At 69.5% G+C, this 55881-nt stretch carries 52 protein-coding genes and 1 pseudogene (2 of these 53 only partly in view); 27 read left to right on the top strand and 26 right to left on the bottom strand.

Annotated elements, in window-relative coordinates; translation table 11 throughout:
* Positions 1-950, bottom strand: partial view of an aldo/keto reductase gene (locus N4G70_RS27395; protein ID WP_261715397.1) — the 5' portion only. The gene continues 118 nt to the left of window position 1, outside the view; only the first 950 of its 1068 coding nucleotides appear in the window; it begins with the start codon at positions 948-950; its stop codon lies off the left edge, out of view.
* A 120-nt stretch (positions 951-1070) separates the two neighbouring features.
* Here N4G70_RS27395 and N4G70_RS27390 point away from each other — a divergent pair, with 120 nt between their 5' ends.
* Entirely contained in the window at positions 1071-1901 is an 831-nt protein-coding gene (locus N4G70_RS27390; RefSeq protein WP_261715396.1) for a helix-turn-helix transcriptional regulator, read from the top strand.
* Positions 1902-2443: 542 nt separating this feature from the next.
* Here the strand turns inward: N4G70_RS27390 and N4G70_RS27385 are convergent.
* A complete protein-coding gene (locus N4G70_RS27385) occupies positions 2444-3223 on the bottom strand; it encodes a hypothetical protein (RefSeq protein WP_261715395.1) in 780 nt (259 codons plus the stop codon).
* Positions 3224-3419: 196 nt separating this feature from the next.
* Here N4G70_RS27385 and N4G70_RS27380 point away from each other — a divergent pair, with 196 nt between their 5' ends.
* Entirely contained in the window at positions 3420-4238 is an 819-nt protein-coding gene (locus N4G70_RS27380; protein ID WP_261715425.1) for a hypothetical protein, read from the top strand.
* A 553-nt stretch (positions 4239-4791) separates the two neighbouring features.
* Here the strand turns inward: N4G70_RS27380 and N4G70_RS27370 are convergent.
* On the bottom strand, positions 4792-5898 hold the full coding sequence (locus N4G70_RS27370; protein ID WP_261715394.1) for an amidase domain-containing protein: 1107 nt from the start codon (positions 5896-5898) through the stop codon (positions 4792-4794).
* A 270-nt stretch (positions 5899-6168) separates the two neighbouring features.
* On the opposite strand from N4G70_RS27370, the gene N4G70_RS27365 reads away from it, so the two are divergent.
* Positions 6169-6396, top strand: a complete 228-nt coding sequence (locus tag N4G70_RS27365; protein WP_261715393.1) for a hypothetical protein — start codon at positions 6169-6171, stop codon at positions 6394-6396.
* A gap of 268 nt (positions 6397-6664) precedes the next feature.
* On the top strand, positions 6665-7996 hold the full coding sequence (locus N4G70_RS27360; RefSeq protein WP_261715392.1) for a hypothetical protein: 1332 nt from the start codon (positions 6665-6667) through the stop codon (positions 7994-7996).
* Positions 7997-8138: 142 nt separating this feature from the next.
* Here N4G70_RS27360 and N4G70_RS27355 read toward each other — a convergent pair whose 3' ends face one another.
* The 4 genes from N4G70_RS27355 to N4G70_RS27340 all read right to left on the bottom strand — a co-directional run bounded on the left by N4G70_RS27355 (position 8139) and on the right by N4G70_RS27340 (position 14174).
* Entirely contained in the window at positions 8139-10094 is a 1956-nt protein-coding gene (locus N4G70_RS27355; RefSeq protein WP_399037029.1) for a transglycosylase domain-containing protein, read from the bottom strand.
* 381 nt (positions 10095-10475) lie between these two features.
* Positions 10476-10913 carry a hypothetical protein gene (locus N4G70_RS27350; RefSeq protein ID WP_261715391.1) on the bottom strand — a complete coding sequence of 146 codons (438 nt, stop codon included), beginning with the start codon at positions 10911-10913 and terminating at the stop codon, positions 10476-10478.
* A gap of 179 nt (positions 10914-11092) precedes the next feature.
* Positions 11093-12343, bottom strand: coding sequence for a serine hydrolase (locus N4G70_RS27345; protein WP_261715390.1), 1251 nt, complete (start codon positions 12341-12343; stop codon positions 11093-11095).
* A 421-nt stretch (positions 12344-12764) separates the two neighbouring features.
* Positions 12765-14174, bottom strand: a complete 1410-nt coding sequence (locus N4G70_RS27340) for an MFS transporter (protein ID WP_261715389.1) — start codon at positions 14172-14174, stop codon at positions 12765-12767.
* A gap of 153 nt (positions 14175-14327) precedes the next feature.
* On the opposite strand from N4G70_RS27340, the gene N4G70_RS27335 reads away from it, so the two are divergent.
* On the top strand, positions 14328-15527 hold the full coding sequence (locus N4G70_RS27335; protein WP_261715388.1) for a CdaR family transcriptional regulator: 1200 nt from the start codon (positions 14328-14330) through the stop codon (positions 15525-15527).
* Here N4G70_RS27335 and N4G70_RS27330 read toward each other — a convergent pair.
* Positions 15517-17391 carry an alkyl/aryl-sulfatase gene (locus N4G70_RS27330; RefSeq protein ID WP_261715387.1) on the bottom strand — a complete coding sequence of 625 codons (1875 nt, stop codon included), beginning with the start codon at positions 17389-17391 and terminating at the stop codon, positions 15517-15519. The two genes, N4G70_RS27335 and N4G70_RS27330, sit on opposite strands and share 11 nt — an antisense overlap.
* 192 nt (positions 17392-17583) lie before the next feature.
* Here N4G70_RS27330 and N4G70_RS27325 point away from each other — a divergent pair, with 192 nt between their 5' ends.
* Positions 17584-18042: a MarR family transcriptional regulator gene (locus tag N4G70_RS27325; RefSeq protein ID WP_261715386.1), complete on the top strand. Its 459-nt coding sequence runs from the start codon at positions 17584-17586 to the stop codon at positions 18040-18042.
* Between the two features lie 109 nt (positions 18043-18151).
* On the opposite strand, the gene N4G70_RS27320 is transcribed toward N4G70_RS27325, so the two are convergent.
* The 3 genes from N4G70_RS27320 to N4G70_RS27310 form a co-directional block, all read right to left on the bottom strand.
* Entirely contained in the window at positions 18152-18778 is a 627-nt protein-coding gene (locus tag N4G70_RS27320; RefSeq protein WP_261715385.1) for a hypothetical protein, read from the bottom strand.
* A gap of 390 nt (positions 18779-19168) precedes the next feature.
* A complete protein-coding gene (locus N4G70_RS27315) occupies positions 19169-20059 on the bottom strand; it encodes an RNA polymerase sigma-70 factor (protein WP_261715384.1) in 891 nt (296 codons plus the stop codon).
* Positions 20056-21153, bottom strand: a complete 1098-nt coding sequence (locus N4G70_RS27310; RefSeq protein WP_261715383.1) for an NAD(P)/FAD-dependent oxidoreductase — start codon at positions 21151-21153, stop codon at positions 20056-20058. The genes N4G70_RS27315 and N4G70_RS27310 overlap by 4 nt, the downstream gene beginning before the upstream one ends.
* A gap of 387 nt (positions 21154-21540) precedes the next feature.
* Here N4G70_RS27310 and N4G70_RS27305 point away from each other — a divergent pair, with 387 nt between their 5' ends.
* Positions 21541-22572: a hypothetical protein gene (locus tag N4G70_RS27305; RefSeq protein ID WP_261715382.1), complete on the top strand. Its 1032-nt coding sequence runs from the start codon at positions 21541-21543 to the stop codon at positions 22570-22572.
* 71 nt (positions 22573-22643) lie between these two features.
* Here the strand turns inward: N4G70_RS27305 and N4G70_RS27300 are convergent, their stop codons facing one another.
* Positions 22644-23168: an AAA family ATPase gene (locus N4G70_RS27300; RefSeq protein ID WP_261715381.1), complete on the bottom strand. Its 525-nt coding sequence runs from the start codon at positions 23166-23168 to the stop codon at positions 22644-22646.
* 185 nt (positions 23169-23353) lie between these two features.
* Between N4G70_RS27300 and N4G70_RS27295 the strand changes: the two genes are divergently transcribed.
* From N4G70_RS27295 to N4G70_RS27280, 4 genes are all read left to right on the top strand, one after another.
* On the top strand, positions 23354-23968 hold the full coding sequence (locus tag N4G70_RS27295; protein ID WP_261715380.1) for an NUDIX hydrolase: 615 nt from the start codon (positions 23354-23356) through the stop codon (positions 23966-23968).
* A complete protein-coding gene (locus N4G70_RS27290) occupies positions 23965-24687 on the top strand; it encodes a dienelactone hydrolase family protein (protein WP_261715379.1) in 723 nt (240 codons plus the stop codon). The genes N4G70_RS27295 and N4G70_RS27290 overlap by 4 nt, the downstream gene beginning before the upstream one ends.
* 247 nt (positions 24688-24934) lie before the next feature.
* Positions 24935-25327, top strand: coding sequence for a glyoxalase (locus N4G70_RS27285; RefSeq protein WP_261715378.1), 393 nt, complete (start codon positions 24935-24937; stop codon positions 25325-25327).
* Positions 25328-25974: 647 nt separating this feature from the next.
* On the top strand, positions 25975-26847 hold the full coding sequence (locus tag N4G70_RS27280) for a hypothetical protein (RefSeq protein WP_261715377.1): 873 nt from the start codon (positions 25975-25977) through the stop codon (positions 26845-26847).
* A gap of 98 nt (positions 26848-26945) precedes the next feature.
* Here N4G70_RS27280 and N4G70_RS27275 read toward each other — a convergent pair whose 3' ends face one another.
* A complete protein-coding gene (locus N4G70_RS27275) occupies positions 26946-27503 on the bottom strand; it encodes a quercetin 2,3-dioxygenase (RefSeq protein WP_261715376.1) in 558 nt (185 codons plus the stop codon).
* A 119-nt stretch (positions 27504-27622) separates the two neighbouring features.
* On the opposite strand from N4G70_RS27275, the gene N4G70_RS27270 reads away from it, so the two are divergent.
* Entirely contained in the window at positions 27623-28102 is a 480-nt protein-coding gene (locus N4G70_RS27270; protein WP_261715375.1) for a MarR family winged helix-turn-helix transcriptional regulator, read from the top strand.
* Positions 28103-28140: 38 nt separating this feature from the next.
* Here N4G70_RS27270 and N4G70_RS27265 read toward each other — a convergent pair whose 3' ends face one another.
* Positions 28141-28782 carry a hypothetical protein gene (locus N4G70_RS27265; protein WP_261715374.1) on the bottom strand — a complete coding sequence of 214 codons (642 nt, stop codon included), beginning with the start codon at positions 28780-28782 and terminating at the stop codon, positions 28141-28143.
* Positions 28783-29119: 337 nt separating this feature from the next.
* On the opposite strand from N4G70_RS27265, the gene N4G70_RS27260 reads away from it, so the two are divergent.
* A complete protein-coding gene (locus N4G70_RS27260; protein WP_261715373.1) occupies positions 29120-29863 on the top strand; it encodes a dienelactone hydrolase family protein in 744 nt (247 codons plus the stop codon).
* A gap of 235 nt (positions 29864-30098) precedes the next feature.
* On the opposite strand, the gene N4G70_RS27255 is transcribed toward N4G70_RS27260, so the two are convergent.
* The 3 genes from N4G70_RS27255 to N4G70_RS27245 all read right to left on the bottom strand — a co-directional run bounded on the left by N4G70_RS27255 (position 30099) and on the right by N4G70_RS27245 (position 31758).
* Complete coding sequence (locus N4G70_RS27255) at positions 30099-30275, bottom strand: hypothetical protein (RefSeq protein WP_261715372.1); 177 nt, start codon at positions 30273-30275, stop codon at positions 30099-30101.
* A 181-nt stretch (positions 30276-30456) separates the two neighbouring features.
* Positions 30457-31092, bottom strand: a complete 636-nt coding sequence (locus N4G70_RS27250; protein ID WP_261715371.1) for a hypothetical protein — start codon at positions 31090-31092, stop codon at positions 30457-30459.
* 273 nt (positions 31093-31365) lie between these two features.
* On the bottom strand, positions 31366-31758 hold the full coding sequence (locus N4G70_RS27245; RefSeq protein ID WP_261715370.1) for a RidA family protein: 393 nt from the start codon (positions 31756-31758) through the stop codon (positions 31366-31368).
* A gap of 72 nt (positions 31759-31830) precedes the next feature.
* On the opposite strand from N4G70_RS27245, the gene N4G70_RS27240 reads away from it, so the two are divergent.
* Positions 31831-32739, top strand: a complete 909-nt coding sequence (locus tag N4G70_RS27240; protein ID WP_261715369.1) for a LysR family transcriptional regulator — start codon at positions 31831-31833, stop codon at positions 32737-32739.
* Between the two features lie 133 nt (positions 32740-32872).
* Here the strand turns inward: N4G70_RS27240 and N4G70_RS27235 are convergent, their stop codons facing one another.
* The 5 genes from N4G70_RS27235 to N4G70_RS27215 form a co-directional block, all read right to left on the bottom strand.
* The gene (locus N4G70_RS27235; RefSeq protein WP_261715368.1) at positions 32873-33502 is read right to left on the bottom strand and encodes a ScbR family autoregulator-binding transcription factor; all 630 of its coding nucleotides are present in this window, start codon (positions 33500-33502) and stop codon (positions 32873-32875) included.
* Positions 33503-33648: 146 nt separating this feature from the next.
* The gene (locus N4G70_RS27230) at positions 33649-34398 is read right to left on the bottom strand and encodes a TetR/AcrR family transcriptional regulator C-terminal domain-containing protein (RefSeq protein WP_261715367.1); all 750 of its coding nucleotides are present in this window, start codon (positions 34396-34398) and stop codon (positions 33649-33651) included.
* Between the two features lie 242 nt (positions 34399-34640).
* Positions 34641-35387: a class I SAM-dependent methyltransferase gene (locus tag N4G70_RS27225; protein WP_261715366.1), complete on the bottom strand. Its 747-nt coding sequence runs from the start codon at positions 35385-35387 to the stop codon at positions 34641-34643.
* Positions 35388-35677: 290 nt separating this feature from the next.
* A complete protein-coding gene (locus N4G70_RS27220; RefSeq protein WP_261715365.1) occupies positions 35678-36886 on the bottom strand; it encodes a Cmx/CmrA family chloramphenicol efflux MFS transporter in 1209 nt (402 codons plus the stop codon).
* A gap of 443 nt (positions 36887-37329) precedes the next feature.
* Positions 37330-37878 carry a YciI family protein gene (locus tag N4G70_RS27215; RefSeq protein WP_261715364.1) on the bottom strand — a complete coding sequence of 183 codons (549 nt, stop codon included), beginning with the start codon at positions 37876-37878 and terminating at the stop codon, positions 37330-37332.
* 254 nt (positions 37879-38132) lie between these two features.
* Between N4G70_RS27215 and N4G70_RS27210 the strand changes: the two genes are divergently transcribed.
* The gene (locus N4G70_RS27210; RefSeq protein WP_261715363.1) at positions 38133-38744 is read left to right on the top strand and encodes an endonuclease; all 612 of its coding nucleotides are present in this window, start codon (positions 38133-38135) and stop codon (positions 38742-38744) included.
* Between the two features lie 103 nt (positions 38745-38847).
* Here N4G70_RS27210 and N4G70_RS27205 read toward each other — a convergent pair whose 3' ends face one another.
* Together N4G70_RS27205 and N4G70_RS27200 are read right to left on the bottom strand one after the other, a co-directional pair.
* Positions 38848-39318 carry a DUF5709 domain-containing protein gene (locus tag N4G70_RS27205; RefSeq protein WP_261715362.1) on the bottom strand — a complete coding sequence of 157 codons (471 nt, stop codon included), beginning with the start codon at positions 39316-39318 and terminating at the stop codon, positions 38848-38850.
* A 369-nt stretch (positions 39319-39687) separates the two neighbouring features.
* Positions 39688-39849, bottom strand: coding sequence for a hydrophobic protein (locus tag N4G70_RS27200; protein WP_120726616.1), 162 nt, complete (start codon positions 39847-39849; stop codon positions 39688-39690).
* A gap of 305 nt (positions 39850-40154) precedes the next feature.
* Here N4G70_RS27200 and N4G70_RS27195 point away from each other — a divergent pair, with 305 nt between their 5' ends.
* On the top strand, positions 40155-41699 hold the full coding sequence (locus N4G70_RS27195) for an AMP-binding protein (protein WP_261715361.1): 1545 nt from the start codon (positions 40155-40157) through the stop codon (positions 41697-41699).
* Positions 41700-41812: 113 nt separating this feature from the next.
* Here N4G70_RS27195 and N4G70_RS27190 read toward each other — a convergent pair whose 3' ends face one another.
* A complete protein-coding gene (locus N4G70_RS27190) occupies positions 41813-42784 on the bottom strand; it encodes a polysaccharide lyase family 1 protein (protein WP_261715360.1) in 972 nt (323 codons plus the stop codon).
* 343 nt (positions 42785-43127) lie between these two features.
* Between N4G70_RS27190 and N4G70_RS27185 the strand changes: the two genes are divergently transcribed.
* The 11 genes and pseudogenes from N4G70_RS27185 to N4G70_RS27135 all read left to right on the top strand — a co-directional run bounded on the left by N4G70_RS27185 (position 43128) and on the right by N4G70_RS27135 (position 55247).
* The gene (locus N4G70_RS27185; RefSeq protein WP_261715359.1) at positions 43128-43784 is read left to right on the top strand and encodes a GntR family transcriptional regulator; all 657 of its coding nucleotides are present in this window, start codon (positions 43128-43130) and stop codon (positions 43782-43784) included.
* On the top strand, positions 43781-44707 hold the full coding sequence (locus tag N4G70_RS27180) for a dihydrodipicolinate synthase family protein (protein ID WP_261715358.1): 927 nt from the start codon (positions 43781-43783) through the stop codon (positions 44705-44707). Before N4G70_RS27185 ends, N4G70_RS27180 begins: the two co-directional genes overlap by 4 nt.
* On the top strand, positions 44677-46446 hold the full coding sequence (gene araD, locus N4G70_RS27175) for an L-arabinonate dehydratase (RefSeq protein WP_399037007.1): 1770 nt from the start codon (positions 44677-44679) through the stop codon (positions 46444-46446). The genes N4G70_RS27180 and araD overlap by 31 nt, the downstream gene beginning before the upstream one ends.
* 89 nt (positions 46447-46535) lie before the next feature.
* Positions 46536-47477 (top strand): carbohydrate ABC transporter permease, encoded by a 942-nt coding sequence (locus N4G70_RS27170; protein ID WP_261715357.1) that lies wholly within the window; start codon positions 46536-46538, stop codon positions 47475-47477.
* The gene (locus tag N4G70_RS27165) at positions 47474-48379 is read left to right on the top strand and encodes a carbohydrate ABC transporter permease (RefSeq protein ID WP_261715356.1); all 906 of its coding nucleotides are present in this window, start codon (positions 47474-47476) and stop codon (positions 48377-48379) included. Before N4G70_RS27170 ends, N4G70_RS27165 begins: the two co-directional genes overlap by 4 nt.
* Entirely contained in the window at positions 48376-49545 is a 1170-nt protein-coding gene (locus N4G70_RS27160) for a Gfo/Idh/MocA family protein (protein ID WP_261715355.1), read from the top strand. Before N4G70_RS27165 ends, N4G70_RS27160 begins: the two co-directional genes overlap by 4 nt.
* 8 nt (positions 49546-49553) lie before the next feature.
* Entirely contained in the window at positions 49554-50402 is an 849-nt protein-coding gene (locus tag N4G70_RS27155) for a PmoA family protein (RefSeq protein WP_261715422.1), read from the top strand.
* A gap of 370 nt (positions 50403-50772) precedes the next feature.
* A pseudogene (locus tag N4G70_RS27150) lies at positions 50773-51711 on the top strand (pectinesterase family protein); the annotation flags it as partial.
* Between the two features lie 35 nt (positions 51712-51746).
* Entirely contained in the window at positions 51747-53102 is a 1356-nt protein-coding gene (locus tag N4G70_RS27145) for a sugar ABC transporter substrate-binding protein (protein ID WP_261715354.1), read from the top strand.
* Positions 53099-53926 (top strand): rhamnogalacturonan acetylesterase, encoded by an 828-nt coding sequence (locus N4G70_RS27140; protein WP_261715353.1) that lies wholly within the window; start codon positions 53099-53101, stop codon positions 53924-53926. Before N4G70_RS27145 ends, N4G70_RS27140 begins: the two co-directional genes overlap by 4 nt.
* A 10-nt stretch (positions 53927-53936) precedes the next feature.
* Positions 53937-55247: a polysaccharide lyase family 1 protein gene (locus N4G70_RS27135; protein ID WP_261715352.1), complete on the top strand. Its 1311-nt coding sequence runs from the start codon at positions 53937-53939 to the stop codon at positions 55245-55247.
* Between the two features lie 106 nt (positions 55248-55353).
* Here the strand turns inward: N4G70_RS27135 and N4G70_RS27130 are convergent, their stop codons facing one another.
* Positions 55354-55881: the end of a glycoside hydrolase family 48 protein gene (locus N4G70_RS27130; RefSeq protein ID WP_261715351.1), read on the bottom strand. It continues 2394 nt past the right edge of the window; 528 of the gene's 2922 nt are visible here — the last part of the coding sequence; its start codon lies off the right edge, out of view; the stop codon is at positions 55354-55356.

Below are 55881 nucleotides of genomic sequence, written 5' to 3'. Positions count from 1 at the left end.
TGGGCGGGGGTGAATTCGATCTCCAGCGCGCCCAGGTTGTCCTCCAGCTGCGCGGGGGTGCGGGCGCCGATGATCGGTGCCGTCACGTCCGGGTTCTGCAAAGGCCACGCCAGAGCGATACGGCCGGGGGGCGTCCCTTGCTCGGCTGCGATGTCCTTCACTACGTCCGCGAGGGCGAGGGTGCGCTCGGTGAGCGCGCCGTTGGCGAGGTTGAACTCCTTGCGGGTGCTGTCCGTATCGGTATCCGGCTTCGGAGCGGTCAGGTCGGCCCTGGTGTACTTGCCGGTGAGCAGTCCGCCGGCCAGAGGGGAGAAGGCGGCCACGCCCAGCCCCATTTCGCGCGCCATCGGGAACAGGTCACGCTCCCCGCTCCGTTCGGCCAGGTTGTACTCGGTCTGGAGCGCGACCAGCGGTGACCAGCCGCGCAGATCGGCGATCGTCTGCATGCGCGACACCTGCCAGGCCGGGACGTTGCAGATCCCCGCATACAGGACCTTGCCCTGACGGACCAGGTCGTCCATGGCGCGCAGGAACTCCTCGACCGGCGTCATGGCATCCCACACGTGCAGGTAGAGCAGGTCGAGGTAGTCGGTGTTCAGGCGGCGCAAGCTGGCTTCCACCGATGCGAACATGGCCTTGCGGTGATTGCCCCCGGAATTCGGATCGCCGGGACGGCGCAGCGTCGAGAACTTCGTCGCCAGCACCAGGCTTTGGCGGTTACCCCGGGTGAATTCGCCCAGCAGCCGCTCGGAGCTGCCGTTGGTGTAGGTGCTGGCGGTGTCGATGAAATTGCCACCGCGCTCGACGTACAGGTCGAACAGCTTGCGCGCCTCGTCGGGTTCGGCGCCCCAGCCCCACTCGGTACCGAAGGTGGCCGCTCCCAGTGCCAGCGGGGAGACCCGCAGTCCGGAGCGGCCCAGCAACCGGTAGGTGTCCAGGGTGAGCGACATCGTTTTCTCCTGTGCTAGTGATCCGTTGCCGGAATCAAGCCTGTCGCCGTCGCGGACCCGGGGTAAGGGAGAGGTCTTCCTGGGAAAGCCAGTCCCACCCTGGCGTTAGCATCGGACGCGATGACCCGCACCGTGGACACCACACACGAACTGGCCGTGTTCCTGCGGACCCGGCGCGAACGCCTGGCCCCGCGGGACGTCGGCCTGCCTCTGCGCGCGCGGTCCCGCCGTACCCCGGGACTGCGCCGCGAAGAAGTCGCCGAACTGGCCGGAGTCAGCATCGACTACATCGTGCGACTCGAACAGGGCCGGGGACTGCGGCCCTCCTCGAACGTGGTGGAAGCGCTGGCTCATGCGCTGCGCCTGGCCCCCGACGAACGCACCTACCTCTTCGACCTGGCCCAGCGACGCCCCCGCCACGCGGGCGATGCCGCTGTCGAGGCGTCGCCTCAACTCGCCGCTCTGGTAGCTGACTTGTCGCCGCTGCCCGCCATGGTGATGAACCACCGCTACGACATCGTGGCCTGGAACGACGAAATAGCGAGGCTGCTCCTCGATTTCGACACGTTGCCGCCGTCGCAGCGCAATGCGATGTGGCTGTGCCTGATGCACCCGGGTATGCGTGACGTCTACGTCGACCGCGAACGCGTCGTACGGGAGGGAATCGCGCACCTTCGCGCCGCATGGGCCGCCCACCCGGAAGACCTGCAACTGGCCGCCCGTATCGAGGAGTTCATCGCCCGTGACGCCGAATTCGCGCGACTCTGGGCCGAGCGGGATGTCAAGGTGAACGGCCGCGGGCTGAAGGTGTTGCGGCATCCCGTCGTCGGCATGATCTCCGTATATTTCGAAGTGCTCATGCCGATCCAAGATGCAGACCAGCGACTGGTGATCTACCGCGCCGCGGACGACGAGAGCCGCTCGGCACTGGACCGGTTGCGCTCGCAGTGATCCCCCCGGCAGGACCCTGCCCTGCGGCTGCGGGCCCTGGCAGACCGCGTACAACCGCCACCGACGCTGGGCGAGCGACGGCACCCGGCACCAGGTACCTGATCCTCAGGTACCCGCAACCCAGGCCTTCTTCGCCCCCGTCATGGCACACCTCCGCGTGCCTCGCACCGGCCCCGGGACGTCCCGCCTCCGTTATCGCGGAGCACGCCTATTCGTCCCGCTCGATCCGTGCGCACCTGCGGCAACCCATCCGCCAGCGCTACTGCCGTGCGGAGAAGGCTGGGGGCGCATCATCAGCGTCGTTTATGCGGGCCTGAGCATCGCCTCGCCGACCTCCCCGAACGCCATCTCGGGGATCGCGGCCGCGGCCTCCTTGAGGATTTGGGGCGGGGCGGGGCATACGAAGGGACTAATTCTTCTACTCGTCCCGAAGCCCCTCCAAACAGTGGCGGGTTCAGCGCCACTTGAGGCGTATAGTTCGACACAGTCGCCCGTGGTAGACGTCAACCGGATTCCCGGAAGAGCAGATGGGCCAACATCTACTACCGCGGAACAATGATTGTTCCCTTTTTGGAAACGATGTAGTAGTCGATATTCGATATTTCCAACTTGAATACCATTCCGTGCTGCTTGCGAATGTCGTCCACCGTTCTTCCTGCGGGCTCGCGCAGACAGCGGACGACGGGCGGGTCATCGTCCCGGCATACCGTGTCAGCGACCAGGGTCTTCCGACTGCTACGGAGGGTGTCCCAGGTCAGGCGCTGCCTGTCGGCGTACAGGTAGCTAGGTTCCAATGTGCTGGGGCTGTTGGGGTTGGGGCCGACCCCCCGGTAGTAGTCGACGAGAGAGCTGCGCCCGTCAGGGCCGTGGCGGAAGGGGATGGTGTCGAGCGGGTCAGGGGTCTTCTGGGCACGGTCGCAGCCCGCGAGGATTCCGTCCAGGACGTCCCCTATACGGTGGGGGCCAGCCCCGAAGTACGCGGTCGCCCTCATGTCGCAGCGGATCTTGTATCGATCGTCACCGTCCTGGAAGAACAGCTTCCGAGCCTTACCTCCGGCGCAGACGTCGTTGATCGTGAGCAAGCTGAGAGTCAGGGGCGTGTCTTTCGCGTACGCGTTCACGGTGGCTCGGAGCTGGTCTTCGAGCTTCTTTCGGTACTGCTGGGCCTGTGGACTTCCTGCCAGTTCTCGTACCTCATGAGGCGGTGTGGCCCGATCCTCAGCCGAGCATGCCGAGAGCGCGAAGACGGCAAGGACGCCGAGATAGCGCGCCACAGCCTCACGCACGGTGGCTAACGCGGGCAAAGCCCTCCTTGAAGTCATGGTTCCAGTGTGGTGATGCTCTTCGCCGTGTCCATCCGTACAAGTACTCAGGTGGCCCGGTCGGACAGGCCGGGCCCCACCCCTCACTTCCACATCGCCCGGCCCCTCCAGCATCGGCAGCTGCCGGATAAGGAAAGGCGAAGAGCAATGTCAAAACTTGCGGATGGCAGCGAGCAGGGTGGGATGATTACCGATCATGCGCTCTTGGGACGCTTTGACTATCGCTGAACAGACGCTGCTGCGTCGGGCCATGTCCCAGTACTCCTTGGCCGGGTCGGTTCAGCACTACGGCATGGCTCTGCGCTGGGCAGATGCCGAGGGTGCCCCGGCTTCACGTAGCTACACGGAGGCCGAACAGCTGCAGCTGATTCCTGGGCTGGCCGCGGTTGCTATGGACCTCGCCGAACGCGGCCTGATCACCGTTCAAGAAGTGCAGGGCACCTTCCCTGTCTCCTCTGACACCGTCCTGACCGACACGGAACGGCAGGAAGTCCTCGCCGAGGCGGCCAACTGGCTCTCGAAGCCCGGTTCTCCCCGTCGTTTCGACCTCTCATGCCCTGAAGCCGTGCGCGAGCTCTGGCTCAACGATGCGTATCCGAGCGCGGACACCGGTGGCCTTCCCACCTGGGACGAGCTGAGCATCGCCCAACGTGAAGTCCTGGTCTGCGCTGCCGAGGCAAGCGGCATGCTGACCGGACCGTTCGGTATCTGGGAAGAGCTGCCGGCCGGACTGGGCGGCGCCGAGCGCCTTGCCTGGGTTGACCAGCAACTCGCCCCGTTGGTCCCGTTCGTCCGCGAGCGCTGGATCGAGGTCCAGCATCACCCTGACACCCAGGGTGATGCCTTCACCGTGATCCCGCTTGACCGTCTTCGCTCCGCCCTGGCTGACCCTGCTGTCCGGTACGAGGGTGACGACTGGGGCATCGGTGTCGGCTGCACGTTCACCTACTCCGGACTGGCCGTTTGGCGCGGTGGATGGAGCCGTGCCTGGGGAAGCCGTCTGACCTTCGACTGACGATCGGGCCGGCGGCAGGTCCGTTACGCCGCGGCTTGCGGGCGCTCGACCAGTTGCCGCGTTCGAAGCGTGCGTCGGCGCGGACGAGGCGGGACGAAGTGACGCGCCGTTGACGACCCGCCAGCGGGACTGGGCGGACTCGACGAGCTCCGCCGGGTAGTTGTAGAACTCCAGCAGCACATTCTGGTCGCCGGTGATCTCCGCGACGCCCTTGGGAAACTTGGCGACATACAGCCTGGTGAAGGCTTGATCGCCCGCTCGGCGTGTTCGCGGTCCTCGTTGTGGATGTCCTGCAGGGCCTTCTTCGCCGGCGGCTGGGCCGACTTCGGCAATGGCGTCCAGGACGTTGGCGGTTCCTCGCGACGAGTGAATGTCCCACCCGAGCCCCGTGTTGCTCCGGTGAGGTGGGGGCGTTCTGGGCTCCGGACTCTGGGTTCTGGCCCTGGGTTCTTGGCGCCGCAGCGCCCCCGAGTTCCTGGCTGAGGCTCAGACTCATGCTCTGCGCTCTGGGCAAGGCCCGGCGGATCGGGAGGCCGTCCGCCGGGCCCAACCGTCAGGTGCGGTAGGCGAAGTACACCGCGTTGGGGTACGAGGCGATGAGGCTCGCCAGCGACTTCCGGTAGGTGTTCGTGGAGTGGTAGGTGAGGTACGGAGTTCCGGTGCTGCTCCGGTAAGTCACCATCATGGAGTGGTCCTTGGACCCGTCCCGGTCGAAGTCCATCTGAAGGACGTCGCCGACGTCCATCTGGTAGACGTTGGCCAGGTTGGTCGCCCGCTGGTTGGAGAGCGTGAACCACGCGAAGTCGTTCACGCCGACCCAGGAGTTGGTCTGCAGGGCGCCGTCGTACCACCAGTTGCGGTAGTCGGACGTCGAGCCGGGCACGTTCTTCCAGCCGCCCGCCTTGAGGGCCTGGCTGACGAAGTTGGTGCAGTCGCCGCCCGCGCCGTTGAACTGCCGGTAGGCGGGGTTGTAGTTCTTCCAGTACTTCTCGGCGTACGCGGCCATCGCGGCGTAGTCGTAACCCGTGCCGGTCTTCGTCTTCGGGTTGGCCGGAGCGGGGTACTTCGTGGACGCCGGAGTGCCGTCCGGGTAGGTCTGCCCGTCGTCCGTCACGACGGCGGCCTTGGCGACCGTCGGCTCGTTGACGGCGACCGGTCCGTTGTCCTTGGACCTGATCGATGTCAACTCCCAGGCGGAACCCGCGGTGTTGGTGAGCGCGAGCTCGTACTGCGTACGGAAGCCGGTCGTGGCGGGCTCGTCGCCACGGATCTTCTTGTACGTGAGCGTGGTGTCCTCGGTGACCTCCACGGTCGCCTGCCGGCCGGACACCGTCGCCTTGTTCACGGCGACGTGGGTGTCCGCGCCGGTGTAGCTCTCACCGAGTGCGTTCAGCCGCGTCTTGCGCGACCGCAGCGACGCCAGCGCGGCGTCCTCGTCCCGCTTCAACTGGGCCGACATACGGGCCTTGGCGCCGGTGGTCGCCGAGGTGTGGCGTCCGGCCCGGTCCTCGACCAGGGCCTGGCTGCGCTGCGTGAGGACGTCGCCGGCGATGCGGGCGAAGGTGCTGACGGTCGCGCTGTCCGCCGCGTGCGGCCGCGGGGCGGCGCTCGCGAACGAAGCCGGCAGGAACGCGGACGACAGGACCCCGGCCAAGGCCACGCCTATGGCAGGTCGAAATGTCTTTGATATCACTATTTTCCCCTTGTCACCGGTCCACATGGACCAGGGGGATGGAATTTTGGCATAAGTCGCCGCGTCTTTGGACCCGTTCGTCGCCCGCGACCGCAACCCGGCCTCGTTCGAGGCCTCGGCCGGAATCCCCTCGACGCACGGTGTGTGCGTCCGCCGTGCTCGGGCAGGCGCATCTGGCACGACGACGGCGGCGCGACCAAGACGGTCACGCCACCGCCCGAACAGCAAGGAGGACGCATGGCGAACGAGTACGACGGCGAGGTCATCGGGGTGGCTTCGAAGCAGGGGCGGCCCGATGGTGCCACCGGCCCCTTCGCGTTCGACCCCGCCGTGGTGGACCGCTACCGGGCCGGCGATGTCGTCGAGCACGGCAACGTCCGGTACCGCGTCGGCAGGACCCCGCCGTCCGGAACTCCGGGAACCGACGCGGCCGTCGGCTACACGCCGACCGAAGTCGACATCTGACGGGACCGCGAGCGACATCCTCACAGGCGCGGGGCCCGGCGAAATACGCCGGGCCCCGCGTCTGTGCTGCTGGTTTCCGGTCGTTGCAGGCAATCCGGGCACACCGAGCGGTCCGCTCCGCGCCCGGCAGCCCCCGGGTGCCGCTGGGTGTGGTGCGAGGGGGGCGACCGCGGGGACTTGTGGTGCGACAGGCATGCCAAATAAGTTCTATATTCATACCAACTATCCACACGCGGCGGCTGCGGCGACCATGGGGGACACGACTGCGATGGCTGACACCGACGACGCCTCCCGTGTCCCGGCGGAGTCCCGGGCCGTCCGCAAGGCACGCAGGAAGGCGCAGAACCGTAAGAGGTTCGGAGTCGGCGCCGCCATCCTCGCGCTGGGCGCGACCGCCACCACCGCGTACGCCCTCACCTCCGGCAGCTCGTCCGACGCCGCCGAGCAGGGCAAGAAGTCCACGGCCTCCCCGTCCCCCGGAACGGCCGGAAAAGCCGGCCCCGGCAAGGGCAAGCAAGACGAGGCCTGGGACGGGAAGACCAAGGTGCTCGGAGACGGCTCCACCTCCTACACCGGCCCGCAGCCCGGCCAGCTCAAGCCGCAGCGGCTGAAGCCGGGCGAGAAGCCCCCGCAGTTCGTGGTCTTCTCCTGGGACGGCGCGCTGGAGGGCGACGACCACCTCTTCTCGCACTTCCGTCAGGTGGCAGAGGCCAACAAGGCCCACATGACGTTCTTCCTCACCGGCATCTATCTGTTGCCCGAGAACAAGCGGATGCTGTACCGCCCCCCGCAGCACAGCCAGGGGTCGGCGGCGATCTCCTACCCCACGGTCGCGCACGTGAAGACCACCCTGGAGCAGCTGCGGGGCGCCTGGGCCGACGGCGACGAGATCGGCTCGCACTTCAACGGCCACTTCTGCGGCCCCAAGGGCGGCGGCGACTGGAGCCCCGCCGAGTGGAAGAGCGAGATAGACCAGGCGTACTCGTTCGTGAAGACGTGGAAGACCAACACGGGATTCACCGACGAGGCGCCGCTCCCCTTCGATCCCGACCGCGAGGTCGTCGGCGGCCGTGCCCCCTGCCTGGAGGGGCAGAAGAACCTCATCACCGCCATCAAACCGTACGGCTGGCGTTACGACGCGAGCTCGTCCGGCGACTTCCAGCTCTGGCCGAACAAGATCGACGGCATCTGGAACTTCCCGTTGCAACTCATGCCCTTGCAGGACAAAGAGGTGCAAGTCCTCTCCATGGACTTCAACTTCCTCTACAACCAGTCCGGCGAGAGCACCCAGGGCGACCCCTCGAAATACGCGGCATGGCTGGAGCAGACCCGGAAGTCGTACCTGAACGGCTTCAACCGCGTCTACAACGGCAGCCGGGCACCGATGTACATCGGCAACCACTTCGAGGACTGGAACGGCGGCATCTACATGAAGGCCGTCGAGGACGTCATGAAGGACGTCTGCCCCCGCGAAGGCGTGCGGTGCGTGTCGTTCCGCGAACTGTCCGACTGGCTCGACGTCCAGGACCCGAAGGTACTGTCCCAGCTGCGCCTGCTCGACCCCGCGCAGGCACCGGACTGGAAGACGCTGGTCAAGTAGGCCGAGCGGTCGGAGTCGAGCCGGGGTGGGCCTGCCCCCGGCCGCGCGGCGCGGTCGTACGCCCGCCGTGGATACCCGGGACCGCGCGAGCCGCGATCACTTCACCGCCCCGGTGGGGCGGCCACCGCCTTGACGCAGGCGGTCACTTCACCGCCTTGATGTAGTCCGACCACAGCCGCACCGCGCGTTCGCTGCCCGGGGTGTTCGGCGCGTCGCCGCCGAGGCCCGTCAGGGACAGCGGCACCAGATCCGTCAGGGACATCCGGTAGACGACCACCGCTGTCGACTCCTGCGCGGTGTTGGCCGCGAACCAGCCCGCCGTGTTACCGGCGGTCGTGCCGGTCTTGCCCCCCGTGCCCGGGTGCGCCGTGCGGGCGCTCTTCGCCGTTCCTTGCGTCACCGCGTCCCGCAGGGCGTCCGTCACCGCGCGGGCGGCCTTGGCCGACATCGCGCGGGCCGGCTGCGGCTTGTCGAGTGGCATCGCGGCACCGTTGCGGGAGATCGCGCGCACCGAGTACGGCTCGGTGTGCATGCCTTCGGCGGCGAAGGTCTCGTAGGCGCCGGCCACGCGGATGGCGCTGGGCGTCGAGTTCTCGCCGAGGGCGAAGAGGGGGACGCGCGGGCCGAGGCTCGACGCGAGCAGCCCCGAGCGCTCGGCGAGGGAGTCGACCCGGTCGAGCCCGACGTCCAGGCCGAGTTGGAGCATCGGGGTGTTGACGGAGTTGGCGATGGCCTGGCGCAGGGTGACCTGCCCCCAGTTGCGGCCGCCGTCGTTGTGTCCCTTCGCCACCTTGCCGCCGCGGTCCCAGTACGGACCCTCGGGCGTCTTCACGGTGACGTCGTCGTTGCCGTTGTACTTGGCGGACGGACTGATGGGGGTGCGGGGCTTGTCGCGTGAGCGCACGATGCCGTCGTCGAGTGCGGCGGCGTACACGAACGGCGTGAAGACCGTCCCGACGGGAACCGTCGTCGCGTTCGACTCGTTGAACCCCTGCTTCAGATAGTCGGGGCCGCCGTAGACCGCGAGCAGCCGGCCGTCGGGCGCGACGCTCGCCGCACCGATCTTCGCGTGCGCGTCGGTGGCGGGCCTGCGCGCGGCGTCGAAGCTCTTCTGCGTCTTCTGCACGGCGGCGGTCAGAGCCGTCATGCGGGACTTGTCGAAGGTCGTGTAGATCTGGTAGCCGCCCAGGTCGAAGTCGGCGTCCTTGATGTGGCCGGCCTTGATCGCGTACGCCTTGGCCAGTTCCACCAGGTACCCCGACTGACCCTTCGCGTCGCCGGTGACGGTCGGCGCCTGCGGCTCGGGAAACTTGGTGTACTTCGCGCGTTCGGCGCGGGTGAGGACGCCGGTGGAGACCATCCGGTCCAGGGTCCAGCCCCAGCGTTCGACGGCGCGGTCGTGGTTGTCCTTGCTGATGGCGGGGTCAAAGAGCGCGGCGCCCTTGAGGAGCGAGGCCAGGAAGGCGCCCTCGCTCGGATTGAGCTGCGAGACGTCCTTGCCGTAGTACGCCTGTGAGGCGCGCTGGATGCCGTACGTGCCGCGGCCGAACCAACTCGTGTTGAGGTAGTCCTGGAGTATCTGCTTCTTGCTGGTCTGGCGGTCCAGCTTCACGGCGAGCAGGATTTCGGTGAACTTCCGCGAGACCGTACGGTCCTGGTTGAGATACGCGTTCTTCACGTACTGCTGGGTGATGGTCGAGCCACCCTGCGACTCGCCGCCGGTGACCGCGGCCTTCAAGGCGCGCAGGATGCCGTAGGGCGAGACGCCCGAGTCGCTGTAGAAGCTGGCATTCTCGGCCGCGAGTACGGCGCCCTGGACCTGCGGGGGCACCTTGTCGAGCGGCATCTCCTGGCGGCTGACCCAGCCCGTGCGAGCCATCTTGGAACCGTCGGCCCAGTAGTAGACATTGTCCTGCTGCGTGGCAAACGTATTGAGATCGTCCGGTATGTCGGTGGTCGCGTACGCGTACCCGATCAGGCAGCACAGCCCGAGGAACCCGGAGCCGACCAGACCGAGCCACTGCCGCCAGGACGGAACCCAGCGCCGCCAGCCGGCACGGCCGGGCCGGGGGTAGGCGGGCCGCAGACGCGGTGGCACCGTGCGCAGAAAGCCGACGAACGGCGAGAGCGCGCGCCACCACCCCGCGACCGCGACGCTCGGACCACGCTTGACGGCGGCGCGCCGACGCCCACGAGCGACGTCATGGCCGTCTTCCTCGCCACCCTGCCGCCCTTGCCCAGCCCCGCCGCGCCTGCTCACACCCAGTGTCCCCTCTCCTGCACTTCCACCCACACCCTAGAACAGGAGTACGCAGTGATCACTGAGAGGTGGGAGGTTGGTGCGGATTGTGGTGCTTGGGGGACGGGGGCACAGGGCGGACAAAGGGCCCACGAAAGGGCATATGCCAGTAGTGGAGAGGTCGCGCACGCCGGGCCGATCCGGCCCCAGGCCCCCGGGACATGAATTCATCCCGGCCCACTAAGGACGGAGAATAGGATCCGTCTCAGCCAGAATTCCGTGCAACTGGCCGGCCCCTCGGGCTAGGCGGTCGTCGGATTCCGTCGACAGCTCCGCACACAACAGCATTGCGTGGTCCCTGTCGACGGAGAAGATACTGAATACGTCATCGATTGCGGTGTGAATCCAGTCGCTGTGATTCGGGCCGGCGTCGGCCAGTGCGTACGCGACCATCGCCAGGCCACTCCTGTCCTTGCGCCGGAGGAGGGCCTCCGTGGTCACCCTGGTGACAAAGGTGTCGTGCGGATCGAGCACAAGGTCGAGCAGCAGCGCGAACGCCTCCGGCGTTTCCGCGAAGGCTGCGAGGCCGCGGCCGGCGTCGGCCCTGTCTTGGTAATCGCGACTCCGCCCGAGCTCGCCGAGCGCAAGGACAGCGGCGTGCCGCAAGGCTGTGTCCACGTGAACTCTCACCCCTCCACCGTTGTGCGGCAAAGTACCACCGTGATGCGATAAGGGTTATTGGGTTGTCGGCAGCCAAGTACTCAAAAGCCCGGGCCGGGCCTCCGGGCCCGCGCCCAGGTCTCGTTGTGCAGCAGCATTCGATCCCTCGGCCTTCCACCCGGCCGGCACCAGCAGCGCTACCGCGTGCCCGAAGAGCGGTTCTCGCAGAGTGCGGTTCGGACAGCTGACGCCATGTCGCGGCTCTGGGCCTGCGGGCCGCCGGGATAGAGGTTCACCATGGTCGTGGCCTGCTTCCCGTCGACCGTGGCCGCGCCGATCGCCTCGTAGCCCGGGATGCCGCCGTCGTGCCCCCACGCCAGGCCGCCACAGGGCAGGTGGTGGCTCTCCAGGCCGAGGCCATAGGCGCCCTCGTCCTGGCCGCCGGTCGCACGGGTCCTCATCATCTGCCGGAGCTGGGCAGGGGCGAGCAGCTCCCCGCGTACGAGTGCGCCCAGGAAGCGGTTGAGGTCGGCGCCGCTGGAGATCATGGAGCCGCTGGCGCCCGCGACCGTGGGGTTCAACGCGGTGATGTCCTTGAGGGGCGCGTCCTGGCCCGGCCGGGCGTAGCCGCGCGGGTGCGGTCCGCGGATCGCCGTGTCGTCGTCGTCCGGCACGGACGTTTGGCGCAGGCCGAGCGGTTCGATGACGCGTCGGCGGATCTCGGCGCCGTAAGGTCGGCCGGTCACGCGTTCGATGATCATGCCGGCCAAGAGGTAATCCGTATTGGAATAGGCCCAGTTGGTGCCGGGCGGGAAGACACGTGGGTAAGCCAGCGCCAGTTTGACGAGGTCGCGGGCGTCGTAGTGCGCCCGCGGGTGGTTGAGGACGTCCTCCGGCTTGAGGTGGTCGAGGTAGTCGGGGATGCCGCTGGTGTGCTGGAGGAGCTCGCGGACCGTGATCTTACGTCCGTCGTTTTCGTGGCCTCGTACGACGCCGGGCAGGTAGCGCTCCACGTGCGCACCCAGGGCCACCCGCCCCTCCCCCACCAGCTGAAGCATGACGGTCGCCACGAACGGCTTCGTCATGCTGCCGATGCGGAACCGGCTGTCCCCGCGCATCGGCGCCTGGCTCCGCACATCCGCGAGGCCGCTGGTCAGAACCTCCCCGCCCGACCGGTCCCCCAACGCGACGAGCGCACCGGGAGCGCCGTCCCTCGTGGTCAACCGGTCAAGCAGCGTGCGGAGTTGGGGGAGGTCGGCGGTGGCGTAGGCAGGGGCTGCATTGGCGGAGGCGTGGCTGGTGCGCGCGGTCGTGGCGTAAGCAGAGGCGTGGGTGGTATGCGCGGTGTTCTGGGGTAGCGACGTGTCGTCGCCGGGCGCGCAGGCCGTGCCGCCGACCACCGCCGCCAGCGCGAGTAAGCCGCCCAACGCGCTTTGGTACCTGGCCATGTGTGCGTCCTCGGGGTGAGTGCCGTTGTGGTCCAGCGCGCGTTCCGTACTCGGGTCGGCGATTTGGCATCCCGGACCGCCCGGATGGTGTCCGGTGCCGCGTATCGCACGCGTGGCGACGCGTCATTCTGCGCCGCCCCCATCGTGTCCGGGGCACACGCGGCGGCGCGATGGGGTGAACGCCCGTACCCGGGGTGGGGACAGCCCCCGGTGCGGGCCGTTGACTCAGCCGCCGACCCGCCGCCCGGCCGAGGCGCCTTCTTCGCGTTCCGTCAGCGTTGACTTCCAGGCACGACCTCGGCCACCGTCACGCCAACGCCCTCGTGGCCCACACCCTCGCCGAGGCCAAACGGCGCCCGAGCCACGCCGCCGGGCCCAGGAAGGAGCCGATGAGGGCCCGCGCGTCGACATTCCATGTACGTCACCCCTCTTCTGCCCCCGGCACCCCGCAGCCTCCCACCTCCGACGCGGGCTCATCGCACCCCGCACTCCCCAGCCGCAATCCATCCCGTTCCGGGCGCAGTCGCCATGCCGCCAACAAGCCCGTGGTGGCGAGCAGCGCGGCCGTGAGCAGGAAGGCGCTGCGGTAGCCGGCGGTTACCGAGTCGGCGGCGTCGACCATGCGCCCGATCGTCCACGGGGACAGCACTCCGGCGAGGGCGTATACGAAGGCCAGCGCGCCCAGCACTACGCCGCGCTGCGGCGCGGGCGTGATGCGGGCGCAGGCGGTCTGGGCCACGGTCATGATGACGTTGGCCAGGGCCATGGGGCCGAGCATCAGCACCACCTTCAACCACACGGCGTCGGTGACTGCGAACACCGTCACCGCGCAGGCGGCCAGGCACATCAGCGCACCCACCCCCACGCCCCCACCGCCGCCCACCCCTTCACCCTTGCCAACTCCCTTGCCCCCGCCGGCACCCGCACCCTCCCCGACTCCCCCGCCCGCACGCACACCCCCACCGACTCCCCTGCCGCGCACACCCCCGCTCGCACGCCGGACCAGCAGCCCGTGGCCCACCAGCACCACCCCGCCCGCGAGCGCCGCGACGGTCACCAACGCGCCGGCCTGGTGCGGGCCCAATCCGGCGACCTCTTCCAGATAGTCCGGCATCCAGGTCAGGTTGGCGCTGAGCATCCAGTACGCGGCGAACGCGCCAAGGGCCGCGCTGAGCCAGGTACCCGACAGCAGGATCCGCCGGTATGGGACGGCGACGCCTTCCTGCTCCGCGTTCTCCTCGCCGCCCGGCGCGTACGGCCCCTCCGCGCCACGCAGCACCCAGTACCCGGCCCAGACCAGGCCGGCGAGGCCCACCGCGCCGAACGCCCATCGCCAGCCGAAGTGGCCGATGACCAGGGTGAGCGTGGGCGCGGCGACGGCGACGCCCGCGGCGGCGCCCGTGAGCAGGATCGCGGTGGGCAGGGTGCGCTCTCGCTGGGCGAACCAGCCGTGCAGATGGTGCGTGGCCACGGGCAGGGCCGGTCCCTCGGCGGCGCCGAGCAGTACGCGACTGGCGAGCAGCGTGCCGAAACCGGCAGCCGACCACAGCATCGGCATCTGTGCGGCCGCCCACAGCAGCGCAAGGACCAGGAGCAGCACGGTGGTTCGGACCGTCCGTGTCAGGTACGACACCACCAGCGCGGACACGCTGAACAGGGCGAAGAAGGCCGCTGCGGCCGTGCCGAACTCCTCGCGGCTCAGCCCGAGATCGTCCATCATTGGCTGGGCGGCGAGACCCATCACGGTCTTGTCCGCGAAGTTCACCAGCATGAAGGCGAGCAGCGCGCCCGTAGTGCGCCAGGCCGTGGTGTGACGGGTCATAGGGGACATGGGGCTCATCGAGCTCCTTCGACGAGGGTGACTTCCAAGGACGACGTCAGGGGGTGGGGCGATCCTGCGGGCTGGTGGCGGCGGAGACCACCCGTCGGCGTCACAGTCGCGAGCGCCCGTTACTGTGACGGTTCACAGTCGGCGGGAGGGCCCATGGAAGACGGGACAACCGGGTTGTCTCCGGCGGCCGCGGCGCTCGCGGCCCGCTGCGAGCCGCGGGTGAACGAGCTCGCCCGCCGCCTGGCCCGGGGCGTGTTCGAGCAGCTTCGCGGGTACGCCGAACTGCCCGGCGACGTGAAGGACGTGGAGATCGCCGCCACGGCCCGGCACGCCCTTCGACTCTTCTTGCGCGGTGCTGCCGAAGGGGCGGGGCCCGAGTCGCTGGAGTACTTCCAGGAGCGGGCGGCCCAGCGTGCCGAGGAGCGCATGCCGCTCCATCTGCTGCTGCGTACCTACACGTTGGGGGTGCGGGAACTGTGGGGGGCCTTGCGGGAGGAGGCCGGTCCCGGTGAGCACGAGGCCCTGGCCGAGCTCGCCGGAGAGCTGTTCTCGGCTGCGGACCGGGTGGTGGGCGCCGTGGCGGAGAGCTACCTGGACGAGCAGGCCGCGCTCGTCGCCGAACACCAGGAACAGCGCCGTTCCCGCGCCCGAGCCCTGCTGGAGGGCCGGCCCGTGACCGGAGGGGTCGCGCTTGACGGGCCCGTGCTGGTGGTGTGTCTGCGGTTCGGCGACTCACCCGCGTCCGGGGGAAATTGTCGCTCGCCGGTCGCCGTTCGCCGACTGGTGCGGCGGGTCCAGGCGGCCCTGGACCGGGCCTTCAGTACCGAGGTGCTCGCCGTACTCGATGACACCGGCGGGTACGCCGTCATACCCGGGGCATCCGAACTACCCATTTATACGAGGGAGTTGGTGTGTGAGGCAGCGGGGGTTCAGGCGCGCATGGCACCCGCCGCGGCGGTCGGCGCCGCCGACATCCCGCGTGCCGCACGGCTGACCGCGGACGTGGTTCGCATCTCGGCGGCTCGCGGCGCGCGGCCGGGGGTGCACCGCCTGGACGACGTACTGCTGGAATACCACCTGTCCCGCCCGAGCGAGGGCAGCGCACGCATCGCCGCCCTGCTCGACCCCCTCGCCGCCCGTCCCGAGTTGATCGAGACGCTGCGTACTCACCTGGAACAGCGGCAGAACCGTCGGGCGACGGCCCGCGTGCTCAATCTGCACCCTAATTCCGTGGACAACCGGCTCGCCCGGGCCCAGGAGCTGACCGGGCTCGACCTCGCCGAACCGAAGGACGTGGCGCTCACTCTCGCGGCCCTGCTGCTCAGGGAGGCCGGTTCCGGCATCACGGAGTGACGATCGCGAAGTCCGGGTCGGGCGCATCCAGCAGCGAACCGAACGTCACCAGGGCGTGGGCGTCTCCGTCGAACACCACGCCGCCGCCCGCCATTTCGTCGGCGAAGGTGGTCGTCCCACCAAGGACGGCGTTCAGGGTCGTGCGGGCCAGACGCAACACCACGGTCGGCTCCTCGCTTCGTGGGGCGTCGCCGCGCATCGGTGTGAGCGCCCCGTTGGAGAGCAGCAACGACCACACCTCGCCGGTGTCCGAGAACTCCCAGCGCAGCAGCAGACGCCCCGCCCGGGCAGCACGCGGGCCGTTGACGCGTACCGCCATCGACCGGAAGATCTGCTCGGCGGTCAGAGCGGCCAGGACGTCCGGTGCCGTACGGGTCGGCGTTCCGAGGACGCCGCCGCGCAGTTCGGCCGCGCCCATCAGGTAAAAGTTGCGCCAGGGGCCGCACTCGGAGCCGTGTCCGAGTAGCTCGAAGGTGTCGGCCTGGAGTGCGCGGGCTTCGGTGTGGTCGGGCCGTGCGAACAGGACGTGGCCGAGCACTTCCGCCACCCACCTCAGGTCACCGGCCTCGTACGACGTCCTCGCCTTCGCCACTACGGCGTCGGCGCCACCCATGAACTCGACGTAGCGGTGGGCGGCTTCCACGGGAGGGTGCTGCCACAGATGGGCCGGGTTGCCGTCGAACCAGCCCATGTAGCGCTGGTAGACGGCCTTGGTGTTGTGGCTGAGGGAGCCGTAGTAGCCGCGCGCGTGCCATGCTCGCGCGAGCGCGGGAGGGAGGCTGAGTTCCTCGGCGATCTCGGCGCCGGTGTGTCCGCTGTTGATTAGCCGGACCGACTGGTCGTGCAGATAGGCGTAGACGTCGCGCTGCTCCTCCAGAAAGCCGATCGCGCGCTCCCGGCCCCACGTCGGCCAGTGATGGGAGGCGAAGACGACGTCTGTGTCGTCGGCGAACAGCCGGATCGTCTCGGTCAGATACCGTGCCCAGGCGCTGGGGTCGCGGACCAGGGCTCCGCGCAGGGTGAGCACGTTGTGCAGGGTGTGGCAGGCGTTCTCTGCGACGCACAGCACCCCGAGGTCGGGGAAGTGGAAGTTCATCTCGGCGGGGGCTTCCGTGCCGGGGGTGAGCTGGAAGACCATCCGTACCTCGTCGACGATCTCCTCCTGGCCCGTTCGCCCGATGTCGACCGTCGGCGCGATCAGGCCGACGCTGCCGGTCGACGTCGTCTGCCCGAGCCCGCAGCCGATCTGCCCGTCGGGGCCCTTGGGCAGTGCGGCCCCGTACATGTACGCCGCCCGGCGGGCCATCGCCGTCCCCGTGAAGACGTTCTCGCTGGCCGCGTGTTCCAGGAACCCGGCCGGGGCGATCACGGGGACCCGTCCCGCGGCGACCTCGGCCGGATCGACGACACCTCGGACGCCGCCGAAGTGGTCGACGTGCGAGTGGGTGTAGATCACCGCGCTCACCGGCCGTTCGCCCCGGTGCTCGCGATACAGGGCGAGGGCGGCGGCGGCCACCTCGCTGCTGATCAGAGGGTCGATGACGACGACGCCGTGCTCACCCTCCACGAAGGTGATGTTCGACAGATCCAGCCCGCGCACCTGGTAGATCCCCGGCACGACCTCGTACAGCCCCTGGCGTGCCACGAGCCGACTCTGGCGCCACAGCGACGGATGCGCGGTCGCCGGACAGTCCTGGTCGAGGAAGCCATAGGCGTCCGCGTCCCACACCACCCGTCCGTCCTCGCCCCGCACCACCGCCGGCTCCAGCCGGGCGATGAACCCCCGGTCCGCATCGACGAAGTCCCGTTCGTCGCGCCAGGCCAAACCATCGTCGCCGGGCGTGTGCTCGCTGTTACCGCTCATGGTCGTCGATCCTCACACGGTCCACCCGGACGCGCCTGATGACGCGTCACAGACCAACCGCTGACACATCACAGGGAGCGAGGGCCGCCCCCTGTCCTGACGGGACCCGTCCCCCTTGACCTCAAGTTTGATTGAGGTTCTACAGTCGATCTTGTTGCAGCGACTTCGAGCAACCACACCAAGGAGCCCACCATGGAGTACTCGCACAGCGACGCCGAGCTCATCAAGCAGCCCATCGGTTACTGGAGTTGGGCGGCCTACAAGGCCGTGGTCACTCGCACGCGGGGAGCCCTCGACGAGATCGGCACCACCCAGCCGCAGTGGTGGGTTCTCGCCCAGGTCGCCCGTGCCCGGACCGTCAAGACGCGCGACGAGGTGGCCCGGACCTTGCGGGGCTACCTGGACACGGGCCCCGAAGCGATGGAATCGGAAATCGACCGGACGATCACCCAGGGCTGGATCACCGAGGACGCCGAGGGGCGCCTGGGCATGACGGCGGAGGGCAGCGCTTTCTACGACAAGGTCGCGGCCCTCCAGGACGAGTTGCAGGCCGAGCGGCACGCCGACATCTCCGACGCGGAGTACCTGACCACCCTCAAGGTGCTGCAACGGTTCATTCACAACACCGGCGGCCGCGCTTGGCACCACTGAGACACGGCCGAAGGACATCCCCGGCCCCGGCATTCCCCATGGCTTACTCGCCGAAGACAGGATGCGGTCCCGGGCAACCGCCACCGCCCGGGCCGCGTTCCTTCTCCGCTCAACCCACACGAGCCGGCGCCGGGAGAACGGCATCAGGGGTCCGCGGGGCCGGCACGCGGTGGCGGAGGGGCGCGAACGCCAGGAGGTAGCACAGGCCGCCGAGCGGGAGGAAGTCCAGGTTCGCCGCGATGGCGACCGTACCCAGGACGAACAGCACGAGCGGACGTACGACCCCAGGGCCGCCGAGGGCGGCGAGCAGCGCGATCATTCCGAGGTACAGGAAGAGGGGGACGACGGTGTACACGACCGGCAGCACGCCCGGCACGTCCTGTACCCGGGTGAAGAGTTCACTCATCTCCGGCTTGTCGGCGGCCCGGAAACCCACATAGAGATCGATCAGCGCCTGGGCCGCCGCCGCGCCCACACCCGCCAGGGCAACGGCCCACGCCGCCCATGCCACGCGCCGCCGGACCGAGCCGGCCGCAACGAGCGTCGAGCGGCGCAGACCACCGCAGAGCACTCCGAAGAACAACACCCCGCCGAGGAAGGCGAAATGCCCGGTGATCCACGCCGCGCCGGGCTCCCTGGACCCTTCCACCAGAAGGCGGATCGACCCGTAGACCACGAGGAGGGCGGGGGCCGCGACGTAGGAGAACCGGGTGAGTCGTACTGCTCTATCTGTCATGCCACCCACCCTGACGCCCGGCCCCGCCACCCCGCCATCAGTGATCACCCTGACACCTCCCCTACGGAATAGGGCTGTTGGACACGTCAGTGTGCCTGCTCGATGCTCCGAACCGGACGGTGACAGCGGGGGCGGCGGCCTGTGATCACCCTCATTGCGCAGGGCATCCGCCTCGGGGTCTGCCCAGGTGACGCGGTGCGGGCGGCCGGTCACGGTTCGCCCTCACGTCGTTGATGGGCTTCGCCATCGCGGCGCCGGCGACGGTGCTGGTGTTCCTGCTGCCGAAGGCGCCTGCGCCACGGGAGTGAAGCGCCGGCGGCCCGGAGGCGGGGGCGACCGCGAGACCGACATCGACTTCCGCGATCTCGCGTGCCGCGACGGCTACGGAGTTCAGATCCTGACCGACGTGAGTTTCTGCGGGTTGCGCACGCAGTAGAGACTGGTCACCACGCCGTCGCGGACCTCGATCGAGGTCAGTTGATCGAGTACGCCGTCGACGAGGACCGCGACGGAGTGCATTCCGTTGTACGTAGGGAGGCGGATGTCGAGTTCGCCCATGCGGGCACCCTTGGCCAGGAGGCCGAGGAGCAGCCTGGCCACCTTGTCGGGCCCGACCACGGGACGCAGGGCCGTGGTCACCAGCCCACCGCCGTCCCCCAGGAACACCACATCGGGTGCGAGCACATCCATGAGGCCCTGGACGTCGCCGGTGGCGGCCGCCGTCAGGAGCCGCTCGGCAATCGGCGCCGCCTGTACGGGAGTTGCGACCGCCGCATGTCGTTTGGCTCGCACACTGGTGCGCGCCCGTTGGTTCAACTGACGTACCGCGGCTTCGGACTTGCCCACGGCCGCGGCTATCTCCGCGTACTCGAAGGCGAACACCTCCCGGAGCACGAACACCGCCCGCTGAGTGGGGGTGAGGGTCTCCAGGAGCAGCAGCATGGCGGTGGTGACGGCCTCACCGGTGAGGACGTGGTCGATGCCGTCGGGCGCTTCGCCGACCGCCTCGGTCGCCAGCGGTTCGGGGAGCCACGGCCCCACGTACTGCTCCCGGCGGCGGGCTGCCGAACGCAGTACGCCGAGCGCCTGACGCGTGACGATCTTCGCGAGATAGGCCCGCGCGTTCTGCACCGAGGTGTGCCGCACCGACCGCCATCGCAGATAGCTGTCCTGGAGCACGTCTTCCGCGTCGGCCACCGAGCCGAGGATCTCGTAGGCGATCGAGAACAGCAGGGCGCGGTGTGCGGTGAACTCGCCCTCGGGGTCCGGCTGTTGGCTCACTTCGGCCCTGCCAGCCAGGCGTAGATCGCGGTGCGCGCGCCGAACTTCGCATACCGGCAGATCCGCTCCTTGCCGATCGCGGCGGTGCGTCCAGCGAAGTACAGCCGCCTTACGGTGTCGTCCCGGCGGCCGACCTGGAGCAGCCCGTCGCGCCGGCCCAGGCTCACTCCCTGTCCGGTGTACCCCATGGAGTACGGCTGTGGCTTCCGGCCTGCGATCATCCGCGCCAGCGTATCCGCCGCGTGTACACCTTGGGGCATGGCCGTCGCACAGGCCGGACGCGCGCCCGGAACGGCCGCACAGTCACCCACGACGAAGATGCGCGGATCACTCACGCTGCGCAGATACGGGTCGACCACGGCGCGCCCCTCACCATCCACCTCCAACCCGCTGCGGGCGGCCAGATCGGGTACGCCCGTGATGATCGCCCAGAGCGTGAGGTGGGACGTCAACGGCCGGCCCGACAGGAGACGTACTCCGTCCCCGCCTTCCCCACCCGCACCGGGGTCGACCTGCGCGACCGAGTCCTCCACGATCTCGACATTCAGACGCTCAAGTCCTGTGCGCACACGCCTGCGCGCCCCCTCCGACAGGCTCTCGCCCATCGTCCGACCGACCAGCCGCACCCGCAGATCGGGGCGGCCGTAGGCGACTTCGGCCGCCGTTTCGATGCCCGTAAGTCCGCCGCCGATGACGGTGACCGTCCGTCCACCGGGCAGCCCGGCCAGCGCGACTCGTGCCCGCTCCGCTTCCTCCCATGTGCCCACCGGGACGGTGCCGGCCAGCAGGTCGGGCGTGCTGCCCACCGCGAGGAACAGGTGGTCGTAGCCGAGACGCGACCCGTCGCCGAGAGCCACCTCCCCGTCGCCGATCTTGTCGACGGTGTCCAGCCGCGTTGCGATCCCCTCGCGCAGCATCGACGCCAGCGGCGTGGCCGCTGCGCCGGTCCCGGCGATCTGCTCGTGCAACCGCACCCGCTCGACGAAGTCGGGGCGGGGGTTGATCACGGTGACCTCCGCCGCCTTCACCTTCTTCGCCAGACGATTCGCCGCGATCGTCCCCGCGTAGCCCGCGCCCACCACTACGACCTTCATGACGTGCCCCCTCTGTTCGGAATCAGCGACCGAAGCAGCAGCCGGCAGCCGGGGCCGGCCGCCGGGACCAGCCGCTGGTATCGATTGCCCTGACGGCCGCTTGTACGGTTGGCTGCTTGAATCGGCTGCGTAAATCGGCTCGGACATGGGATGCGGCCCAACTGGGGTCTGTGACGGGCGGATTGAGTGATCTGCGTCACTGGGTTACTGGATGACTGGGTGACTGCCTCACTGGGTTGCTGCTCCACTCCGTCGCCGCGGCCGCCGAACGGCGGCCTGCGGGGCTGGTGGGAGCGGTCACATGCCCACCGATGACAGTGCCGGTGTGGGCGGAGGCGGCCAGGGCCCCCGCCAACCCCTGCCGTCGAGGTGTCTAGGGTCGCGACCATGACGAGGACCACGCCCTTGCGCCCGCTCGACGTCGAGGCGCTCTTTCCGGAACTGGCCGCCTTCAGGGGCACGACGACGCGGCTCCATCCGCGTCCGGGCCGACCCGAGCCCTCGGCGAGCTCCGTGGGCGGCCCCATGCTGTGGCCGGCGGACGAGCCGTGGCCGATGTGCGACGAGGCGCACGGCCGTGGGCGCGGACGGCGTCCCGCCGACATCCACCGCTATCGACAGGTTCTGGCCGCCGCATGGGCCCGCGAACAGTCGTCGGGCCCGACGCAAGAGGAACGGGAACTCCTGGACGACCTGCACCGGGTGCACCGGATCCCCGGGACATCCGACACGGACCCGTTGCCGATGATCGGCCTGGCGCAGTTCTACCGGCGGGACGTGCCCGACCTGGCGGCGGGACCGGACGACTGCGATCTGCTGCAACTGTTCTGGTGCCCCTTCGACGCGCATGGCCCGGGCCGCTACGACCTGAACCTGCACCTGCGGTGGCGACGCTCGTGGGAAGTCGCCGAACCGTTGGCCGAACCGCCGCAGCCGCTGGTGGTCGGCGCCGACTGCTTCGTGCCCGAGCCATGTGTGCTGCACCCGGAGCAGGTGGTCACCTATCCGTTCGCGGGGCTCCTGCCCGAGGATCTGTGCGCGCGGATCGACGCCTGGGAGACCGCCGCCGAAGAGGAAGCCGAGGAGTCGGCGGACGACAACACGGCGGAGACGCCCGCCTATCAGTACGACCTGTCCATTCCGCCCGGCTGGCGCGTGGGCGGATTCGCCTCCTGGCACCTGACCGACCCGTACCCCATGGACTGCCTGACCTGTACGACACCGATGCACTTGCTGCTGACCATCGACAGCTCGGAGTGGGACGGCGGCAGCGGTAGTTGGACGCCCCTGGAGGACCGGAACCAGGCCACTCGCCCGTGCGCCACTCCCACCGAGGTCGCGGTAGGCCGTTGGGGCGAGCTCAACCTGTTCGCCTGCCCGACCGATCCCGAACACGCGCACCGCTGGAGCATCCAGTAGCAGGTTGCACACCCGCCGTTGGGAACACCTGGGCACAGGGCGGCCGGGACCACAGAGCGGCGTGGGCGGCGTCAGCTCTTGACGGCCTCCGCGATGTGCTGGGCGACCTGTTCGGGCGTGAGGTGCGTGGTGTCGACGACTTCGGCCTCGCGGTGCAGCCACGTGCGGGCCGCCTCCGCGTAAGGCTCGACGTATTGGAGACGGAACGGGGAGTTGGGGCCGGTGACGGTGTCGCCCGCGATGCGCCGGAGCAGGGTCTCCTGATCGACGTGGAGCACGAAGTGCCGTACGGGAATGTCATGTTGAGCCAGCCCCGCGCTGATCTCGCGCCAGTACCGCTCGACCAGAACGGTCATGGGGATCACCAGGGTGCCGCCGGTGTAGTCCAGTACGTGGCGCGCGGTTTCCACGACGAGCGGCCGCCATGGCGGCCAGTGCTGAAAGTTGGTGGTCCTCGGCAGCCCCGGCGTGATGTCCATGAGCGTCTCGCCGACCTTCTCGGCGTCGAACACCCTTGAATCCGGCAGGAGTTGCTGCACAAGCGCACTGGTCGTCGTCTTGCCTGCACCGTGGGTGCCGTTGAGCCATACGATCATGGGGCTCAAAGTTAACTCTTCGTCGTACTGATGAGCTCGCCTCTTCGCTCAGTCCCCCACCACCCACCCCAAGGGCTCCGCAGGCCCGCCATCACATCTCACCCATCCCGTGCCGTGGCACGCTATGCCGCAGTCAACGCTCCAAACCCCGGATGGACACACACAGCCCCACCTACAGTCGACACATGCCAGATGACCAGCACCCCGTGACCCTGGACGACGGCGTCGAGATTCCCTCGCCAGCCGAGGATGAGCTCTGGACCGTCGGCGCCGTCATCCTCAACGCGGATGGCATAGCCTTCGCTCAGAAACGCAGTCCCCACCGGCGGCTCTTCCCCGACTGCTGGGACATCGTCGGCGGCCACGTCGAGCCCGGCGAATCACTGCCAGACGCCCTCGCCCGAGAGATCGAAGAGGAGACCGGCTGGCGCCTGCGCCGCATCCGGCGCCTCCTCGGGATCGCCACCTGGACCGGCGACGACGGGGGCGGAATGCGGCACGAGGCCGATTACCTCGTCGAGGTCGACGGCGATCTGGACCACCCCGCCCTGGAATGGTCCAAGCACACGGCCTACGCCTGGTTCGGCCGCACTGACCTTCCCCGCCTCAAGCAGAACCGAGTCCCCGGCGAATACCTCATCCACGACCTGATCGCGAAGGCCGTACAAGAGCGCGATGACTCTGTCGGGCGCCTCCGGCGCGGTGGGCCAAGTCCCGCTCCGGCCGCGGCCGAACACCTTCTGCCGACGGTGAACACCGGCCCGACCTGGCTGGACGGTCACTACGGTCCGGACTCATGACGATCACCACACGTACAGTCGAATACCCTGCCGACACCCTCACGATGATCGGGCACCTCGCGCTCCCTGCCGGTGATGAGCGTCGGCCCGCGGTCCTGATCGGGCCTGAAGGGATGGGGCTCAGCGACGTCGAACGCCGCCGAGCCGATGCCCTGGCCGAGCTGGGATACGTGGCGCTGGCCTTTGATCTCCATGGCGGGCGCTATTTGGACAACCCCGAGGAGATGCTGGCCCGTTGCATGCCGCTGCTCGCAGACCCCGACCGGATGCGCGGCATTGGCCACGCGGCACTGGACGTCCTGCGCGCCGAACCGCGGGCCGACCCCGACCGGGTCGCCGCGATCGGTTACGGCACCGGGGGCGCGGTCGTGCTTGAACTCGGGCGCGACGGAGTCGACTTGCGTGCGATCGGTACGGTCAACGCACTGACCACGGGCCGACCGGGCGAGGCGGCACACATCCGTTGCCCCGTGTGGGCCGGGGTCGGATCGGAGGACCCGATCATGCCGCCCACACAACGGGAAGCATTCGCCGCCGAGATGCGGGACGCGGGCGTCGACTGGCGTTGCGTGATCTACGGCGGGGCCCTGCACGCCTTCCACCACCCGACGGTCAACCACACCACACCCCCGGGCGTCGGCTACCACCCACGACACGCTCAGCGAGCCTGGCGCGACATCGTCGATCTGCTCACCGAATGCCTGCCCCTGACGAAGTGACCAGCTCGGCTTCCGGCGTTCATTCCTGTCCCGACCGGCCGGGGAAGCTCCGGCCCTCACGGACGGCAGGGTCCGACGCATGCGTCATGGCCACCAGAGATGACCGAAGGAGTCATGGACCGAGTAGGTGTTTTCTGAGCGTCACCTTCTCAACTCCCCGTTCCTCTGCCGGGTCCGAACCCTTGCCAGGACCTACCGCTCAACCCTCATTATCTTGACGTCGAGATTCTTTGGCGGAGGAGCAGATGTGGCTCAGGGAAAGCTCGGATACGTCCTTGGCGGCCTGCATCACGTGCAGCTCGCGATACCTCCAGGCGCTGAGGAGATCTGCCGCGAGTTCTGGGGAGACGTTCTCGGCATGACCGAACTTGAAAAGCCGCCGGCGCTGGCGGCTCGCGGTGGGTGCTGGTTCCGAGGCGGTGGCCTGGAGGTCCACTTGGGCATCGAAGAGGACTTCCGCCCGAACAGAAAGGCACATCCGGGCATCCTCGTGACCTCGCTGCGGGCACTCGCCAAGCGGTTGGAGGACAAAGGAGTGAGCGTCACCTGGGATGACAACTTCCCAGGCCACGATCGCTTCTACGCGTTCGATGGGCTGGGCAATCGGCTCGAGTTCCTTGAACCTGTCGGCGCTCGCTGACGTCGCGTGCGTTGCGGAGGGCGTTCACGCACCAGTCGATCGCGCGCTCGACAACTCGCACGCCAGCAAACCCAGTTGAGGGAACAACCCGCCGATCATGGGGTCGCCCCCTCGCACGTCCCACCCCTTGCCACCCACCCCGATCCGATCGCTCCACCAAGCCTCGCCTACCCGCCTCCGGTTTCCCGTTTCCCGTGTGCGAGGGGAGACAGGGAAACAGGCGTCGCGCCCGCATGCGCCGGAAAGGCACCTCTCAGTCCGGCGACGACAGCCGGCGGTGTCCCGCGCACGGGACACACTCGCTTCCGTGGTGACACGGGTACCGCCTCCGCGACGGACGCGGGCCACCACCCTTCGTGAAGGATCCGACCATGTCCTTGATTTCCACCGTGGGTCGCCGCGTGGCCGCCCCCTCCTCTGCGCGACGGCGCTGCTCGGCGGGGCTCTCGCGCCTACGGCATCCGCGGAACCGGCCTTTCCGCAGACCGACGCCCGGCCACAGCCCCGACGCACCGACCAGCCGCCGAGGGGTGGCTGAGCCTCCGGAGGCGGATACTGAGAGCGAGCGCTGTCGGTTCGAGCACTCCCGACCGGCATGAGCGACGAGTCATCCTCCGATAGCTCAGAGCCACCGCCGGAGGCTCTCCATGAAGACCTGGACAACTGCGACCGGTACAGGTGTGGCCGTCCTCCTCGCACTGGCTGGAAGCGCCCAGGCCACGGGTGCGTCTTCGGTCACGTCCTCCCACGCGATCGGGCTCCCGACCGCCGGCGCGAGTGTGCCGGCCGCGAAGACGCCGACGTCGCGAGCCACGCCCGCCATCGGGAACACGGCGCCGGCCCCCGCCACCGTCGTCGAGGACTTCTATGCCGCCCTCAACGCCCGCGACTACCGTCGCGCGTGGGACCTGGGCGGCAACCACCTCGGCCAGACCTACGCGTCCTTCGTGGGCGGCTTCGCCGAGACCGCCTTCGACGCGGTCAGCATCGACGGAGTGAGCGGGAGCACGGTCGACGTCCGCCTCCACACGATCAGGACCGATGGAAGTGCCGCCGATTACGCGGGTACGTACACGGTGGAGAACGGGACGATCACACACGGCTCGCTGCACCAAGTGGCCAACGGCGACAGTACCGGCCCTCCCCCATCGCCCACCCCGCTCGCCCTCAATCCGGCCGTGAGCCAGTCCACTGTTCGTTCCACGATTTGTGTACACGGCTGGGCGGCGAGGGCGCGGCCGCCTGCCGGCCGGACCGAGGAGATCAAGAAGCGGCAACTCGCGGCCTCCTCCGTGGCGGACAAGAAGCTCGCCCATTACGAGGAGGACCACATCGTCCCCCTGGAACTCGGTGGCGCTCCTCTGGATCCGGCTAACCTGCGCCCGGTGCCGCTCGCTCGGGCCCACACCGACGACCGCCTGGAGGACTCCCTCCATCGTGCCGTGTGCTCGGGCACCATGCCCTTGGCGGCCGCTCAGGCACAGATCGCGCAAGCCAAATCAGGAGAGGCGCAGCCATAGCCCAGCTTCCCAGGCTCTCCCACAGCACTCCCGCTCCCCCCCCTGGCCCCGCCCACAGGGCCCGCGCGCCCCGCGGCGCCGCCCCCGCACACTCGTCGTCATCCCGTCTTCCACTGATGATCCGGCAGGAAGCGCACGTCGTACCGCTGGGGGACGGTGCTGAACTTCTCGGGAGCGGGGACGAAGGGCGCGTGCGGGAGGCCGAGTTGGTCGGTGGGGGCGCCCAGGGTTTCGAAGAAGCGCTCGAAGGTGCCGCCCGGCCCCGCGGCGACGCCGACGACCTGGCTGTGGTGGCGCTCCATGCGGTAGGCGTGCGGGCAGTTCTTGGGGACGAAGCCGAAGTCGCCGGGGGTGAGTAGCTTCTCCTGCTGGTTGCCGCGGGGGTCCTCGACGAAGAGCCGGACGGCGCCTGCGGTGACGTAGAAGACCTCATACGTGTCGGCGTGCACATGGGCCGGGATGAGGTTGCCCTTGGGGCCTTCGACGGTGAAGAAGTTGAAGGCGTTTTCGGTCTGCTCCCCGCCCGCGTAGATGGTGATCAGGTCGCCGAACAGGTGGGCGCGGTCGCCGTCGCCCTTTTCGATGAAGTAGGGCGTGCTCGGCTCGGCGGGAATGCGTGAAACCCGCCGGTGGGCGGTGGCGTACTCGATCGTCATGGTCGCTCCAGTTCCGAACGTGGAATGTCAGGTAGCCTGACATAACCATTCGGTGGTGGGCAAGCCGACGCCCCGCAGGTCTTACGCTGGGCGACCCAGCCACTCGTAGCGAGGAACGCATGCACGTCACTGGCCGCAGCCTCCCCCAGCTGCTCACCGAGGCCCGCCGCTGGTTCGAGGACGCTCTGCTGGCGAGCCTCGAAGAGGCCGAGGTGGCGCCCGTTTCGCCCACCCAGATACAGCTCTTCTCGGTGCTCGACACGGAGGGCACCACGGTGTCGGAGCTGGCCAGGCGAACAGGGGTCACCCGGCAGACCGCGCACCAGGCCGTGCACGGCCTGGTGGCCGCCGGGCTTCTGGAGCAGACACCCGACCCCTCCTCCGGTCGGCAGCGGCTTATCCGCCGCACCGCCCTGGGAGAGCGCGCCCACCGCCAGGCCGGCGTCGTTCTGGAACGGCTGGAGGACGAACTCGCCGAACGGATCGGCCGAGCGGCGGTCGAGGCGCTGCGCAGCGCCTTGGAAACGCCGTGGGGTGCGCCGCCCGTGCTGCCGCCGTCGCCGGGCGAGGGGCGGCCAGGGGCGCGAACGTCGGGCTGAACGTGGGAAGGTCGGCGGCGGCGTCGACCACTTCAGGATCACATCGCGGCGCCGGCCATAATCGCCTCGACCTCGCGTGTGACGGCCGGTTCGGGCGACTCGGTTACGCCGAGGAGGAAGGCCGACTGCTCGGCGCCCTGCGCGACGATGGTGAGCCGTATCCGGCCCGCTCGACCGCCGTCGTCGCGCGCGCTCAGCGACACCGTATAGGCGGGGTGCCCGCTCACGCTGGTGGGCCGGGACTCCTCCAGTGTCGACGTGCCGTCCGGGTAGAAGAACTCCGCGTTGGACCGCGCGGCCGCCTCCGTCCGCCGCTGGAGCGTGGACTCGTCGACCGCGCCACCGCGTCCGGCGAGCACGGCTGCTCCGCCATGGCCATCGGGCCCCGCCTTGGTGATCGAGGAGGTGAAAGCCTGGATCAGGTCCTTGCCGTCGTTACGCTTCCATCCGTCCGGTATGGCGTACGAGAGGCCAGCCGCGCTGTCCGTCACGCGCGGCCGCCCGGCGAGCGGGGAGTTGTCGCCGTCGCGGGTGAGCCACCACATCGCCCCTGCGAGCAGCACCAGCAGCAGAACGCCGGCGGCGCCCACGACCCTGATGTGTCGGGTGCGCCGAGGACCGGCGGGGAGCGGGGGCATCGACGGCAGGGGTGGCGGGCAGACGGCGGGTGGCGTTGTCATGACCCCAGCGTCCCTTGCGCGGCGGGCGCGGACCTGGGTGCTCGTACTCAATTCGAGGCCTCAGGTACTCACTCCGCGGTGAGCGGTGGCCAATGCGAACGCTAACTGGCATGTGGGGAAAGGGCATTGGCGTCCGCTCCACCCGGTGGACTACATTGCGGGGATGTCTACCGGGACGGCATCGCGCCACACACGGATGGGTGACCCGGTGCTCCGCTGAGCACCGTAGGGGCCGTTGCGCGCCCGCCCTCGGGCAGAGGACTCCGCGTTGCCGCGCGGGCACCGCCTCCGTCGTGTTGACCACAGGTTCGATCCGTCAACCACGACTGGAGCACTCATGCACACCACGACGTTGCGCATTCCCACCGCCGACGGCCAGGCCGACGCCTTCGCCGCCCACCCCGCCCACGACGGGCCGCACCCAGGGGTGTTGATGTACGCGGACGCCTTCGGCATCCGGCCCGTCGTACGGAAGCTGGTCCTCGAACTGGCCGGGCACGGTTACTACGTACTCGTTCCCAACGTCTTCTACCGGCACGGCCCGACACCGGTCGTCGAACTGCCCGAGCACATCGGCGCGGAGGACCGTCCGGCGGTCTTCGCCCGAGTGATGCCCCTGATCGAGGCACACACCGCCGACCGCGTCCTGCGAGATGCCGACGCGTATCTCGACTTCCTCAGCGACCAGCCCGAGGTCGGCGCCGGACCGGTCGCGGTGACCGGGTACTGCATCGGCGGTCTCCTCGCCCTGCGCACCGCCGCGGCCCATCCCGGCCGCGTGGCCGCCGTCGCCGGATTCCACGGTCCCGTGGGCGCCGATCGGGCCGACCGGGACCGCCTCATCTCCGAGCTCACCGCCCCGGTCCACCTCGGCCACGCCGAAAGCGACATGACACCCGAAGCCCTCGTCGAGCTGAACCGGGCCCTGGACGCCGCGGGTGTCGACCACACCTCCGAGATCTACCCCGGCACCACCCACGGCTTCACCATGGCCGACACCGACGCCTACGATCCCGCCGCATTGCAACTCCACTGGGACCGTCTGCTCCCCCTCCTCGACCGCACCTTGAAGCGCCGGTAGGCCTACGGCCCGTATGAACCCGGGGTCGGCCGCCGACAGGCAGGTGGGTCGGCGGCCGGCTGCCCGGACCCGGAATCCGGCAGCGTGGCGACGGCTCCTCGGGGCCGCAGCAAGCGGCGGGTCGTCTCGCGCATCGACGTCCTGCCGGCCGGTACGGAGCCGGGTGTCGGCGCGTCACCGCAGACTGGCCGCACTCCCGAACCTCCCCTTCGGCACGCGCGTCCTTCCCACAGCCTCAATGACCGGACTCGGGTGCGGGCCGGGCCGCAAAACGGCTCAGCCGGTAGGTCGTCGGCAGTGCCAGGCGGCCGCACAGCGTGTCGATCCGGATCGTCGACTCATCGACACCCGCCTCCCGAAGACCGGACAGTCGCGCGCGCAGCGCCGTCTCGTCCCGAGTCTCGAAGATCACTTCCCAACACCCGGCCTCCGGCGCCGTGCGTGCGGCAAGCCGCTGCCTCTCGGCCTCTTGCCGCCGCCTTCTCTTTCCCTGTCCCGGCACCACCCCACCCTCGCCGACCCGGCGGTTCGACGGCAAGGCGGATCGCAGCAGGTATCGGATCCCGGCTCGGGCATCACTCACCAACCAGGCATCAGGGCCTGCGGCGCTTACCCGCGTAGAAGACGCTCGCCCCGGTGACCACGAACAGGCCCGCGGAGATGGGCAGGCTGACCGTGCCGACGCCGCGGTCGTTCGTCTCCTGCACCCACGGGTCGAGCAGGCCGAGCGGATCCTTGAAGACGATCACGTGCTGGCCCTGCTTGAACTGGCCGTGGCAGTTCTGCCGTTCGCCGAGTTCGTATCGGGTCCCCGATGTGTCGATGACCGTACAGACGTCGAGTTGGGTGCCCTTGCCGTTGACTTCCCGGCCGGTGCCGAGGACGACGGCGTCGGCCGGTGTGCCCAGCTTCTTGGCCCAGACCTCGTAGAGGGTCGGGCCCGCGAACAGCGGCAGGGCAAGCCCGGTGGCGCAGGCCAGGGTGGCGACTCCGGCGCGGCGCCAGCTGCTTCCGACCACGATGGCCGTCGCCGCGACGACGACCAGCACCACGATGATTCCCACCCAGAGCCCGTACGGATACTGGGTCAGGAATCCGGCGGCGGTGCCGACCACGGGTATGCCCACCGACCATCCGAGGGTGGTGCGCGTGCGGCGACCCCGGGACGCGTTGCCGCCGCCGACCGGGTGGGGCTGGTTCGTCGGGGCTGTTTCGGCGGTGTTGTTCATCGAACCCTGTTCGCGGTAGTGGTGGTCGGCCCCCGGGTGAGGGGAGGGAGCGGGCTGCCGTCCGCCCCGAGCCGCCGTCGGATCGTAGACCACCGCATCCACACGGTGGCGCGGCCCTATGAGGACGGGGTAAAACTCCGCCGCTCCGACGAACGTGGCCCTTCTCTCTCCGGCGCGGCCCCCTTTGCACTCCCGCTTACAACTCGGAGCAGCTCGTCACTGTCACCCACGACAGCCACGATAGACACGCGCGTCGCGGCGGTTCATGAGCACCTACCCAGAAGCACCCCGCCGCGCATACACCTCGATCTCGATCTTCATCCGGGGGTCGGCAAGGCCGCACACGAGCATCGTGGCCGCCGGCCTGACGTCACCGAACCAGCGGCGCAGCACCGGCCAGCAGGGCTCGAAGTCCTCGCGGTCGGGCAGCAGATAGCGCACCCGTACCACGTCCGCGAAGGTGCACTCCGCCTCGGTCAGGGCGGCCCGGATGTTGCGCAGGCACTGCTCGGCCTGTTCCACCACATCGTCGGAGATGGTCATGGTGGCGTAGTCGAACCCGGTCGTCCCGGACACATGCACCCACTCGCCGTCGACCACGGCGCGGGCATAGCCGATCTGCTCCTCAAAGGTCGAGCCGCTGAGGATCGCACGTCGCTCTGTCATGCGCCGAACGCTAAGTGGCCTGCGTGGATACGTCTAATACGTTCTCCAGCACGACCTGATATTTCTAGGCGTATGGAGCGACCCGAACTTCCCCTCGCGCAACTGCATGCTTTTGCCGTGCTCGCCGAGGAACTGCACTTCGGCCGCGCCGCCGCCCGGCTCGGCATCGCGCAACCGCCGCTGAGCCAGCAGATCCGCCGCCTCGAGGACAAGGTGGGGCACGCTCTGTTCCGTCGCGAACCGGGCGGAGTCACCCTCACCCCGGTCGGTCATGAACTGTTGCCCGCCGCGCTGCGGGCCCTGACCGGCCTGGCCGAGGGCCTGGCCGCGGCGAGGGCCGTCGGTGACGGCCAGGCGGGCCGCCTGCGCATCGGTTTCGCCGCCTCGCTCGCCCTGACCGTCCTGCCCGATCTGCTGCGCACCTTCCGGGACCGGTACCCCGGCGTGCGTCTGGACATCCAGGAAATGACCACCGCACCGCAACTGGCGGCCCTTCGGGACGAGACCATCGATGTCGGCCTCCTGCGCGAACCCCCAACGGAGGAAAGGGAGTTCAGCTTCAGGACCGTACTCGACGAACCCTTCGTCGCCGTCCTGCCGACGGCACACCCCCTGGCGGCTCAACGGACCGTGCGACTGGCCCAGTTGTGGGACTCGCCCTTCGTGCTCATGCCTCGTGAAGTGGGGCCCGGCTTCCACGACCAGATCATCGGCTTGTGCGCCGCCGCGGGTTTTACGCCTCGGACAGTCCAGTACGCGGTGGAATGGCAGACGGTGTGTGCGCTCGTGGAAGCCGGACTGGGGGTTTCAGTGGCCCCGGCCGGCATCCGACGCATCCGCCTCAAAGGAGTCGCGTTCCGCGGGCTCGGTCCTGGGACCGCTCGCACACGGGTCGCCGTCGCCTGGCGGACCGACCACGCCAACCCATTGGTCACGTCCCTTCTGTCGACCGTTGCCCAACGCCGTTCCCGCAGGCCCTAGTTGACGGGACGCGCCACCTTTGCCGTGCCCTGAAGGTGAACCGGCCGGGAGCGCAGCGTCCGCCACGGCCGAAAGGTGGACCGGAGGGCACGCCTCCCCCGCCCAGGTTCAGCCATCCACCATCCCCCCTCCCTCAGATGTCTTCGGATCCGGCCCCCGACGCCAACAGCCCCTCCAGTACCGACTCGTGGGCGAGGCGGGGCAGCAACAACCCCCAGAAGCGCGTCAGTGTCGTAGGAGACAGCCACTGCGGGTCCTGGCCGCCCAGCGCCTCGAAGCCGGCGAGGGCGGCCACCACAGCGAGTGCCGCGTCGTGCGGCGACACCTTGGGCGCCAATTCTCCCTCGCGGTCCGCCCGGGCGAAGGTGGCCTCCACCCAGTCCTGCCAAAGCCCGTGCGGATCCTCACCCGGATCCCTCGACGCGGGGTTGTTGCCCAGGCCGAACCCGGCCCGCAGCACCACGTCCCCACGCAGTCCCTGGACCAGGGCATGACTGGCGTCGATCAGCGTCTGGAGTGTGACGTCGCCGGGCCGCCGTTCGCTCCCGGTGATCCGCCCCAGTCGCTGCGCCGCGGCCTCGCGCACCGCACCGGCCAGGGCCGCCTTGCTGGCGAAGTGGAAGTGCAACGCGCCATTGCTCACCCCCGCACATGCGCTGATCGTGGCGAGCGACGCGGTCTCGAAGCCGTCCCGGTCGAACTGCTCGGCGGCGGAATCGATCAACGCGTTGCGCGTACGTAACGCGCGTTCCTGTCTGGCCATCAGGCACTCCATTGCTGCGGAGGGATGCCGTACGCACGGAACGGCGGGCCTACGTCCTGCACGGGCAGAACCACACCCATGATGCTGTCGCTCGACCGCGTCATCACGACACGGGGTCGGGGTCTGCTCGCAGAGCCCCGCAGCCGCTACCCGGCGGCGTCGCCCACATCGGTGAGACGGACCTCAAGGCCGTCCAGGATCCGCTCCAGGCCGTACACGAAGTTCTCGTCGCGCGTGGCACGCGGGTCCTTGCCCCGCTGGTCGGCGTACCCCTTGCGCAGTCGCGGATAGGCCTGCGCGGCCTGCTCGGCGGCCGGCCACAGGCGCTCCACCCACTCCCGCTCGCTCTGGCCGCTGCGCGCCAGCATGGTCAGCCACGCCGCCTCGCTGGTCGCCATGCCGGTGACGTACGCGAACACCGTGCGTACCGCGTGGTCCGACTCCCTCAGCGGGAAGCCCGCCGTCTCGAACGTCTCGATCATCCGGTCCGAGAGGCGCATCAGGTTCGGTCCCAGGTGGGCGACGCCGACGTCGCCCAGCACCGAGGCGATCCACGGATGTTTGAGGATCATGTCCCGCAGGCTGTGGGCGCGCAGAGTCGTGGTCTTACGCCAGTGCGACGACTGCGCGGCGCCGGGCTCGTCCAGCTCCCCGTACACCTCGTCCACCACAAGCTCGATGAGCTCGTCCTTGTTGGCCACATGGCGGTAGAGGGACGTGGCTCCCGCTCCGAGGCGGGTGCCGAGCTTGCGCATGCTCAGCGCGTCGATCCCCTCCGCGTCCAGGAGCCGGACGGCTTCGGAGACGATCTGCTCCCGACTCAGCGCCGGTTGCTCGCGGCGCCCGCGTGGACGCGTCCACACCGACGGAATCGCCTGCTGCTCGTCGCTCGGCATCCGCCGGCCTCCCTCGTCCCGTCCCGGACCCATCGCACACGCCCTGCGCGTCGTGCGCACGCCGTATGGTCCTGGGTACACCGTGCGCTTGAGCGTACACCAGGCGAGGATGCGGGGGCGGGGGTCGGTAGGGGCAGGGCCGCCGAGACCCCAATTCGCTTGCGGCCAGCCGCAGTTGACGGGCGGTCACCACGCACCCGTGCCCCGTCGGCAGCACACCGACGGGGCTTGCGTACGGTCGGTCAGGCGCGGCAGCGGAGCATGGTCAGCGGCGGGTTGCCGTAGAAGTCGTCCCAGAACTCCCGGCCGTACTTCTCGATCCCGGCCGGTGAGATCTCCATCGGCACCCACTCGATGCCCGTGAATCCCGCCGCGGACAGGCAGCTCTCCAGCGTTTCCCGGCTCGGCGGGATCGCCGTGAAGGAGACGGGGTGATCGCCGAGGAGCGCGGTGATCTTCGACGGAATCCCGATGGGAGAGGTCTCACCGGTGGCCTCGCAGCGGAAGCCGTACTTGTCCAGCGGCGGCCCGTCGAAGCGGTAGGACGGGTTCATGGTGAACACGAAGAATTCAGCCCCCTCGGCAAGGTTGGCGCGCACGACGCGGCACAGCTTCTCCACGGCGGCCACGTCTTCGGCGTAGTTGAACAACTGCACCGCCACGCCGACGTCGAACGTGCCCACTTCACCCATCCCGGCGACGTCGCCGACCGCGTACCGCACACCCAGCGGAGCGGACTCCTCGATCTTCTCGCCGACCGCGATCATCTCGCCGGAGACGTCGATACAGAACACGTCGGACGCCCCGCGCCGCTTCAACTCGCGGGCGTAGAAACCGGTGCCGCCACCGAGGTCGATGACGGACTTGCCCGTGACATCCCCGACCATCGCCAGGAACGCGGGTACTTCGCCGTACTGAATGAGGGGCAGGGTCTTGAAGCCCTCGAATGCCTCACCGATCTGGTCGTACTGCTGCTGCGCATCGGACATGGGATGCTCCCCGTGGTGGTGCGAGTGTGGTGGACATCGCCCCGGAGCAACACAACTGCCGCGGGGCGACGCTGTGTTCGGCAGTCTCTACGAGTCCGGGCCACGGCCCGTATTGGCGTAAAGCACAAAGATCCGGTCGTCGGGCCGGATTGCCGCACGAGGGGAGCGCCGGGCGAAGCGGCCGGCGGATGGCCTCCCGGTCCCGACCCGGCTCTGAAGGCCCTCCGCGCACCCGGGCCGGCGGCCCGCCGCCGCAAGGAGGGCGGACCACAGGCTACGGGGCACGACGGTCAGGAACGGGCTTCCAACGGACGCTCGTCCGGACTGTTTTCCGCGGCTCCGGCGTCGCCCTTGCCGGTGATGCCGGTGGCGCGGGCCAGCGCCGCCACGATCAGCGCGGTGGCGACGAGCACGGCGCTCACCACGAGCGGCGAGCGGTAGCCGTGGCCGGCACCCAGGGCGAGACCGCCCAGGGCGGGTCCGGCGGCGGCGCCGACGTTCATCGCCGCCGTGGCGAAGCCGCCGGCGAGGATCGGGGCGTTCGAGGCCGTGTAGAGGGCCTGGGCGATGAGCGTGGAGCCCACGGCGAAGGAGAGCGCCCCCTGCACGAAGACGAGGATCAGCGTCACCACCGGGTTGGCCGCCGTGAGGGCGAACACCAGCCAGCCCGCCAGCAGCACGGCCCCGCCCACCGCGAGCACCTGGCCGGGCCGGCTGTCCGCCAGCCGACCGCCCACGTTGACCCCGACGAAGGATCCGATGCCGAACAGCGCCAGGGTGGCGGGCACCCAACCGGAGCCCAGATCCGTCACGTTGGTGATGACGGGCGTGAGATAGGTGAACGAGCAGAACGTCGCGCCGTTGACCAGCGCGCCGAGTACGAGCGTCATGACCAGCCGGGGTGTGCGCAGCGCCCGCAGTTCGTGGCGGACGCTGGGGGCCGCGGGGTCGACGGGTGTCGCTGGCACGGACCACAGCACGGCGACGATCGCGGGGGCGGAGATGATCGCGACGCCCCAGAAGGCCGAGCGCCAGCCCCACACCTCGCTCAGGACGGCGCCGAGGGGCACGCCCGCGATGCAGGCGAGGGTGACTCCGCTGAGCAGGACCGAGGTCGCCCGGCCCTTTGCCCGGGGTCCGGCCATGCTCGCGGCGGTCGCGAGGCCGACCGCGAGGAAGCCCGCGTTGGCGAGTGCGGCGACCACCCGCGTGACGAAGAGGACCTCGAAGCCGTGGGTGAGGGCGCCCACGACATGGGCGAGGAGGAAGGTGACGAGGAAGGCGAGCAGCGCCCGGCGGCGCGGCCATCGCAGGCTCAGCGTCGCGACCAGCGGTGCGCCGACGATCATGCCGACGGCGAAGGCCGAGGTGAGCGAGCCGACGGCGGGGAGGGACACGCCGAAGGCGGCCGCCATGTCCTCCACGAGCCCGGACAGCATGAATTCCGATGTTCCCTGGGCGAAAACGGCCAGCCCGAGAACGTAGATGGCGAATGGCATGAAGAAGCTCCGACTACATCGCAGAGAGGGGAAACGCGACGCATGGGCACAAGGCCGTGCGTCGCGTGGGAGCCGTCCGGGAGTGAGTCCAGGACGTGATCCCGCGATGCGGTGGATCCGTGACGGATGCGTGACGCGCTGCTCGGCCGAAGGGCCCAAGTGAGCAGGTTCGTCAGGGAGTTACGCGATCAGCCACCGGATCACCGGTGGCTCGTTTCTCTCCGCCTCAGGGCTCGACATGCCAGGCAAAATAACAACGCCGGGATCGCGGTGTCCAACGCATTGGATGGCCCGGTCGCGCTCGCAGCTCCTCGGGAACCTCGCACGGCGATACGGTCGGCAACTGTTACCTCCTCCTCCCCACCCACACCCCAGCTCGCGAACGGCTGAGGTGTGAGCGCGACTTCGGAGTTGGCAGACGGCGCCGCGGCGCTATCGGTGGGTCACGAACGGCCGCCGAACTGCCAGCGGTGGACCTCGACGGTGGCGTACCGGTCGACGGTGAGAACCGCGCGCGCCGCGTCCGCGTCGGGTGCCCGGACCAGCGCCGCCGTACCGAGCCAGGCGGTCGCGTCGTCGGACAGCAGGGGGCCGTACGCGATCAACTCGCCCGTTTCGCGCGGCAGTTCGAGATCGACGGCTTCCCCCGCGCCGAGGCCGAGCACCAGGAACCTGTCGCCATCGGTGCGGCCGCCGGGGAAGTCCCACATGGTGCGACCCAGTATGTTGCGCCACCGCCGAAGCAGGACGTCCTGGTAGACGCCGGCCTGGTAGCCGGGCTCGTCGAAGGCGAACGCGCGGGCCGCGGCCGGGTCGGGCAGGTCGACGATGTGCACGCTTCCGGTGGGCTCCCCGCCGTCGGCGGTCAGCGTGGGACCGCGGGCGATGAGCTCCTTGGCGTACTGGTCCATGTAGGACCAGTGGTCGTGCAGCAGCTCGTCGCGCAGCGCGAGGGAGCCGGGCCGGTCTCGGTGGTAGCAGAAGAATTCCATGGGCGCAGACTCTTCCCGACGCGGGACGCCGCCTCAACCCGGTTGGTCGGTGAGGTCTCGCGGACCGGTCGCCCGCCCCCTGACGCAGCCGTTCACATCTTCGCGCGCCCCGACAGGCTGGGCCGCCATGCCCGCGACGCGCCCCGGGCCGGTCGACTGCGGGGCGCGAAGCCCGGGTGACCGATGTCGGTGGGCTCGACGGTTATGTTCGGGAGCGACGGTCGAGACCGGCCCCACCCGAGAGCGAGGCTCTGATGAATACCGAGGACACGCTGGCCGAGCTGCTGCGCGAGCACGGTCGGAGCTACGCCGAGGAGGCCGGCATCACCCTTCGCGACAAGCCGTCCCCGCTCTACCAGCTCCTGGTGCTGGCCGTGCTGTGCTCGACGCGGATCAAGGCGAACATCGCGACCGACGCCGCACGCGAACTGTTCCGGTCGCGGCTGCGCACCCCTCGGGTCATGGCGGACACGGACTGGCAGACCATCGTGGACGCCCTGGGCCGTGCGCATTGCCGCCGCTACGACGAGAGCACCGCGACGGCCCTCCTGGAAGGGGCCGAGGTGGTTCTGCGGCGCTGGCGCGGAGACCTGCGCCACCTGCGGGAGGAGGCGAACGGCGACCCCGAGGCCGTACGGGAGCTGCTTCAGGAAGTGCCGAGGATCGGCCCGGTCGGAGCGGGCATCTTCTGCCGCGAAGCGCAGGGCCTCTGGCCCGAACTGCGCCCCTTCTTCGACGACCGGGCGCGGGAAGCCGCCGCCTCGCTGGGACTCCCCGGCACCGCCGAAGGCCTGGCACGCCTCGTCCCTCCGGACCAGCTTCCGCGCCTGGCCTCGGCCCTGGTCCGCTCCGGCCTGAAGCACTGAGCCCGGCGCCCCGGGCCAGGAGAGCCGAGCCCCGGAGAGCCGAGCCCCGGCCTGACGGCCCGTCGGCCCCAGGACCTGCCGACGGGCCGTCAGGCCGACTGCCTCAGAGGCGGTCGGCCTCCTCCGGCCACGCGCTCTCCGCGTCGTCGATCAGGTGCACTGCCGCCTCCTCGGCGGACGCGGCCCCTCCGTCGATGCCCATGTCGGAGCCCAGCATGTCCTTCTCGGCGTCCTCGTGGGCGCCTTCGTCGGGTGCGACGAGCCGTCCCGCGCGTTCGTCGCCGACCTCGGCGTCGGCGAGATCCTCGTCCTCTTCGTCCAGGTAGGGCTGCGGTTCGGGGACTTCCTCGGCGAGCCGCTCGTCGAGGCTCTCGCCGTCGTGCTGTTCGCGCGCGGTGGTACCGGTGTGGTTCACCGCGAGGGGGCGTTCGGGCGGGGACCAGCCCTCGTCGTAGGGGTCGGCTTCCCGGTCGTTCAGCGTGTCCTCGGCGTCCAGGATTCCCGCGTCCTCCACGACCCCGTCTCCGCCTTCCGGCTGGTAGACGTCGTCGGCCCGCTCGTCGTCGGCTGCCATCACACACGCTCCTGTTCCATCCGTAACGCTGCGTCGCCGCCCTGCCTTCACGGCCGTGTGAGCGGTCGACCGGGCCCGTCTCCTGCACGGGCCCGCCCAGGACGCGTTTCCCGCTTCATCCAGTTCACACCCGGTCAGGTGGACCCTCAACCCGGGTCACCACCCGCACACCCCCGGGGCGCCCGACCGGAGCGGCTGCCGCGCCCTGGAGGCAACCGGTTCCCGACTGCGGCGCCGGCAACCGCCCCGGTGCCTGACGCCTACCCCTGTGTGCGGACGTTGCACATGCCAACGACGGCGAATCCCGGACACGGCTGTGGGGCCCACGCCTCACCGGCGTGGGCCCCACAGATTTCCGCGCTTGCTGGTTTACCAGCGGTACCAGCGACCGCTGCCGCCCTTGGGACGGGCCACGAATCCGATGACCCACAGCACCAGCACCACGAGCGCGACCCACCAGAGGATCTTGAGCGCGAAACCGGCACCGAAGAGGATCAGTGCGAGAAGAAGGACGAGAAGCAGGGGAACCATGGTTATCAACCTCCGGAACTCCGAGTGCCCCGGAATGTTCGAGCCATGCAACCGGACTTGATTTTTTGCTTATGCCGGCGGACGCGCATCCTCCACCCTGCCGTCTGCGGGCGGGTCGATCTGCCGCGCATCGACGAGGCCCCCGGCACCCATGCGATCCAGCCAGCGGCCACCGGGCCGCACTTGGAGGCGCGGATCAAGAAGCACTAGGGTGTTTTGGTTGCCTCCAGCAACCACCTACCACCTACCAGGGCGGAATCACCGCACCGCGTGACCGGCGTACCGCGCGCCAGAAGGAATGCACCATGCCATCAGACACCCAGACCTTCCGCACCTATGTCGAGGAGAACCTCGACGCGCTGAAGGGGGACCCCGGGCGTGAAGTCCTCTTACACCAGGAACGGCGGGTCACCGCGGGCGAGTTCCGTGATCTCGTCCACCGGATGGCACGCGCGCTGCGCGCCCAGGGCATCGTGCGCGGCCAGACCATCACGCTGCTGTGCGGCAACCTGCCGGAGACCATCGCGGCGCGCTACGCGGCCCATCTGATCGGCTGCCGGGTCAACCACCTCTACAACAAGCTTTCGGCCGATTCGCAGGCGGCCATCGTGCGCGATGTCGAGACCCGCGCCCTGATCGTCGATCCCCGATACCTGGAACGGGCCATCGACATCACGGAGTTGGCGCCCGGCCCAGACGTTCTCGTGCTCGGCCCGGCGAAGGTGGGCAGGGACCTTCTGGAGCTGGCGGCCGAGCAGTCCGCCGAACCGCTGACCGGCCTCGCCCGGCCGGACGACGTGTGCACCATCCGCCACACGGGAGGCACCACCGGCCATCCCAAGGGCATCTGCACCACGCATGAGCAGGTGCGGGCCTTTCGGGGAGCGGCGGCGGGCCCCGGGGAACAGCCGCCGCGGCTGCTGGTGTGCACCACCCTCGCGCATGCCGCCGGAATGATCGCCGACGGTGTCCTGCGGGGCGGCGGATGCGTGGTCCTGCTGGAGGAGTTCGACCCCGCCACCGTCCTGGAGGCCATCGAGCGCGAGCGCGTCAGCCACCTGTTCCTGCTGCCTCCCCTGCTGTATCAGCTCATGGACCACCCCGATGCGGCCGTGCGCGACACCTCCACCCTGCGCAGCATCGCCTACGGGGGCTGCCAGTCCTCCCCCGCCCGCATCGCCGACGCCATCCGCCGCTTCGGCCCGGTACTGGTCCAGTTCTACGGTCAGAACGAGGCCGGCGGTATCAGCCTGCTCGGGCCCGAGGACCACGACCCGAACCGGCCGGACCGGCTGCGCTCCGCCGGGAAGGTGCTGCCCGAGGTGGACGTTGTCATCCGTGACGAGACAGGTCGCGACCTTCCGGTGGGTGAGCACGGCGAGATATGTGTGCGCTCCCCCATGCTCATGAAGGAGTACTGGAAGCAGCCCGAGCTGACCGCTCAGGTGCTGCGGAACGGGTGGTTGCACACCGGCGACATCGGATTCCTCGACGGCGACGGGTACTTGACGGTGGTCGACCGCATCAAGGACATGATCGTCGTGGTGGGTGGCCATGTGTACACCACCGAGTTGGAGGACCTCCTCAACTCGCACCCCCACGTCCGGCAGAGCGCCGTCTTCGGGGTTCGTGACGCCGACCGCATGGAGCGGGTGCACGCCGCGGTGGTTCTTGCACCCGGCAGCGCTCTCAGCGCACGGGAGCTGCGCGAGCTGGTGCGTGAGGAACGTGGCTCGATGTACGAGCCGGCCGAGATCACCTTCGTCGACGCACTGCCTCTGACCGACGCCGGCAAGCCCGACAAGAAGCGCTTGCGCCGTCAGGCCGAGCGGCGGTTCAGCATGGCCTGACCCACCACCCCGGCGCCGCAGGCTCCACCTCCCGCGCACCCGGGCCGCCGCTCGGCGTGGTCCGCGCCGAGCGGCGGTGCTGAACTGCCGTGCGGGTCGCCTCAGTTGGGGCGTCAGAGCTTGCCGGCTCCCGCTCCCGCGGTCACGGAGGCGACGACGGACGAGGCCGGTTCGGCCGTGTAGGTGTAGGGCGGCGTGGTGAACGAGCCCGTCCGGGAGACCTCGAGGGCGGCGCCTCCGAGGTCGTTGCCCCGCAGGTTGGCGTAGCCGTCGGTGCTGCTGTCACGGCTGGTGGTCACCGCCACCTTCGTCGAGCGGAAGACGTTGTTCTCGACGAGCATCTGGGCGCCCATCCGGGAGTGCACGGCGGTGTCGGCGCCTTCGACGTAGTTGTCGTAGAAGTGGCCGGTGCCGAACCGGAGGCTGGGGATGCGCGACTGGACGTTGCTGAAGTGGTTGTGGTGGTACGTCACATGCAGATGCCCGGTGTCCTCGGAGGCGTTCTTGTCGCTGTGCCCGACGAGTGAGCCTTTGTAGTGGTCCTTGAAGTTGTTCCAGGACACCGTCACCTGGTCCGAGCCGTGCGTGATGTCGACCAGTCCGTCGTAGTAGTCCTTGCCGTGGTTGAGGTCCGAGGAGAAGGTGTTGTGGTCGATCCACACCTTCGTCGACTTCTGGACGGTGATGGCGTCCGCGGGTGCCACGGCCCTGCTGATGTTCAGATTGCGGATGACGACGTTGTTCGCCTCCTTCAGACGCAGGCCGCCGCCGGTGAACCCGGATGCCGAACCGACGCCCAGGACCGTGGTGTTGGAGCCCACGTCGACCTGCCCGGAGAGCTGGATCAGGCCACTGACCTTGACGACCTTGGCGCTGCCGCCGGTGACGGCGGTCTTGAAGGCGGCCAGGGTGGACACGGTGACCGGAGCGGCGTTTCCGCCACCGGTGGTGCCGGCGCCGAACCCGACGGGGGCGGTCTCGGCGGCGCCCGCGGACTGCGGCAGCGCGATCGCCGCGGTGGCCGCGATGGCGGTTGCCGCCACGAGGAGGGCTCGGGGGCGGTTGTGGGGGGAGTGCATGCGCATGACGGTGGATCCCTTCGGACGGGGATGTGGCCCAGCGGATCGGGCGCTGCGGAGTGACGTCCGGCAGTTCAGTGTGGTGAACGACGTTCTGATACCTGATGTGCGCCAGGCGCGGACATGCGCTACAACTGCCGGTACGTCAGCGCATGCCGCAGGGCGAGCAATCGGGGGTCACACTGGTGAATGGAACGTAGAGTGCAAGCGCTTTCTCGTCAACGCCTGCGACGGATCTGGTGCCAGGACGTCAGAACCGTTGACGCGCCCGCCGATCGCCTCTACTTTCATCGCGTCGTACCTGATGCGTCATATATGAGACGCGATACGTGAGAGTCGAGAGGCGCGCATGACCTCTGTGCCCACACCCATCCCCTCCCGGACGCAGTTCGTCCTCGAAGCCGTCAAGCACCGCATTCTGACCGGGCAGTTGGCCCCGGGCCAGGCCCTGGTCGAGGTCGAACTCGCCGCGCAGTACGGGGTGTCCAAGACGCCCGTGCGCGAGGCGCTCAAGACGCTCGCGGGCACCGGGCTCGTCGTGATGAACCAGTACAAGGGCGTCACGGTACGCATGGTGGACGCGGACATGGCGCGCGAGGTGTACGACGTGCGACTGCTCCTGGAACCCGAGGCGCTGCGCCGCACCGTCCGCGGCAAGGCGGGTCTGGACGCCGCGCGCGAGGCGCTGGAGCGCGCCGATGCCGCGGCCGACACCGCCGAACGCTCCCTGGCCAACCGGGAGTTCCATCGGGCCCTGTATGTCCCGTGCGGGAACCCGCTGCTCGCGCGGATGCTGGACGAGGTGCGCGACCAAGCGGCTCTGGTGTCGGCGGTGGCCTGGGCCGCGGATCCCTCGTGGGAGCGGGAGGCCGAGGAGCACCGGGAGATCCTGCGGCGCGCCCTGGCCGGCGACGCGGACGGCGCGTCCCTGGCCCTGCACGCCCACATCGCATCGTTCGTCGAGCGGGCCTTCCCCGCGCCGCGCGGAGAGGAGATGCCGATATGACGCCACGTCAGGAAGCTTTGCGTGCGGCCCTGGCCGATGTGGTGGCCATACCCGTGACGCCGTTCGCCGAGGACGGCTCCATCGACCAGGACACCCATCGGGCTCTGCTGCGCAGACTGCTCGACGGCGGGGTGCGCACCCTCACACCGAACGGCAACACCGGGGAGTTCTACGCCCTGACGCCCCAAGAGCGGTGCGCGGTCGCGGAGTTGACCCTGTCGGAGGCCGCCGGGCGGGCGGTGGTCCTGGTGGGCGTCGGGCACGATGTGCCGACCGCCATCGACGCCGCCCGGCACGCCCGGGAGTCGGGCGCCGACATGGTGATGGTCCATCAGCCCGTGCACCCGTACGTCGCCCCGGGCGGCTGGGTCGACTACCACCGGGCGATCGCCGATGCGGTGCCGGAGCTCGGGGTCGTCCCCTACATCCGTAACGCGGCCTTGGCCGGCGGGCACTTGGCGGTGCTTGGTGAGGCCTGCCCGAACGTGATCGGGGTGAAGTACGCGGTGCCGGACGCGGCACACTTCGCCGCCTTCGCCCGGGACGCGGGCCTCGACCGTTTCGTGTGGGTGGCCGGTCTCGCCGAACCGTACGCGCCGTCCTACTTCTCGGCGGGCGCGGCCGGATTCACCTCGGGTCTGGTGAACGTCGCGCCCAAGATGTCGCTCACCATGATCGAGGCGCTCCGGGCGGGCGACTATCCGGCGGCCATGCGGGTGTGGGAGCGGATCCGCCGTTTCGAGGAGCTGCGTGCCGCGGACTCCTCCGCCAACAACGTGACCGTGGTGAAGGAGGCTCTGGCGGTGCTCGGTCTGTGCCGGCGCGACGTCCGCTCCCCCAGCAGACTCCTGGACGAGCCCGAGCGTGCCGAGGTCGCCGCCATCGTCCAGGGATGGGGCGCGGTCGCGGGGTGGGACGCGTGAGCCGTTCCGTGTCACGCGTCCGGCCGCCGGAGGAGCTGCGCAGCCACCAGTGGTACGGCACCGACGGGCTGCGCTCCTTCAGCCACCGGGCCCGCACCCGGCAGCTCGGCTATCTGCCCGAGGAGCACCTCGGCAAGCCGGTCATCGCGATTCTCAACACCTGGTCCGACATCAACCCGTGCCATGTTCATCTGCGCGACCGGGCCCAGGCCGTGAAGCGGGGGGTGTGGCAGGCGGGGGGTTTCCCCCTCGAATTCCCGGTCTCCACCCTGTCGGAGACCTTCCAGAAGCCCACCCCGATGCTCTACCGCAACCTGCTCGCGATGGAGACCGAAGAGCTGCTGCGCTCGTACCCGGTGGACGGCGCGGTGCTGATGGGCGGCTGCGACAAGTCGACGCCGGCGCTGCTCATGGGAGCGATCTCCGTCGACCTTCCGGCCGTGTTCGTGCCGGCGGGGCCGATGCTGCCCGGCCATTGGCGGGGTGAGGTGCTCGGCTCCGGCACGGACATGTGGAAGTACTGGGACGACAAGCGGGCGGGTCTGATCGGCGACTGTGAGCTCGCCGGTCTGGAGAACGGTCTGGCCCGCTCCCCCGGGCACTGCATGACCATGGGCACGGCCTCCACGCTCACCGCCGCCGCGGAGGTCCTCGGGGTGACGGTTCCCGGCGCCTCCTCCATCCCCGCCGTCGCCTCCGAGCACGACCGCATGGCCGCGGCCTCGGGGCTGCGGATCGTGGAACTGGTGGACCAGGACCGGAAGTTGTCCGCGGTCGTCACCGCCGACGCCTTCCAGGACGCGGTGACGACGGTCCTCGCACTCGGCGGTTCCACCAATGCCGTGATCCATCTGATCGCGATGGCCCGGCGGGCCGGGGTGGAGCTCACCCTCGACGACTTCGACCGCGTCGCGCGGTCCACACCGGTGCTGGCGAACGTGCGGCCCGGCGGTGACACCTATCTGATGGAGGACTTCCACTTCGCGGGCGGGCTGCCGGGCCTGCTCTCCCGCATCCCCGATCTGCTCCACCTGGACCGGCCGACCGTCGCCCATGACACTCTGCGCGAGCAGCTGGCCACCGCCGAGGTCCACCACGACGACGTGATCCGGCCCCGTGACCGTCCGGTCGCGGCCGAGGGCGGGCTCGCGGTGCTGCGCGGCAACCTGTGTCCGGACGGCGCGGTCATCAAGCACATCGCCTGTGAGCCGCGACTGCTCAAGCACACCGGTCCGGCGGTCGTCTTCGACGACTACCGGCAGCTCCAGCGCACCATCAACGACCCCTCGCTCGGCATCACCGCCGACAGCGTCCTGGTCCTGCGGGGGTCCGGCCCCAAGGGCGGTCCCGGTATGCCCGAGTACGGCATGCTGCCGATCCCCGATCATCTGCTCAAGGAGGGGGTGCGGGACATGGTGCGGATCTCCGACGCCCGGATGAGCGGCACCTCCTACGGGGCGTGCGTGCTGCACATCGCCCCCGAATCCCATGTGGGCGGCCCGCTCGCCCTCGTGCGCACCGGCGACCTCATCACCCTCGACGTCGAAGCGCGCCTCCTCCAACTGGAGGTGTCCGGCGAGGAGTTGGAACGACGGCGAGCGCGGTGGACTCCACCGCCCGCCCGGTTCGAGCGCGGCTACGGAGCGCTGTACGCCGATCAGATCACCCAGGCCGACAGCGGGTGCGACTTCGCCTTCCTCGCCCGGCCGGGCACGGTGCCGGACCCCTACGCCGGCTGATCCACCCACCGCCCCCACCCCCTCATGTTCGACATGTCGAACAACGTGCGGCAACTGCTTGCCCACGCCCTGGAGAACGGAGTCCCGTCATGGCTCAAGCCGTCGCCGTGGCCAAGCCGCCGCCACAGCGGCCCGGCAACCGCCGCCGCACCGGAGCCACCCCGCGACGACTGCCCTATCTGCTCATCGCGCCGGCCGCGCTGCTCATGCTGGGCTTCATCGCGTACCCCGTCCTCAGCGTCTTCTACTACAGCCTCCAGAACTTCAACCCCACCAAGCCGTGGCGCAACGGGTTCGCGGGCTTCGGCAACTTCACGAAGGCGTTCACCGAGGACCCGGAGTTCTGGCACACCCTCGCTTTCAGCCTCCAGTGGGTCGTCGTCCAGGTCGTGCTCCAGCTCCTGCTCGGCCTCGGACTCGCCCTCGTCGTGAACCAGACGTTCGTCGGTCGCGCGCTGTCCCGCGCCCTAGTCTTCTCGCCGTGGGCGGTCTCGGGCGTCCTCACCTCCTCCATCTGGATGCTGATCTACAACTCCCAGACAGGGGTGAGCCGTTACCTCGCTGACGCGGGCATCGGCACCTACGGAGCGTCCTGGCTCTCCGACACCGCCAGTGTCTTCCCCGCCGTCGTCACCGCCGAACTGTGGCGCGGCGTCCCCTTCTTCGCGATCCTCATCCTCGCCGACCTCCAGTCCGTACCGAAGGACCTGTACGAGGCGGCCGAGGTCGACGGCGCGGGACGGCTGCGGCAGTTCTTCCACATCACCCTGCCCCACCTGAAGGACGCCATCGTCCTGTCCACGCTGCTGCGGGCGGTGTGGGAGTTCAACAACGTGGACCTCCTGTACACGCTCACCGGCGGCGGACCCGCGGGCGAGACCACCACACTGCCGTTGCGCATCGCCTCCATCGCCGTCGACTCGCACGACTTCGGCTACGCCTCGGCGCTGACCTCGATCGCCTTCGTGATCCTCCTGTTCTGCTCGATGGTCTATCTGCGGCTCAGCAAGTTCGGGGGGCAGGAGAAGTGATCACCAAGGAGGCCGAGACGACGGCCGCCCCAACTCCCGCTGCCCATAGACCCGTTGCTCGCCGGGCCGCCCGCCCGTCCCGGCGCCGGGCGTGGGACGAGGTGCCTCGCCGGCACATCTACCTGCCCCTCGGCCTGTATCTCGTGTTCACGCTCGTGCCGTTCTACTGGATGCTGCTCTTCGCGTTCCGGCCCACGGGTTCCTCCTCGCTGGTGCCCTGGCCGCTGACGCTGGAGCACTTCGGCAAGGTGTGGAACGAGCGGAGCTTCGCGCTCTTCTTCAAGAACAGCCTGATCGTCGGAGCTCTGTCGATGCTCCTCACCACCCTCGTGGCGCTCGCCGGCGGCTACGCTCTGGCGCGCTTCGACTTCCGGTTCAAGCGCGGCTTCATGCTCATCCTGCTGTGCTCGCAGTTCATCCCCGGCGCGCTGATGCTGGTGCCGCTGTTCCAGATCTTCGCCGATCTGCGGATGATCAACTCCCTGGGCAGCGTCATCATCGCCGAGGCCGTGTTCCAGCTTCCGCTCTCCATGATCCTGATCAGCGGCTTCATCAAGAACGTGCCGTACTCATTGGAGGAAGCCGCCTGGGTGGACGGCTGCGGGCGCCTGCGGGCCTTCTGCGCGGTGGTCCTGCCACTGCTGCGTCCCGGCCTGATCGCCGTGGGGTCCTTCGCCTTCGTGCACAGCTGGAACCACTTCCTCTTCGCGCTGATGTTCCTCAGCGACCAGAGCAAGCAGACGATCCCGGTGGGCCTCGCCACCTTGATGGGCGCCGACAGCGTCGACCTCGGCGCGCTCGCCGCGGGCGGTGTCATCGCGGCCCTCCCGGTCGTCCTGGTCTTCGCCTTCATCCAGAGGTGGCTGGTCACCGGTTTCAGCGCCGGGGCGGTGAAGGGATGACCCGCCGCCGAGAGCCGGTCCCGCTGGTCCTCGCGGGGGCGCGCGGCCATGGCCGCAGGCATCTGGACACCATCCGCCGGCTCGCGCTGAGCGGCCGGGTCCGGCTCGCCGGGATCTGTGAACTCACCCCGCTGTCCGGCCCCGAACTCGACGGTTTCGGCGCCCCCGAGCAGTCGGGCGACCTCGCCGCGCTGCTCCGCTCCACGGGCGCCCGTGTCGTGGTCGTCAGCACGCCGATCCACACCCACACCGCCCTCGCCCTGACCGCCGCCGACCAAGGCGCGCACCTTCTCCTGGAGAAACCGCCCGCTCCCTCGTACGCGGAGTTCCAGCGGCTCGCCGACGGAGTCGAGGCGGCGGGCATCGCGGCCCAGGTCGGCTTCCAGTCACTCGGCTCGCACGCGATCGGCGCGATACGCGGCCTGGTCGCGGACGGCGTGGTCGGCGACGTCCTCGGCATCGGCGCGGCGGGCGCCTGGACGCGCGACGAGGCGTATTTCCGCCGCGCGCCCTGGGCCGGGCACCGCCGTCTGAACGGCGGCGATGTCGTCGACGGCGTCCTGACGAACCCGCTCGCCCATGCTGTCGCCACCGCGCTCGCCCTCGACGGCTCGACCGGCGCCGGGGACATCGCGGCGATCGAAACCGAGCTGTTCCGCGCGCACGACATCGAGGCCGACGACACCTCCTATGTGGGCATCACCACGACGGCGGGCCGCCGGATCGGGGTGGCCGCGACCCTGTGTGCCGGGCACCCGGACGAGCCGTATGTGGTGGTGCACGGGAGCCGGGGCCGCATCACCTTCTGGTACAAGCAGGACCGCGTCCTGGTGCAGCGTTCGGGACACGGCCCGCAGGAATCGTTCCACGGCCGAACCGACCTCCTCGACAACCTCCTCGACCACCTGGAAGGCCGCGCGCCGCTGCTGGTTCCGCTGCCGGTGACGGCCGCCTTCATGAGGGTCGTCGAGGCGGTACGCGACGCTCCCGAGCCGGCGCGTCTACCCCCGGAGGCCTGGAGTCGCGTCACGGACGGGGAGGGGGCCGTGCGTCGTGTGGTGCACGGTATCGACGGTCTGGTGGCCGCGTCCGCCGACACACTCAGCGGCTTCGGCGCGCTCGGGGCGCCCTGGGCCCGCACCCGCGGGGAGCTGGACGAGCAGTGAACGCGCTGGTGGATACGGGGAGTTCGTCCCTCACGCTGAGCTGTTCCGGATGTCCCGTCGCGCGATACACCAGCCACCCCCTGGACGCGCCGCGGATGTCACCACGCCCCTTCCTCCATCCGGTCACCACCCTCGCCGGCACCGTCGTCACCGAGTACCGTCCCGCCGACCACTCCCACCACACGGGGGTCTCGGTGGCCGTGCCCGACGTGGACGGGCACAACTTCTGGGGCGGCCGCACCTATGTACGCGGCCGGGGCCCGACCGAGCTCGACAACCACGGAACCCAGCATCGCGAGTCCATCGAGCGGCGCGGGGCCGACGGCTTCGTCGAAGAGCTCTCGTGGCGGGCCGGCGCCCACGAGTTGCTGCGTGAGCACCGCACGGTTTTTGCCGCCCAACTGAGCTCATCGGCTTGGGCGTTGGACTTCACTTTCCTCCTCACCAACCCCTCCGCGAGGACGGTCACCCTCGGCAGCCCGGCAACCAACGGCCGTCCGGGCGCCGCGTACGGAGGCTTCTTCTGGCGTGCTCCCACGGAGGAGGAGGCCCCCGAGGTGTTCACATCGGACGCCGTCGGAGAGCGTGCCGCACATGGGTCGCCCGCCACCTGGCTGGCGCTCGCGGGAAGGCGGTGGACCCTCGTCTTCGCGGGGGCCACCGACGAGACCCGGCGCGACCCGTGGTTCGTGCGCGCCGCCGAGTACCCCGGCGTCGGCTCCTCCCTCGCCTCCGCTCGACGGCTCGCCATCGAGCCCGGGGGGTCCGTCGCACGCCGAGTGGTCACGGTCGTGGCGGACGGGCGGCTCGGCCCGGGTCCGGCGCGGGCGCTGGCCGTTCAGGCGGTGAGCACATGAGCGCACATGCCAGGCCAGGCGCGCGGTCCTCGCGGGCGCGTACGGGTGCGGCAGGGACGGCCCCGTTCGGCGACCTCCGGCTGAACCGATGACCCGGCTGCCTCGGCGCGCCCTCCGCGAACCCTCAGCCCGCACAGTCCTCTGCTCCGTACACCCGTTGGGAGACACCATGCATCACCCCCGAAACGCACCCGGCCGCAGTCCGCGCCCAGGCCTGCGCACCCTCACCGTCGCGACCGCCGCCGTGGCCTCGCTCGGACTCACCGCGCTGGCGCCCCATCAAGCCCGGGCGCTGACGGCCGAGGCGACCGGTTCGCTCGACACCGTTTCGCACGCCTTCGCCTCGGGGCCGCGGTCCACCCCTGCCGCCGGCACCGTCCTGAACGTGCCCGGCACCTACCCGACCGTCCAGTCCGCCATCAACGCCGTACCCGACAACAACACACGGCACATCACGGTGGCCATCGCCCCCGGGACCTACCGGGAGAAGGTGTTCATCCCGTCCACCAAGCCGCATGTGACGCTGAAGGGAACGGGTGCCCGGCGTTCGGACGCGCTCATCGTCTTCGACACCCCCGCACAGTTCGGCGGCTCCGACGGCAGTGCCACCGTACGCATCGCCGCGAACGACGTCACCGCGAGCAACCTCACCTTCAGCAACGACTTCGACGAGGCCGCGCACGACTACACCGGCGAGCAGGCGCTCGCGATGAAGACCACGGGCGACCGGATCGTCTTCGAGAACACGGCGTTCCTCGGCAACCAGGACACCTTGATGACGGACAGCCCCAAGCTCGACGCCATCAGCAGGGTCTACATCCGCGACTCCTTCATCCAGGGAGACGTCGACTTCATCTACGGACGGGCCACCACCGTCGTCGAACACTCCACCATCAAGGCGCTGAGCCGCGGCTCCACCTCCAACAACGGTTACCTGACGGCCGCTTCGACCTGGAAGAACAACCGGTACGGGATCCTCATCACCGGCTCGAAGGTGATCAGTGACGCCCCCGCGCACTCCTTCCACCTCGGGCGGCCGTGGCACCCGGGCGGCGAGCCCAACGCCGTGGCGCAGGTCCTCATCCGGGAGAGCGAACTCCCGGCGGCGATCAAGTCCTCGCCCTGGGCCGACATGAGCGGCTTCTCCTGGAAGGACGCCCGCCTGACCGAGTACCGCAACTACGGGCCCGGAGCCGGGCGCACCGCCGACCGGCCGCAGATGAGCGACGCCGACGCGGCCGTTCACCAAGTCGCCAACTACCTGGCCGGCTCCGACGGCTGGGCACCGCAGCGGCGTCAACTGCCTTGACATCCCAGACGCGTTCGAAGGAAGAGAGCCGATCCATGAGGAGCAGCACGAGCCACGGCAGAGCCCGCGGGGCGGCCGTCGCCGCAAGCCTCGCGACCGTACTCGCCCTGACCGCCACCGCCTGCGGCGACGACGGCAGCGGCACGGCCGGGGGCAGGGGCGGCGAAGGCAGCGGCAAGGGTGAGATCACCTTCTGGGACAACAACACGGCGGTCCGCCGTGACATCTGGATGGAGATCATCAAGGACTTCGAGAAGAAGTACCCGGACATCAAGGTCAAGTACGTCGGCATTCCCGCCGCGTCCGTCCAGTCCAAGTACGACACCGCCATCCAGGGCGGCGGCCTGCCCGATGTGGGCGGGGTGGGCGCGGCCATGCTGGCGGGGATCGTGAGCCAGAACGCGTTGGAGCCGGTGGGTGACCGCGTCGCCCTGAGCGCGGCCCTCAATGGAAAGCTCAACACGGGCATGGTCGAGTCGGTGAAGGTGGCGGGCGGCCGGGAGGACCTGTACACCGTGCCGACATCGGCGAGCAACGGCGTCCTGTACTACCGCACGGACCTGTTCCGCGAGGCGGGCCTCCCGGCCCCCACCACCTGGACGAAGTTCTACGAAGCCGCGGCGAAGCTCACCGACAGCGCAAAGAACCAGTTCGGCTACACCATCCGGGGCGGGGCCGGGTCCATCGCCCAGGCCCTGGACGCCATGTACGGCCAGAGCGGCATCACCTCGTTCTGGGACCAGTCCCGGACGAAGACGACGGTCAACGACCCCCGGAACGTGGTGGCGTTGGAGAAGTACGCCGGTCTCTACAAGAAGGCCACCCCGTCGGCCGATGTGAACAACGACTTCACCAAGATGGTCGCCCAGTGGGACAACGGCCGGATCGGCATGCTCTACCACAATCTGGGCTCCTACAAGGACCATGTGAAGGCGCTCGGCGCCGACAAGTTCCGCGGTCTGCCCAACCCGACGACGGATGGCGGCACCCGGGTGCAGGTGTCCAACCCCGTCGACGGACTGGGCCTTTTCAGGTCGAGCGGCAACAAGAAGGCCGCCTGGACGTTCATCGAGTTCGCGGCGTCGCACGAGGCCAACAGCAAGTGGAACGAGTCGGCGGGGGCCATCCCCGCCAACACCGACGCCGCGCGGGACCCGTGGATCCAGAAGGCTGAGCCGACGCGGCTGGCCGCCGAGGCCCTCAACAGCGGCAGCACCAAGATCGTGCAGCTTCCGTACTACCTGCCGGACTGGAACACCATCTCCAAGACCGCCAACGAGCCGGCGTTCCAGAAGGTCCTGCTCGGCAAGACCTCCGCGAAGGACTTCCTGGACTCCCTCGCCGACCAGCTCGACAAGGCGCAGGCCGAGTGGAAGAAGCAGAACCAGTGACGGCGCCGGGACCCGGCCGCCGGGGCGCGCTCGCCGCTGCCGGTGCCCTCGCCCTCACGGCGGCGACCGGCAGAGCCGCCCACGCGGCTCCCACAACGCCCCGCCGCACGCCGACGCTCCACATCGCCGGGGACTCGACCGCCGCCCAGAAGTATGCCGACGCGGCCCCGGAGACCGGCTGGGGCATGGCACTGCCGTTCTTTCTGCGCCGGGAGATCGCTGTCGTCAACCATGCAATGAACGGCCGGAGTTCGAAGAGCTTCATCGACGAGGGGCGCCTCGCGGCGATCCTCACGGTGATCCGGCCGGGCGATCTCCTGCTCGTCCAGTTCGGCCACAACGACGAGAAGAAGGACGACCCGACGCGCTACACCGAGCCCTGGTCCAGCTATCAGGACCGGCTGCGGGAGTACGTCGAGGGGGCACGGGCGCACGGGGCGCGACCGGTGCTCCTCACCTCCGTGGAGCGCCGGAAGTTCGACGCCGGCGGCAGGGCGCTGCCCACGCACGGCGACTATCCGGCCGCGATGCGGGCGCTGGCCCGCCGGATGGCCGCTCCCCTGCTGGACGTCCAGGCCCTGTCGCTGGCGCTGTGGGGACGGCTCGGCGTGGAGGAGACGAAGAAGTACTTCAACTGGACCGCCACCGAGCAGGACAACACCCACTTCAACCCGCCCGGCGCGATCGCCGTGGCACGCCTGGTGGCCCGGGGGCTGCGCGATGCACACCTGCTCACGCCCCACGACCTGCGGCGCCTGGACGAGACCGTCCCGGCGTCCTGGATCACCTGGCCCCCGGCACCTCGACCCGTGACGTTTCGATGAGGAGAGCCCTATGACACACACGCACACGACTCGCGTCCACCGGACGGCGGCGGTGGCCGCGTGCGCGGCGCTGGTGCTCGCGCTGACGTCCGCCGTGGGATCCGCCCAGGCGCAGAGCCGCGACACGGGACGCGACACGCTTCCCGCGGGGGACGGCTGGGGGTCGGCGGGCTCCGGCACCACCGGCGGCGCGCGCGCCGACGCGGCCCATGTCTTCACGGTCACCACCTGGGACGCGTTCAAGGCAGCCCTGAAGAAGGGCGGCGACGCACCGAAGATCATCAAGGTGCGGGGCACCCTGAACGCCGCGGCCTCCGGCTGTTCCGCCTTCGCCGCGCCGGGCTACGACTTCGCCCAATACCTCGCCGCCTATGACCCGGCGGTGTGGGGCCACGACCGGCCGGTGAGCGGAGTTCAGGAGGACCTGCGCGCGGCTTCCGGCGCGCGCCAGAAGCCGGTGATCGAGGCGAACGTGCCGTCCAACACCACCATCGTCGGCATCGGTGCGAACGCCGGCATCGTGGGCGGCAGCCTCCAGATCAAGGGCGTCGACAACGTCATCGTCCGCAACCTGACCCTGGAGAGCCCGCTGGACTGCTTCCCGCAGTGGGACCCCACCGACGACAACAAGACGGGCGCGTGGAACTCCGAGTACGACAGCGCCGTCGTCTACGGGTCCACTCATGTGTGGGTGGACCATGACACCTTCACCGACGGCGCCCACCCGGACAGCACCCTGCCCTCCTACTTCGGCAAGATCTACGAGCGGCACGACGGCGAGCTGGACATCGTCAAGGGCGCCGACCGCGTGACCGTGTCCTGGAACGCGTTCAAGGAGCACGACAAGACGTTGATGATCGGCAACAGCGACGGGGCCGCCGCCAGCGACGCGGGCAAGCTGAAGGTCACCCTGCATCACAACGTCTTCGCGGGCATCGTCGAGCGCGCCCCGCGCGTACGGTTCGGCCAGGTGGACGCGTACAACAACCTGTACACGGTGACCGGGAGCCAGAAGTACCAGTACGTCTTCGGCATCGGCTACCAGTCCCAACTCGTCGCGGAGAAGAACGCGTTCACGCTTCCCGGCGGGGTGTCCGCGGCGAGCGTCCTCAAGAAGTGGAGTGACGCGCCGCTCACCGCCACGGGCAACTACGTCAACGGCCGCCCGGTCGACCTCATCGCCGTGCACAACGCGGAACTGCCCGGCGAGGCGCTCCGTTCCGGCGCCGGCTGGACGCCGACGCTGCGCACCCATGTGGATGACGCGCGCTCGGTGCCGGGCATCGTGGCGAAGGGAGCGGGGGCGGGGAAGGCCGGCTGAAGCCGCGACCCGTGTGAAGGGACTCGCGCCCCCTTCGCACGGGAAGGCCCCGGTCCGTCCGCGCGGGGCGGGCCGGACGGACCGGGGCACGGAGCTGGTACTCCCGCTATTCGAGCAGCTCCGCGTATGCGCCCATGGCCATCGCTATGTCGGCCTGGGCCCAGAACCGGTGGTAGGTGAAGACGGGCGCGGCGCCGCCCGCGAGATAGGTCTCGATCTTCGACCAGGCCGGGTCGTTCTTGTAGAAGGAGCGCAGCGAGGAGAAGGTGGAGGCCGAGTCGATGGTGTCACCGTTCGGCATGGTCCCGGTCCAGCCGCTCGGCACGTACACCGGGTCGGCGAACCGCTTGTAGTCGGTACGGGTCTCGGGGACCGCGATGCCCAGGGCGTCCTGGTCGTGGTTCCACATGCCGTCGATCAGCGCCTTGGCCGTCGTCTTCGCCGCCGTGTTGCCCGACTTGGCGCCGTAGTAGGTGAGGGTCTTGGCGAAGGCGGCGGCGACACCCACGTCGTCGGTGTAGTCGGCGACGGTGACATGCAGGCCCGCGTTGGCCCCGGGAGCGGCCGGGTTCCACGTCTCGGGCTTGCCGGACCACTGGAGGGTGGCGGGGATGCGGTAGGTGCCGTCGGGGTT

The organism is Streptomyces sp. ASQP_92 (assembly GCF_025399895.1).
Classification (GTDB): Bacteria; Actinomycetota; Actinomycetes; order Streptomycetales; family Streptomycetaceae; genus Streptomyces.
This window is presented reverse-complemented; position numbering and strand designations above follow the sequence as displayed.

Excerpts from the sequence above, each read along its gene's own strand:
- N4G70_RS27390 (WP_261715396.1), top strand. The coding sequence starts at position 1,071 with ATGACCCGCACCGTGGACACCACACACGAACTGGCCGTGTTCCTGCGG.
- N4G70_RS27385 (WP_261715395.1), bottom strand. The coding sequence starts at position 3,223 with ATGACTTCAAGGAGGGCTTTGCCCGCGTTAGCCACCGTGCGTGAGGCT.
- N4G70_RS27380 (WP_261715425.1), top strand. The coding sequence starts at position 3,420 with ATGCGCTCTTGGGACGCTTTGACTATCGCTGAACAGACGCTGCTGCGT.
- N4G70_RS27365 (WP_261715393.1), top strand. The coding sequence starts at position 6,169 with ATGGCGAACGAGTACGACGGCGAGGTCATCGGGGTGGCTTCGAAGCAG.
- N4G70_RS27360 (WP_261715392.1), top strand. The coding sequence starts at position 6,665 with ATGGCTGACACCGACGACGCCTCCCGTGTCCCGGCGGAGTCCCGGGCC.
- N4G70_RS27345 (WP_261715390.1), bottom strand. The coding sequence starts at position 12,343 with ATGGCCAGGTACCAAAGCGCGTTGGGCGGCTTACTCGCGCTGGCGGCG.
- N4G70_RS27340 (WP_261715389.1), bottom strand. The coding sequence starts at position 14,174 with ATGTCCCCTATGACCCGTCACACCACGGCCTGGCGCACTACGGGCGCG.
- N4G70_RS27335 (WP_261715388.1), top strand. The coding sequence starts at position 14,328 with ATGGAAGACGGGACAACCGGGTTGTCTCCGGCGGCCGCGGCGCTCGCG.
- N4G70_RS27330 (WP_261715387.1), bottom strand. The coding sequence starts at position 17,391 with ATGAGCGGTAACAGCGAGCACACGCCCGGCGACGATGGTTTGGCCTGG.
- N4G70_RS27325 (WP_261715386.1), top strand. The coding sequence starts at position 17,584 with ATGGAGTACTCGCACAGCGACGCCGAGCTCATCAAGCAGCCCATCGGT.
- N4G70_RS27320 (WP_261715385.1), bottom strand. The coding sequence starts at position 18,778 with ATGACAGATAGAGCAGTACGACTCACCCGGTTCTCCTACGTCGCGGCC.
- N4G70_RS27310 (WP_261715383.1), bottom strand. The coding sequence starts at position 21,153 with ATGAAGGTCGTAGTGGTGGGCGCGGGCTACGCGGGGACGATCGCGGCG.
- N4G70_RS27305 (WP_261715382.1), top strand. The coding sequence starts at position 21,541 with ATGACGAGGACCACGCCCTTGCGCCCGCTCGACGTCGAGGCGCTCTTT.
- N4G70_RS27300 (WP_261715381.1), bottom strand. The coding sequence starts at position 23,168 with ATGATCGTATGGCTCAACGGCACCCACGGTGCAGGCAAGACGACGACC.
- N4G70_RS27295 (WP_261715380.1), top strand. The coding sequence starts at position 23,354 with ATGCCAGATGACCAGCACCCCGTGACCCTGGACGACGGCGTCGAGATT.
- N4G70_RS27290 (WP_261715379.1), top strand. The coding sequence starts at position 23,965 with ATGACGATCACCACACGTACAGTCGAATACCCTGCCGACACCCTCACG.
- N4G70_RS27280 (WP_261715377.1), top strand. The coding sequence starts at position 25,975 with ATGAAGACCTGGACAACTGCGACCGGTACAGGTGTGGCCGTCCTCCTC.
- N4G70_RS27275 (WP_261715376.1), bottom strand. The coding sequence starts at position 27,503 with ATGACGATCGAGTACGCCACCGCCCACCGGCGGGTTTCACGCATTCCC.
- N4G70_RS27270 (WP_261715375.1), top strand. The coding sequence starts at position 27,623 with ATGCACGTCACTGGCCGCAGCCTCCCCCAGCTGCTCACCGAGGCCCGC.
- N4G70_RS27265 (WP_261715374.1), bottom strand. The coding sequence starts at position 28,782 with ATGACAACGCCACCCGCCGTCTGCCCGCCACCCCTGCCGTCGATGCCC.
- N4G70_RS27260 (WP_261715373.1), top strand. The coding sequence starts at position 29,120 with ATGCACACCACGACGTTGCGCATTCCCACCGCCGACGGCCAGGCCGAC.
- N4G70_RS27250 (WP_261715371.1), bottom strand. The coding sequence starts at position 31,092 with ATGAACAACACCGCCGAAACAGCCCCGACGAACCAGCCCCACCCGGTC.
- N4G70_RS27245 (WP_261715370.1), bottom strand. The coding sequence starts at position 31,758 with ATGACAGAGCGACGTGCGATCCTCAGCGGCTCGACCTTTGAGGAGCAG.
- N4G70_RS27240 (WP_261715369.1), top strand. The coding sequence starts at position 31,831 with ATGGAGCGACCCGAACTTCCCCTCGCGCAACTGCATGCTTTTGCCGTG.
- N4G70_RS27235 (WP_261715368.1), bottom strand. The coding sequence starts at position 33,502 with ATGGCCAGACAGGAACGCGCGTTACGTACGCGCAACGCGTTGATCGAT.
- N4G70_RS27230 (WP_261715367.1), bottom strand. The coding sequence starts at position 34,398 with ATGCCGAGCGACGAGCAGCAGGCGATTCCGTCGGTGTGGACGCGTCCA.
- N4G70_RS27225 (WP_261715366.1), bottom strand. The coding sequence starts at position 35,387 with ATGTCCGATGCGCAGCAGCAGTACGACCAGATCGGTGAGGCATTCGAG.
- N4G70_RS27220 (WP_261715365.1), bottom strand. The coding sequence starts at position 36,886 with ATGCCATTCGCCATCTACGTTCTCGGGCTGGCCGTTTTCGCCCAGGGA.
- N4G70_RS27215 (WP_261715364.1), bottom strand. The coding sequence starts at position 37,878 with ATGGAATTCTTCTGCTACCACCGAGACCGGCCCGGCTCCCTCGCGCTG.
- N4G70_RS27210 (WP_261715363.1), top strand. The coding sequence starts at position 38,133 with ATGAATACCGAGGACACGCTGGCCGAGCTGCTGCGCGAGCACGGTCGG.
- N4G70_RS27205 (WP_261715362.1), bottom strand. The coding sequence starts at position 39,318 with ATGGCAGCCGACGACGAGCGGGCCGACGACGTCTACCAGCCGGAAGGC.
- N4G70_RS27200 (WP_120726616.1), bottom strand. The coding sequence starts at position 39,849 with ATGGTTCCCCTGCTTCTCGTCCTTCTTCTCGCACTGATCCTCTTCGGT.
- N4G70_RS27195 (WP_261715361.1), top strand. The coding sequence starts at position 40,155 with ATGCCATCAGACACCCAGACCTTCCGCACCTATGTCGAGGAGAACCTC.
- N4G70_RS27190 (WP_261715360.1), bottom strand. The coding sequence starts at position 42,784 with ATGCGCATGCACTCCCCCCACAACCGCCCCCGAGCCCTCCTCGTGGCG.
- N4G70_RS27185 (WP_261715359.1), top strand. The coding sequence starts at position 43,128 with ATGACCTCTGTGCCCACACCCATCCCCTCCCGGACGCAGTTCGTCCTC.
- N4G70_RS27180 (WP_261715358.1), top strand. The coding sequence starts at position 43,781 with ATGACGCCACGTCAGGAAGCTTTGCGTGCGGCCCTGGCCGATGTGGTG.
- araD (WP_399037007.1), top strand. The coding sequence starts at position 44,677 with ATGGGGCGCGGTCGCGGGGTGGGACGCGTGAGCCGTTCCGTGTCACGC.
- N4G70_RS27170 (WP_261715357.1), top strand. The coding sequence starts at position 46,536 with ATGGCTCAAGCCGTCGCCGTGGCCAAGCCGCCGCCACAGCGGCCCGGC.
- N4G70_RS27160 (WP_261715355.1), top strand. The coding sequence starts at position 48,376 with ATGACCCGCCGCCGAGAGCCGGTCCCGCTGGTCCTCGCGGGGGCGCGC.
- N4G70_RS27145 (WP_261715354.1), top strand. The coding sequence starts at position 51,747 with ATGAGGAGCAGCACGAGCCACGGCAGAGCCCGCGGGGCGGCCGTCGCC.
- N4G70_RS27135 (WP_261715352.1), top strand. The coding sequence starts at position 53,937 with ATGACACACACGCACACGACTCGCGTCCACCGGACGGCGGCGGTGGCC.